The 55,770-nt window shown below is 70.9% G+C and carries 53 protein-coding genes and 5 pseudogenes (2 of these 58 running past the window's edge); 31 read left to right on the forward strand and 27 right to left on the reverse strand.

The features are described 5' to 3' along the window. Positions 1–25: pseudogene (locus tag GAK38_RS05955) on the forward strand (integrase core domain-containing protein); its annotated part reaches 230 nt to the left of the window's first position; the annotation flags it as partial. A 16-nt stretch (positions 26–41) separates the two neighbouring features. Here GAK38_RS05955 and GAK38_RS23855 read toward each other — a convergent pair. The 5 genes from GAK38_RS23855 to xth all read right to left on the reverse strand — a co-directional run bounded on the left by GAK38_RS23855 (position 42) and on the right by xth (position 2,234). Continuing rightward, the gene (locus GAK38_RS23855; RefSeq protein WP_443089160.1) at positions 42–281 is read right to left on the reverse strand and encodes a DUF3363 domain-containing protein; all 240 of its coding nucleotides are present in this window, start codon (positions 279–281) and stop codon (positions 42–44) included. Between the two features lie 11 nt (positions 282–292). Further along, on the reverse strand, positions 293–457 hold the full coding sequence (locus GAK38_RS23860) for a DUF3363 domain-containing protein (RefSeq protein WP_443089161.1): 165 nt from the start codon (positions 455–457) through the stop codon (positions 293–295). Beyond that, the gene (locus tag GAK38_RS23865) at positions 442–807 is read right to left on the reverse strand and encodes a DUF3363 domain-containing protein (RefSeq protein WP_443089162.1); all 366 of its coding nucleotides are present in this window, start codon (positions 805–807) and stop codon (positions 442–444) included. The genes GAK38_RS23860 and GAK38_RS23865 overlap by 16 nt, the downstream gene beginning before the upstream one ends. Further along, complete coding sequence (locus GAK38_RS23870) at positions 807–1,025, reverse strand: hypothetical protein (RefSeq protein ID WP_443089163.1); 219 nt, start codon at positions 1,023–1,025, stop codon at positions 807–809. The genes GAK38_RS23865 and GAK38_RS23870 overlap by 1 nt, the downstream gene beginning before the upstream one ends. 426 nt (positions 1,026–1,451) lie before the next feature. Then, positions 1,452–2,234 carry an exodeoxyribonuclease III gene (gene xth / locus GAK38_RS05965; RefSeq protein ID WP_325342291.1) on the reverse strand — a complete coding sequence of 261 codons (783 nt, stop codon included), beginning with the start codon at positions 2,232–2,234 and terminating at the stop codon, positions 1,452–1,454. Between the two features lie 93 nt (positions 2,235–2,327). Between xth and GAK38_RS05970 the strand changes: the two genes are divergently transcribed. Together GAK38_RS05970 and GAK38_RS05975 are read left to right on the forward strand one after the other, a co-directional pair. Further along, complete coding sequence (locus GAK38_RS05970; RefSeq protein WP_325342293.1) at positions 2,328–2,864, forward strand: GAF domain-containing protein; 537 nt, start codon at positions 2,328–2,330, stop codon at positions 2,862–2,864. Positions 2,865–2,968: 104 nt separating this feature from the next. Continuing rightward, positions 2,969–5,059: a hypothetical protein gene (locus GAK38_RS05975; protein ID WP_325342295.1), complete on the forward strand. Its 2,091-nt coding sequence runs from the start codon at positions 2,969–2,971 to the stop codon at positions 5,057–5,059. A gap of 120 nt (positions 5,060–5,179) precedes the next feature. Here the strand turns inward: GAK38_RS05975 and GAK38_RS05980 are convergent, their stop codons facing one another. The 5 genes from GAK38_RS05980 to paoA are packed head-to-tail and all read right to left on the reverse strand — an operon-like array spanning position 5,180 to position 10,560. After that, entirely contained in the window at positions 5,180–5,800 is a 621-nt protein-coding gene (locus GAK38_RS05980; RefSeq protein ID WP_325342296.1) for a nucleotidyltransferase family protein, read from the reverse strand. Next, positions 5,787–6,821, reverse strand: coding sequence for an XdhC family protein (locus tag GAK38_RS05985; RefSeq protein WP_325342298.1), 1,035 nt, complete (start codon positions 6,819–6,821; stop codon positions 5,787–5,789). The genes GAK38_RS05980 and GAK38_RS05985 overlap by 14 nt, the downstream gene beginning before the upstream one ends. A gap of 3 nt (positions 6,822–6,824) precedes the next feature. Further along, a complete protein-coding gene (paoC, locus tag GAK38_RS05990) occupies positions 6,825–9,020 on the reverse strand; it encodes an aldehyde oxidoreductase molybdenum-binding subunit PaoC (protein ID WP_325342300.1) in 2,196 nt (731 codons plus the stop codon). Further along, positions 9,017–9,973: an FAD binding domain-containing protein gene (locus tag GAK38_RS05995; protein ID WP_325342302.1), complete on the reverse strand. Its 957-nt coding sequence runs from the start codon at positions 9,971–9,973 to the stop codon at positions 9,017–9,019. Before GAK38_RS05995 ends, paoC begins: the two co-directional genes overlap by 4 nt. Continuing rightward, positions 9,970–10,560, reverse strand: a complete 591-nt coding sequence (gene paoA / locus GAK38_RS06000; protein ID WP_325342304.1) for an aldehyde dehydrogenase iron-sulfur subunit PaoA — start codon at positions 10,558–10,560, stop codon at positions 9,970–9,972. The genes GAK38_RS05995 and paoA overlap by 4 nt, the downstream gene beginning before the upstream one ends. 109 nt (positions 10,561–10,669) lie before the next feature. Between paoA and GAK38_RS23875 the strand changes: the two are divergent. Both GAK38_RS23875 and GAK38_RS06010 read left to right on the forward strand, forming a co-directional pair. After that, a pseudogene (locus tag GAK38_RS23875) lies at positions 10,670–11,143 on the forward strand (hypothetical protein); the annotation flags it as partial. 55 nt (positions 11,144–11,198) lie between these two features. After that, positions 11,199–11,432, forward strand: a pseudogene (locus GAK38_RS06010) (ABC transporter permease subunit); the annotation flags it as partial. A 64-nt stretch (positions 11,433–11,496) separates the two neighbouring features. On the opposite strand, the gene GAK38_RS06015 reads toward GAK38_RS06010, so the two are convergent. The 10 genes from GAK38_RS06015 to acs all read right to left on the reverse strand — a co-directional run bounded on the left by GAK38_RS06015 (position 11,497) and on the right by acs (position 20,595). Then, a complete protein-coding gene (locus tag GAK38_RS06015) occupies positions 11,497–13,002 on the reverse strand; it encodes a CYTH and CHAD domain-containing protein (RefSeq protein ID WP_325342307.1) in 1,506 nt (501 codons plus the stop codon). Positions 13,003–13,019: 17 nt separating this feature from the next. After that, positions 13,020–13,511 (reverse strand): LapA family protein, encoded by a 492-nt coding sequence (locus GAK38_RS06020; RefSeq protein ID WP_325342308.1) that lies wholly within the window; start codon positions 13,509–13,511, stop codon positions 13,020–13,022. 160 nt (positions 13,512–13,671) lie between these two features. Continuing rightward, a complete protein-coding gene (locus GAK38_RS06025) occupies positions 13,672–14,043 on the reverse strand; it encodes a response regulator (protein WP_325342310.1) in 372 nt (123 codons plus the stop codon). After that, positions 14,040–14,450, reverse strand: coding sequence for a response regulator transcription factor (locus GAK38_RS06030; RefSeq protein ID WP_325342312.1), 411 nt, complete (start codon positions 14,448–14,450; stop codon positions 14,040–14,042). Before GAK38_RS06030 ends, GAK38_RS06025 begins: the two co-directional genes overlap by 4 nt. A gap of 55 nt (positions 14,451–14,505) precedes the next feature. Further along, positions 14,506–15,771 carry an ATP-binding protein gene (locus GAK38_RS06035; protein WP_325342313.1) on the reverse strand — a complete coding sequence of 422 codons (1,266 nt, stop codon included), beginning with the start codon at positions 15,769–15,771 and terminating at the stop codon, positions 14,506–14,508. Next, positions 15,768–16,778 (reverse strand): SpoIIE family protein phosphatase, encoded by a 1,011-nt coding sequence (locus GAK38_RS06040; protein ID WP_325342315.1) that lies wholly within the window; start codon positions 16,776–16,778, stop codon positions 15,768–15,770. Before GAK38_RS06040 ends, GAK38_RS06035 begins: the two co-directional genes overlap by 4 nt. Then, the gene (locus tag GAK38_RS06045) at positions 16,763–17,176 is read right to left on the reverse strand and encodes an anti-sigma regulatory factor (protein WP_325342383.1); all 414 of its coding nucleotides are present in this window, start codon (positions 17,174–17,176) and stop codon (positions 16,763–16,765) included. Before GAK38_RS06045 ends, GAK38_RS06040 begins: the two co-directional genes overlap by 16 nt. Beyond that, positions 17,161–17,544, reverse strand: coding sequence for an STAS domain-containing protein (locus GAK38_RS06050; RefSeq protein ID WP_325342316.1), 384 nt, complete (start codon positions 17,542–17,544; stop codon positions 17,161–17,163). Before GAK38_RS06050 ends, GAK38_RS06045 begins: the two co-directional genes overlap by 16 nt. Before the next feature lie 4 nt (positions 17,545–17,548). Beyond that, positions 17,549–18,427, reverse strand: coding sequence for an STAS domain-containing protein (locus GAK38_RS06055; protein ID WP_325342318.1), 879 nt, complete (start codon positions 18,425–18,427; stop codon positions 17,549–17,551). 170 nt (positions 18,428–18,597) lie between these two features. Then, complete coding sequence (gene acs / locus GAK38_RS06060) at positions 18,598–20,595, reverse strand: acetate--CoA ligase (protein ID WP_325342320.1); 1,998 nt, start codon at positions 20,593–20,595, stop codon at positions 18,598–18,600. Positions 20,596–20,737: 142 nt separating this feature from the next. On the opposite strand from acs, the gene GAK38_RS06065 reads away from it, so the two are divergent. The 7 genes and pseudogenes from GAK38_RS06065 (at position 20,738) to GAK38_RS06095 (ending at position 28,310) form a co-directional block, all read left to right on the forward strand. After that, a complete protein-coding gene (locus tag GAK38_RS06065) occupies positions 20,738–21,343 on the forward strand; it encodes a YqhA family protein (RefSeq protein ID WP_325342322.1) in 606 nt (201 codons plus the stop codon). A gap of 489 nt (positions 21,344–21,832) precedes the next feature. After that, on the forward strand, positions 21,833–23,035 hold the full coding sequence (proV, locus tag GAK38_RS06070) for a glycine betaine/L-proline ABC transporter ATP-binding protein ProV (protein ID WP_325342324.1): 1,203 nt from the start codon (positions 21,833–21,835) through the stop codon (positions 23,033–23,035). After that, positions 23,028–24,263: a glycine betaine/L-proline ABC transporter permease ProW gene (gene proW, locus GAK38_RS06075; protein ID WP_443089164.1), complete on the forward strand. Its 1,236-nt coding sequence runs from the start codon at positions 23,028–23,030 to the stop codon at positions 24,261–24,263. Before proV ends, proW begins: the two co-directional genes overlap by 8 nt. Next, positions 24,260–25,291 carry a glycine betaine/L-proline ABC transporter substrate-binding protein ProX gene (gene proX, locus GAK38_RS06080; RefSeq protein WP_325342327.1) on the forward strand — a complete coding sequence of 344 codons (1,032 nt, stop codon included), beginning with the start codon at positions 24,260–24,262 and terminating at the stop codon, positions 25,289–25,291. Before proW ends, proX begins: the two co-directional genes overlap by 4 nt. A gap of 196 nt (positions 25,292–25,487) precedes the next feature. Next, a pseudogene (locus GAK38_RS06085) lies at positions 25,488–26,748 on the forward strand (NnrS family protein). Positions 26,749–26,842: 94 nt separating this feature from the next. After that, a complete protein-coding gene (locus GAK38_RS06090) occupies positions 26,843–28,015 on the forward strand; it encodes a DNA topoisomerase IB (RefSeq protein WP_325342329.1) in 1,173 nt (390 codons plus the stop codon). A 25-nt stretch (positions 28,016–28,040) separates the two neighbouring features. Beyond that, entirely contained in the window at positions 28,041–28,310 is a 270-nt protein-coding gene (locus tag GAK38_RS06095) for a hypothetical protein (protein WP_325342331.1), read from the forward strand. Here GAK38_RS06095 and GAK38_RS06100 read toward each other — a convergent pair. The 4 genes from GAK38_RS06100 to GAK38_RS06115 form a co-directional block, all read right to left on the reverse strand. After that, complete coding sequence (locus GAK38_RS06100; RefSeq protein WP_325342333.1) at positions 28,223–30,607, reverse strand: TonB-dependent receptor; 2,385 nt, start codon at positions 30,605–30,607, stop codon at positions 28,223–28,225. The two genes, GAK38_RS06095 and GAK38_RS06100, sit on opposite strands and share 88 nt — an antisense overlap. A 218-nt stretch (positions 30,608–30,825) precedes the next feature. Beyond that, entirely contained in the window at positions 30,826–32,124 is a 1,299-nt protein-coding gene (locus GAK38_RS06105) for a sigma-70 family RNA polymerase sigma factor (protein WP_325342335.1), read from the reverse strand. A gap of 102 nt (positions 32,125–32,226) precedes the next feature. Beyond that, the gene (gene fumC, locus GAK38_RS06110) at positions 32,227–33,612 is read right to left on the reverse strand and encodes a class II fumarate hydratase (protein ID WP_325342337.1); all 1,386 of its coding nucleotides are present in this window, start codon (positions 33,610–33,612) and stop codon (positions 32,227–32,229) included. 141 nt (positions 33,613–33,753) lie between these two features. Continuing rightward, the gene (locus GAK38_RS06115; RefSeq protein ID WP_443089165.1) at positions 33,754–33,900 is read right to left on the reverse strand and encodes a phospholipase domain-containing protein; all 147 of its coding nucleotides are present in this window, start codon (positions 33,898–33,900) and stop codon (positions 33,754–33,756) included. Positions 33,901–34,211: 311 nt separating this feature from the next. On the opposite strand from GAK38_RS06115, the gene GAK38_RS06120 reads away from it, so the two are divergent. The 6 genes from GAK38_RS06120 (at position 34,212) to GAK38_RS06145 (ending at position 41,464) form a co-directional block, all read left to right on the forward strand. Then, complete coding sequence (locus GAK38_RS06120) at positions 34,212–35,765, forward strand: fumarate hydratase (RefSeq protein WP_325342339.1); 1,554 nt, start codon at positions 34,212–34,214, stop codon at positions 35,763–35,765. 131 nt (positions 35,766–35,896) lie between these two features. Then, positions 35,897–36,751, forward strand: a complete 855-nt coding sequence (murI, locus tag GAK38_RS06125; protein ID WP_325342341.1) for a glutamate racemase — start codon at positions 35,897–35,899, stop codon at positions 36,749–36,751. A 165-nt stretch (positions 36,752–36,916) separates the two neighbouring features. Then, positions 36,917–38,518 (forward strand): methyl-accepting chemotaxis protein, encoded by a 1,602-nt coding sequence (locus GAK38_RS06130; protein WP_325342343.1) that lies wholly within the window; start codon positions 36,917–36,919, stop codon positions 38,516–38,518. A gap of 512 nt (positions 38,519–39,030) precedes the next feature. Further along, a complete protein-coding gene (locus GAK38_RS06135) occupies positions 39,031–39,738 on the forward strand; it encodes a fumarylacetoacetate hydrolase family protein (protein WP_325342345.1) in 708 nt (235 codons plus the stop codon). A 12-nt stretch (positions 39,739–39,750) separates the two neighbouring features. Further along, complete coding sequence (locus tag GAK38_RS06140; RefSeq protein ID WP_443089166.1) at positions 39,751–40,686, forward strand: helix-turn-helix transcriptional regulator; 936 nt, start codon at positions 39,751–39,753, stop codon at positions 40,684–40,686. A gap of 4 nt (positions 40,687–40,690) precedes the next feature. Next, a complete protein-coding gene (locus tag GAK38_RS06145; protein ID WP_325342349.1) occupies positions 40,691–41,464 on the forward strand; it encodes an SDR family oxidoreductase in 774 nt (257 codons plus the stop codon). Positions 41,465–41,474: 10 nt separating this feature from the next. Here GAK38_RS06145 and GAK38_RS06150 read toward each other — a convergent pair whose 3' ends face one another. Further along, positions 41,475–42,890, reverse strand: a complete 1,416-nt coding sequence (locus tag GAK38_RS06150) for an HD-GYP domain-containing protein (protein ID WP_325342352.1) — start codon at positions 42,888–42,890, stop codon at positions 41,475–41,477. Between the two features lie 175 nt (positions 42,891–43,065). Between GAK38_RS06150 and GAK38_RS06155 the strand changes: the two genes are divergently transcribed. The 5 genes from GAK38_RS06155 (at position 43,066) to GAK38_RS06175 (ending at position 47,262) form a co-directional block, all read left to right on the forward strand. Continuing rightward, positions 43,066–44,907 (forward strand): ABC transporter ATP-binding protein, encoded by a 1,842-nt coding sequence (locus GAK38_RS06155; RefSeq protein ID WP_325342354.1) that lies wholly within the window; start codon positions 43,066–43,068, stop codon positions 44,905–44,907. Between the two features lie 194 nt (positions 44,908–45,101). Further along, positions 45,102–45,788 (forward strand): protein-L-isoaspartate O-methyltransferase family protein, encoded by a 687-nt coding sequence (locus GAK38_RS06160; protein ID WP_325342356.1) that lies wholly within the window; start codon positions 45,102–45,104, stop codon positions 45,786–45,788. A 19-nt stretch (positions 45,789–45,807) separates the two neighbouring features. Further along, positions 45,808–46,164: a rhodanese-like domain-containing protein gene (locus tag GAK38_RS06165; protein WP_325342358.1), complete on the forward strand. Its 357-nt coding sequence runs from the start codon at positions 45,808–45,810 to the stop codon at positions 46,162–46,164. A gap of 82 nt (positions 46,165–46,246) precedes the next feature. Next, on the forward strand, positions 46,247–46,747 hold the full coding sequence (gene parS, locus GAK38_RS06170; protein WP_325342360.1) for a type II RES/Xre toxin-antitoxin system antitoxin: 501 nt from the start codon (positions 46,247–46,249) through the stop codon (positions 46,745–46,747). Positions 46,748–46,749: 2 nt separating this feature from the next. Continuing rightward, positions 46,750–47,262 (forward strand): RES family NAD+ phosphorylase, encoded by a 513-nt coding sequence (locus GAK38_RS06175; RefSeq protein WP_325342385.1) that lies wholly within the window; start codon positions 46,750–46,752, stop codon positions 47,260–47,262. Here the strand turns inward: GAK38_RS06175 and GAK38_RS06180 are convergent. Beyond that, complete coding sequence (locus GAK38_RS06180) at positions 47,195–48,154, reverse strand: LysR family transcriptional regulator (RefSeq protein ID WP_325342362.1); 960 nt, start codon at positions 48,152–48,154, stop codon at positions 47,195–47,197. The two genes, GAK38_RS06175 and GAK38_RS06180, sit on opposite strands and share 68 nt — an antisense overlap. Positions 48,155–48,181: 27 nt before the next feature. Between GAK38_RS06180 and GAK38_RS06185 the strand changes: the two genes are divergently transcribed. Further along, positions 48,182–49,369 carry a YbfB/YjiJ family MFS transporter gene (locus tag GAK38_RS06185; protein WP_325342364.1) on the forward strand — a complete coding sequence of 396 codons (1,188 nt, stop codon included), beginning with the start codon at positions 48,182–48,184 and terminating at the stop codon, positions 49,367–49,369. 3 nt (positions 49,370–49,372) lie between these two features. Here the strand turns inward: GAK38_RS06185 and ylqF are convergent, their stop codons facing one another. Beyond that, complete coding sequence (gene ylqF, locus GAK38_RS06190; RefSeq protein ID WP_325342366.1) at positions 49,373–50,353, reverse strand: ribosome biogenesis GTPase YlqF; 981 nt, start codon at positions 50,351–50,353, stop codon at positions 49,373–49,375. 111 nt (positions 50,354–50,464) lie between these two features. Between ylqF and GAK38_RS06195 the strand changes: the two genes are divergently transcribed. The 7 genes and pseudogenes from GAK38_RS06195 to GAK38_RS06225 all read left to right on the forward strand — a co-directional run. Beyond that, positions 50,465–50,737 (forward strand): hypothetical protein, encoded by a 273-nt coding sequence (locus tag GAK38_RS06195; protein WP_325342367.1) that lies wholly within the window; start codon positions 50,465–50,467, stop codon positions 50,735–50,737. Positions 50,738–50,777: 40 nt separating this feature from the next. After that, positions 50,778–51,713 (forward strand): pyridoxal kinase PdxY, encoded by a 936-nt coding sequence (gene pdxY / locus GAK38_RS06200; protein ID WP_325342369.1) that lies wholly within the window; start codon positions 50,778–50,780, stop codon positions 51,711–51,713. Between the two features lie 303 nt (positions 51,714–52,016). After that, positions 52,017–53,189, forward strand: coding sequence for an NAD(P)/FAD-dependent oxidoreductase (locus GAK38_RS06205; RefSeq protein WP_325342371.1), 1,173 nt, complete (start codon positions 52,017–52,019; stop codon positions 53,187–53,189). Between the two features lie 329 nt (positions 53,190–53,518). After that, complete coding sequence (gene ybiB, locus GAK38_RS06210) at positions 53,519–54,463, forward strand: DNA-binding protein YbiB (protein ID WP_325342373.1); 945 nt, start codon at positions 53,519–53,521, stop codon at positions 54,461–54,463. Beyond that, entirely contained in the window at positions 54,460–55,275 is an 816-nt protein-coding gene (cobA, locus tag GAK38_RS06215) for a uroporphyrinogen-III C-methyltransferase (RefSeq protein ID WP_325342375.1), read from the forward strand. Before ybiB ends, cobA begins: the two co-directional genes overlap by 4 nt. Positions 55,276–55,464: 189 nt before the next feature. Next, complete coding sequence (locus GAK38_RS06220) at positions 55,465–55,758, forward strand: transposase (protein ID WP_325342377.1); 294 nt, start codon at positions 55,465–55,467, stop codon at positions 55,756–55,758. 11 nt (positions 55,759–55,769) lie between these two features. After that, a pseudogene (locus GAK38_RS06225) lies at position 55,770 on the forward strand (IS3 family transposase) (its annotated part continues 226 nt past the right edge of the window); the annotation flags it as partial.

Here is a 55,770-nt window from a genome sequence, read left to right on the forward strand (position 1 = left end):
TCTAATGCCGGGACTGAACAGCTAGGCACCTCGCCAGGCCGTTACATGGCTGAACGACATTCGGGACGACACTGAGAGGCATCGAGCACGACATAGCGTCCACTGGCGAGCATGACGGAACGCCGGTAGATGCCGGCCACACCCCGCCCGTCGGCCACGGGGCGATGTTCCAGGCCGGTTTCGACGGCAATATCCTTCGCGGCCTGCGCCAGCTCGCGTCCGCGCAGCGTCGCCAGCAGGTTGCGTACGAAGACGATGCGCTGCCCGCGCTGTTCGGCCAAGCCCTGTTCGGTCAGGAAAGCCGGCGCGCTGCCGTAGCGCGTCCTTGACCCCGGCTCCAAAGCCCAGGTCGCCCAGCCCCCTTGCCGCCGCCGATCAATTGCTGGTCGAGCCAAGTGGCGCCGATCACGCGCGCCTGCCGCTCGATGGAGAGATGCGATTTCAGTTCCACCGCCACGCCACCGCCAAGGCGTTGCCGTCCGTGCCATCGACGATCAGATAACCCTTGTCGTACAGCCCCTCGGCCAGGCCCTTGCCGACGACGTGGTCAACGATGGCGCGGCCAGTTCCGCCGGCTGGAACATGGCCAGCTCGCGCTGCTTGCCGCTCATGGCGCGCTGCATCGTGTGGATGATGTCGCCTCGCTCGCCCATCGCCCGCAGGGGTCGGCTCGGCGTCGGCATGGACGGCCCACACGCCGCGCTGCGGCTCGCTCGCCAGGCCCATGCGCTGCAAGTGTTGCAGGCGGCCGATCAGCACTTGCCGCTGGCGTTGCAGCCGGGGCTCTGCGAAGCGTTCGACGCGCATCAGACTATCCCGGCCTCACGCTGCAAGGCGCGATCCAGGCCCTTCCACCGCTCCTGATCGACTTCGCGCCGCACGGCGCGCTGCATCTCCAGTTCGGTGTACGGCCCCAGCCATTCGGTCGCCAGTTCCGACGCCCGCCGACGCATCCCGTCGGCGATGTAGTCGCGGGAAATGATGAGGTCTTTTGCCGGTGTCGTCCTTGCCGCGCAGAACGACATGCGTGTGTGGGTTGTCGGTGTTCCAGTGATCGACGGCCACCCATTCCAGCCGCGTACCCAAGTCGGCCTCCATGCGCGCCGTCAAGTGCCGGCGTAGGTGCACAGCTCCCGGAGTTCTACTTCGCAGGTTTGTGCCTGCGCCGTGTCAACGACGGACTTGGTGAGTTTGACCTTCGCCATGAGGTGCTCCTGAAAGGCCCCGATTCCAGGGGCCGGCTAGGAGCCAGGCGGAAGGGCACCAGAGCGGTTTGCATCGCGCACCGGGATATGATCGAAGGCATTGGCCTCGGGGAAAACCTGCTACAGCAAGCCTCATCCAAGCCCATCGTTAGCCTGGTGCGGATGCCATGCTCTGGCTTGAAAACCCCCGCACGCAAGGCGTGCCGGTTCACTCCGGCTCCGGGCACCACCCTTTGAAGCCGATGCCTACCTGGATGCAGCCTGCAGCACCACCCATGCCGGTGCATGGTCGCTCGGCCGGGGCCGGCCGCGCACCTCGCGGTCCACCCCCGCATCCTGCAGCCGCCGCGCCGCCGCCGGATTGAGCAGCAGGTGGTCGATGCGCAGGCCGGCATTGCGCTGCCAGCGCTGGCGCAGGTAATCCCAGAAGGTATAGATCGTCTCGCCGGGATGACGCGCACGCAGCGCGTCGGTCCAGCCGCTCGCCACCAGCGCCCGGAACGCCTCGCGCACCTCGGGGCGGAACAGCGCGTCGTCCACCCACGACTCGGGCTTGTACACATCGGCCTCGGTCGGGATGATGTTGAAGTCGCCGGCCAGCACCACCGGCTCCGCGCGGCCGCGCAGCGCTGCGGCGCGGGCGGCCAAGCGCTCCAGCCATGCGAGCTTGTAGTCGAACCGGGGCCCCGGCGCGGGGTTGCCATTGGGCAGGTAGAGGCAGGCCACAAGCACGCCGTCGACCGCGGCCTCCAGGTACCGGCTCTGGCTGTCGTCCGCATCGCCCGGCAGGCCGCGCTGCACCTCCACCGGCTCGGCGCCGCGCGCAAGGATGGCCACGCCGTTCCAGGCCTTCTGCCCATGCCACAGCGCGCCGTAGCCGATCGCGCGGACCGGCTCGGCCGGGAAGGCCGCGTCGGTGCATTTCAGTTCCTGCAGGCAGGCGATGTCGGGCCGCGACTCCTCCAGCCATTGCAGCAGCGCCGGCAACCGGGCGTTGACGCTGTTGACGTTGAACGTGGCGATCTTCATGGAGTCGAGCGTAGAAGACCGCGGGGACATGCCTGTTCCAAGAGGTTGCGCGGCCTGCGCGGCGCCAGCGGGCGCGTCCATCACGACGGCCGCATGGCTGACACCCGCGCAGGAATCCGCCGACCGGGCGGCGCGACGGTGCCGGTCCATGGTGGCACCATGAACCTCGCCGAATCGACCCACGAGTTCGAACTCCTGCTCGCACGCGGTGGCTTGGCAGCAGCGATCGGATGGCTCAACGCCAGCGTGCCGCACCGCTATACCGCCGCCTATCGCATCGCAGCGGCGCAGCTGCACAGCGTTTACGTGCACGACAAGCGCGGCGAACTGCCGCCCGGCAACCTGTCCACGGTCGACCTGGACAGGAGCTTCTGCCAGTTCGCCGTCCAGGCAAACGGAGCCATCGTCGCCGATGCGGCGAGTGATCCACGGCTGGCCGACATTTCGGCCGCATCGAAGGTAGTGGCCTATTGCGGCGTACCGATCGGCGCGGGCGACGTCGACCTGTTCGGCACCCTGTGCCATTTCGACAGCCAGGCACGGGCGGTGACGGATGCGCAGTTCGCGCTGCTGGAGGCCGCCGGGCAGCAGTTGTACCCGTACCTGATGGCCGCAGGCTTTCCGCGCTGAGGGCGCCGCCCGGCCACGCTGCACACATGGCCTTACGTGGCCGGCCAGGTCGGCCGCCAGAATGAACCCATCGCCCCTTCCCTGGAGAAACCCGCTTCCTGCCCATGACACCGGCGCCGACCTCCTCCTCTTCCCCCTCCTGGCAATTCTTCCGCGCGGGCGGCGTCCCGCAGGTCGTCATCCGCACCGGCGAAGACATCGCCCGCCTCGACACCCTCGACCAGAAGCTCTGGGTCGCGCTGGCCTGCCCCACGCGTGGCGTCGAATTCGATCCCCGGACCCTCGACCTGATCGACACCGACCGCGACGGCCGCATCCGCCCGCCGGAACTGCTGGCCGCCTGCCGCTGGGCCTGTGCGCGCCTGCGCGATCCGCAGACGCTGGTGGACGGCGGCGCCGTGCTCGCGCTGGCCGAGGAGGCGCGCCGCCTGCTCGCGCTCAAGGGCCGCGAGGACGCGACCCACATCGCGCTGGAGGACGTGGTCGACCGCAGCACCGTGCTCACTTCCATGCGCTTCAACGGCGACGGCGTGGTCACGCCGGCCACCGCTGCCGAAGACGCGGACCTGCGCCGCACGCTCCAGGAGATCGCGGACACGCAGGGCACCGTTGCCGACCGCAACGGTCAGGCCGGCGTGGACCGCCAGCGCGCCGAGGCCTTCTTCGCCGACGCGCGCAAGCTCGACGACTGGTATGCGCGGGCCACGGCCCAGCAGCCCGCCCTGCCACTGGGCGAACGGACCCTGGCCGCGGCGGAGGCGGTGGAGGCCGTGCGCGCCAAGGTGGATGACTACTTTGCCCGCACGCGGCTGGTCGGCTACGACCCGCGCGCCGCTGCCTCGCTGCAATCCACGCCCGACGAATACCACGCGCTGGGCCTGCGGACGCTTTCGCTGGACGACGAGGCGCTGCGCGCCCTGCCCCTGGCCACGCCGGAGCCAGGCCGGGCGCTGCCGCTGACCGAAGGCGTCAACCCCGCCTGGGCCGCCGCGCTCCGGGCGCTCAAGGTCAGGGCGGTCGATCCGTTGCTGGGCGGCGCGCACAAGGTACTGGACGAGGCCGCCTGGACCCGGGTCCGCGAGCGCCTGTCCACCAGCCGCGCTTGGCTGGCCGAGAAGCCCGACACGTCGCTGGGCCGGCTGGACGCGGACGACCTGCGGCGGCGCCTGGCGGCCGGCATCGAGGCCGCAGTGCTGGACCTGATCACGCAGGACAAGGCGCAGGAGCCGCGCAACGCCCGGCTCGCCGACTTGGAAAAGCTGCTGCGGCTGCAGCGCGACCTGCTGCGGCTGCTGCACAACTTCGTATCGTTCCAGGACTTCTACAGCCGCGAGGGTGCGATCTTCCAGGCCGGCACGCTATACCTGGATGCCCGCAGCTGCGACCTGACGGTGCAGGTGGCCGACCCGGCCAGGCATGCGGTGCTGGCCGGACTGGCCAAGACCTGCCTGGCATATTGCGAATGCATGCGCGAGGGCGAGAAGATGTTCATCGCCGCTGCCTTCACCGCAGGCGACGTCGACTTCCTCTTCGTGGGCCGCAACGGCGTGTTCTACGACCGCCAGGGCCGCGACTGGGATGCCACCATCGTCAAGCTGATCGAGAACCCGACCAGCATCGGCCAGGCCTTCTTCTCGCCGTACAAGAAGTTCCTGCGCGTGCTGGAGGAACAGGTGGCCAAGCGGGCAGCCGCGAGCGAGACGGCGTCGCAGGGCTCGCTCGCCGCACTGGCCACCGGCGTGGCATCGGCCGACAAGCCGGCCCATCAGGGCGCGCCCGCGGCGGCTCTCGCCAGGCTGCCGGGCCGGGTGGACGTCGGCACGGTGGCCGCCATCGGCGTGGCGCTGGGAAGCATCAGCGCGGTGCTGGTGGGCATCTTCGGCAAGTTCATCGAGCTGGGGCCGTGGATTCCGATCGCGGTCCTCGGTATCGTCATCGCCATCTCGGGCCCGAGCATGCTGATCGCCTGGCTCAAGCTGCGCCAGCGCAGCCTGGGCCCCATCCTGGACGCGAGCGGCTGGGCGGTCAACGGGCGCATGAAGGTCAACACACGGCTCGGCGCCTCGTTGTCCCGGATCGCCCATGTGCCACACAGCGCCACAGCGCTGGCGCGCGACCCGTTCGCGGAGCGCCGCGGTCCGGCCTGGACGGCCGGCATCGTGCTGGCCCTGGCCTTGCTGGCCGGCAGCGGCTAATGGCTGGGCTGGTGGGACCGGATGCTGCCGGCCTCGCTGCAACGCTCGCCGGCGGCGCAGGCGCCGGCCCCCGCTGCGGCGCCGGCCGCGGCGCCTGCGACGGGCGGCGCGCCGTCCTGATCAGGCGGGCGGCCCGATCCATCCGCGGCGCACGGCCGCATCCACGTCGGCCGGGGTGTCGAGATCGTGCGCCAGGTCCGGCCGCGGCACCGCCACCCATTGCCCGCGGGCGGCCGCCAGCATGTCGCGCAGGCCCCGGTCACCCTGCAGCGGGTGGGCGGCCCACAGCCCCTGCGGAACGACGACGGGAAGGCCTCGCGTGCCGCCATAGGTGCTGACGGCGGCCTGGTCCGGCGTGCAGCGGCTGGCGGCGAGCAGCGCGGCCAGATGCGCCTCGTCCAGTGCGGGCTGGTCGCAGCCGAGGATGAGGCTGTGGCTGACGGGCGGCCCTTCCGGCAGGGCGCGGCGCAGGCAGTCCAGGCTCGACCCCATGCCATCCCGCCACCGCGGGTTGTGCACGATCTCCGCCGGCAGACCGTCCAGCAACGGCGCCAGATCCGGCGCCCGGGCACCGAGCGCGACGAGGCAGCGCGCAGGCCGGGTGTGCAGCGCGAGCCGCACGGTGCGGCGCAGCAGGGTTTTGCCGTCGCGGCGCAGGGCCTGCTTGGCATAGCCGAGCCGGCTGCTGCCGCCCGCGGCCAGCACCAGCGCGGCATGGGCATGCGGCTCAGCCGGCGGCATGGCACAGGGCGGCGGAAGGCGCCGCGCCGAGCATGTCCTTGGCCTGCGCCACCGATGCGAACCGGCCGAGGTCCACCCCATTCTTGACCGCAAGCACCTCCGCCATGATGCTCACGGCGATCTCGGCCGGCGTCTTGCTGCCGATGTAGATGCCGACAGGGCCGTGCAGCCGGCCGAGTTCGGCGTCGGTCAACCCGAAGTGCTCGCGCAGGCGCTGCCGCTTCCCCGCATGGTTGCGCCGGCTGCCGATGGCGCCGATGTACATCGCCTCGCTGCGCAGCGCGTCGATCAGCATCAGGTCGTCGAGCTTGGGGTCGTGCGTCAGCGCCAGCACGGCGCTGCGGCAGTCGGGGCGGAAGTCCGCGAGCACGTCGTCGGGCATACCGTGTTCGAGCCGCGCGCCCGGCACCGCGAAGCCGGTGCGGTATTCCTCGCGCGGGTCGCACACGGTCACCGCGAAGCCGTTGAACAGCGCCATGGTCGCCAGGGACTGCGACAGCTGGCCGGCGCCGGTGAGCAGCATGCGCCAGCCGGGGCCGAAGGTGGCATGCAGAAAGCCATCGGCCAGGCGCAGGTCGTCGGGCGCGGCGGCCGGCGCGATCAGGTCCATGCCGTCGGCGATCCGCAGCGTGCGGCGGACCAGCCGGCCGGCTTCGAGGCGTTCCACCAGATCGCACAGCGTGGCCGCGCGCGGATCGGGCTCCACCAGCAGTTCGAGCCGGCCGCCACAGGGCAGCCCGAAGCGGTGAGCTTCGTCGGCCGTCACGCCGTAGCGCACCAGCAGCGGCAGCACCGGGCGCTCGGTCGCGTCCGCGCCGGCGAAGCGGGCGATCAGGTCGTCTTCCACACAGCCGCCGCTCACCGAGCCGGCCACCGTACCGTCGTCGGCCAGGGCCATGATGGCGCCGACCGGCCGCGGCGACGAGCCCCAGGTGTGAACGACGGTCACCAGCAGCGCGCGCCGGTTCGCGGCGCGCCAGTCGCGCAGGGTGCGCAGCACCAGCAGGTCGAGATGGTCCATGCCTCAGGCCACCTCCGGCAGGCGGTACAGCAGCTTGTCGAGGGTGACCGGGTAGTCGCGCACACGCACGCCGGTAGCGTTGTGCACCGCGTTGGCGATGGCCGCGGCCACGCCGCACAGGCCGAGCTCGCCGACGCCCGTGGCCTTCATCGGCGAGGAGACCGGGTCGGTCTCGTCGAGGAAGACGACCTCCTGATGCGGTATGTCCGCATGCACCGGCACCTCGTAGGCCGCGAGGTCGTGGTTGATGAAGCAGCCGAGCCGCCGGTCGACCACCAGTTCCTCCATGAGCGCGGCGCCGACGCCCATGGTCATCGCGCCGATGACCTGGCTGCGCGCCGTCTTGGGGTTGAGGATGCGGCCCGCGGCGCAGACCGCGAGCATGCGGCGCACGCGGATCTCGCCAGTGAACGCATCCACCGCCGCTTCGACGAAATGTGCGCCGAAGGTCGACTGCTGGAACTGCTTGTCGAGGTCGCCGTATTCCATGGCGTCCTCGGCCGCGAGTCCATTCGGGCCAGCGGCCGCGGCGAGGGGGGCGCTGCGGCCGCCCGCCCGCACCTGACCATCGGCGAACACGGCGTCCGCGGCCGGCAGGCGCAGCTGCCGCGCGACCTGCTCGCGCAGCTTCACGCAGGCCGCGTAGACGCCGGCCGTGGCGCTGTTTCCGCCCCACTGGCCGCCCGAGCCGGCCGACACAGGATAACGGGAATCGCCCAGGCGCACGGTCACCTGCTCCACCGGCACGCCGAGCATCTCGGCGGCCGTCTGTGCGATGACCGTATAGCTGCCGGTACCGATGTCGGTCATGTCGGTTTCCACGGTGATGCGTCCGTCGCGGTCGAGCCGCACGCACGCGCCGGACTTCTGCACGAGGTTGTTGCGGAAAGCGGCCGCGACGCCCAGCCCGACTAGCCAGTCGCCCTCGCGCCGGCTGCCGTGGGCCACACGCCGGCTCCAGCCGAAGCGTTCCGCGCCCAGGCGCAGGCATTCGACGAGCTGGCGCTGCGAGAAGCGCCGGTGCGGCCGGGCCGGGTCGACCTGGGTGTCGTTGAGGATGCGCAACGCGACCGGGTCCATGCCGAGCTGCTCGGCCATCTCGTCGATGGCGATCTCCAGCGCCATGAGTCCCGGCGCCTCGCCCGGCGCGCGCATCGCATTGCCTTCGGGCAGGTCGAGCGGCGCCACGCGCAGCGCCGTCCTGCGGTGCTGGCCTGCGTACAGCAGCTGGGTCTGCTGCACGGCCGTCTCGGGCACGCCGCCCGGCAGGTTGCCCGACCAGCTCTCGTGCGCGATGGCCTGGATGCGGCCGCTGCGGTCGGCGCCGATGCGGATGCGCTGATGGGTGGCCGGGCGGTGCGTGGTGTTGTTGAACACCAGCGGGCGGTGCAGCGCGACCTTCACCGGCCGCTGCGCCGCCCGCGCGGCCAGGGCCGCCAGCAGCGCGTCGCTGCGCAGGAACAGCTTGCCGCCGAAGCCGCCGCCGATGAAGGGCGACACCACGCGCACCTTGTCCTTCGGCACCTTGAGCGTGGCGGCCAGGTCGGTGCGCCACCAGTCGACCATCTGGCTCGACGTCCAGATGGTGAGCTCGTCGCCGTCCCAGGCGGCCGTCGTGGAATGCGGCTCCATCATCGCGTGGGACTGGTCGGGCGTGCGGTATTCGGCGTCGAAGGCGACTTCGGCCGCTTCGAATGCACGGTCGAAGTCGCCGACCGACAGGTCCCCGGCGTCCGGCATCTCCGGCTCCACGGCGGCCGGCCGGGCCTTGTCGAGGTCGAAGGAGCCTGGTTCCTCCTGGTAGTCGATGCGCAGCAGCGCCGCGGCGGCGCGTGCCTGCTCGAAGGTGCGGGCGACCACCACGGCCACCGCCTGGTGGTAGTGCTGCACGTCCGGGCCGGCGAGCAGCGGTGCGACGTTCTTCTTGCCCTTGCCGAGTTCCCCGGCGCTGCGCGCCGTCACGATGGCCAGCACGCCGGGAGCCGAGCGCGCTTCCTTCAGGTGCAGCCCGGCGATCTTCCCCTTGGCGATGGCTGCACCCACCACATAGCCATAGGCGGGCGCTTCGGGCAGCGGGTGCTCGTAGGCATAGCGCGCGGTGCCGGAGGTCTTGAGCGCGCCGTCGATGCGGTCGACCGCACGGCCGATATGCCGGCCCTGGTCGATGGGGTTGGCACCGGCGGGTGTGTCGAATTTCATGCCAGGCTCCTGGCGTCGTGCACGGCCGCGGCGATGGTGCGCTCGGCCAGCTGCAGCTTGAAGCGGTTCTGGTCGGTGGCCTGCGCGCCCGCCAGCAGCTGCCGCGCGGCGGCCTGCGCACCCTGGGGCAGTGCCGCGTCGCCGGCCGCGGAACGCCATGGCTTGTGGGCCACGCCGCCGAGCGCGATGCGGCCGGAGCCGTCCTTCTGCACGACGGCGGCCACCGAGACCAGCGCGAACGCATACGAGGCGCGGTCGCGCACCTTGCGGTAGACCTGGGCGCCGCCGATCGGCGCGGGCAACGTGACCGCCGTGATCAGCTCGCCGCCGCGCAGCGCGGTCTCGACCTCGGGCGTGTCGCCCGGCAGGCGATGGAAGTCGGCAATCGGTATCACCCGCTGCCGGCCGGTGGCGTCCGTCGTCTCGACCTGCGCATCGAGCGCCCGCATGGCCACGGCCATGTCGCTGGGGTGCGTGGCGATGCAGGCGGCGCTGGTGCCGACCACGGCATGCTGGCGGGTGAAGCCGCCCTGCGCCGCGCAGCCGCTGCCGGGCCGGCGCTTGTTGCAGGCCGTGTCGGTGTCGTAGAAATAGGGGCAGCGCGTGCGCTGGAGCAGGTTGCCGGCCGTCGTCGCCTTGTTGCGCAGCTGGCCCGATGCGCCCGCGAGCAGCGCCCGCGACAGCACGCCGTAGTCGCGCCGCACGCGCGGGTCGGCGGCGAGGTCGGTGTTGCGCACCAGGGCGCCGATGCGCAGGCCGCCCTCCTCCGTGGCGGAGACGGTGTCCAGCCCCAGGCCGTTGATGTCGACGAGGTGGGTGGGCGCCTCGATCTGGAGCTTCATCAGGTCCAGCAGGTTGGTGCCGCCGGCGATGAACCGGCTGCCGGGCTGGCGCGCTGCTGCCGCAGCGGCCTCCTGCACAGATCGCGGCTTTTCGTAGGTGAATGCCTTCATGACTTACCTCCGGCCACCTCGGCGATCGCTTCGACGATGTTGGAATAGGCGTCGCAGCGGCAGATGTTGCCGCTCATGCGTTCGCGCAGTTCCTCGGCCGACAACAGGGGCCGGGCCTGCAGATCGCGCGACGCATGGCTGGGGATGCCCTGCCGGACTTCTTCGAGCATGCCCACGGCGGAGCAGATCTGGCCCGGCGTGCAGTAGCCGCACTGGTAGCCATCATGGCGCACGAAGGCGGCCTGCAGCGGGTGCGGCCGCTCCGGTGTGCCCAGCCCTTCGATCGTGGTCACTTCCGCGCCCTGGTGCATCACCGCGAGCGTGAGGCAGGCGTTGATGCGCCGCCCGTCCACGATGACGGTGCAGGCGCCGCACTGGCCGTGGTCGCAGCCCTTCTTGGTCCCGGTCAGGTGGAGATGCTCGCGCAGCGCGTCCAATAAGGTGGTGCGTGTGTCCAGCACCAGTTGCCGTGCCCGGCCGTTCACCTGGAGCTGCACGTCGGCCATGTGGACCGCATCGGATGCGGCGGGGGTCGGGGCGAGCCGCAGATCGCGGCGCGAGAGCGCCGGCGGCGTGGTGGTGTCCATCGCGGTCCTTCGGTGGCTTGCCGTTCGCCATGCCACAGGCAGGCGATGCGGATGGCTGAGGGGAGGCTGCCCGGCACTCCTGTGGAGTGGCCTAGCCCAGCCATCCTCGATGCCGTCCGGTTGCACGGACTGTAGGACGGACACGGATATTCCTGTACTGGTGCGCAAGCCCCCGCCGACGGCAGGGCCGCCCTCAGGCGCTCACACCCGGCTCACCCAGTCCACCCGCATCCGGTACTGGACGGACGGCCAGCGGCGGCTACGCGGATGTCCCGCTGTCGACGCACCTGGGAGCGAGCCTGCGGCGCGTAGGCATTGCCTTCGTGGCAGGTGCCGCGCTGGGCACACTGGCCGGGCTCCTGCGCGCGCGCAGCCCATTGATGGATGCCGCTCTGCTGGCGCCGACCGAACTGCTGCGCCCGATCCCTCCGCTCGGGCTCGTTCCGATCTTCATCCTGTGGTTCGGCATCGGAGAGATGTCGAAGGTGCTGTTGATCGCACTGGCCGTGTTCCTCGTGACGATGGGGGCAGCCAGGAAGGCGCCCGGTCCGTTTCGCGGGATCTCGTGCGGGCCGCACAGATGATGGGCGCATCGCGGGCGCGGATCTTCCGGCACGTCGTGCTTCCGAGCGCCCTCCCCCCCGATCATGACCAGCCTTCGGCTGGCGATGAGCATGGCGCTGTCCATCCTGGTCGCGGCCGAGCTGCTGGGCGGCGACCGCGGGCTGGGCTTCATCGTCCTGGATGCCGCCAATTTCTTCAGGACATCGGACGTCTTCGCCGGCGTGCTGCTGATCGGCCTGCTGGGACTGCTTGTAGACCGGCTGATCGATGTGCTCACCCGCTGGCTCGTGCATTGGCAGGGCCGATGAGCCCGCTTGGGTTTTTTCTTCGGAGGGTCGCCCCCGAGCGCGCATGCGCTCGCCGGCCGCACGCCTAACGCCTGCGCCAGAACGGCTCGGCCTGCCTGCGCAGAGCGGCCAGCGCTTTGCGGCTGGCCCTGGCGCAGCCGGGCCGCTGCGATTCCAGCCAGCCTGCGGCGAACCAGGCCAGCGGGTCGGACTGCGCCGCATCGCAGTACAGCGCAGCCGCCGTGGCGGTGTCGTTGAGCGAACCCAGTGCCTCCTGCACCGGCTTGAGCTGCGCCAGGTAGCGCTCGGCTGCCCGCGCGCGGAACAGCGACGCGGCGAATTCGGCCAGGTAGCGCAGCCGCTTGAGGCGCTTGCGCACGCGGTGCTGCTGCGCCGCGTCGAGCCCTTCGAAATCCTGGGCGGCCCCGACGACCGCGCGGTGCAGGCGCCGCAGGCGGTGGCGCAGGTAGCGGCGCGCAGCCTGCGGGCCGAGGGGCTCCGCCGGTGCCGGGCCGCCGCCCGCGGCGAATCCGATCAACGCGACCAGCGTCCGCTGGAAAGCGGGCGCGCGGACGACGTCGGCAGCGCCCGGCGCCGCATGCGCGCCCGCCGGTATCTCCACCCGCGGCGCGCCGGCATCGCGCAGGGGGGAGGCAAAACGCTGCACCACCTCGGCCCCGTCGCGCAGCGTGCCCAGCGCACGGAAGGCATCGACCAGCGGCGGAGTCCAGCCGGCATCGAACGCACCCGCGCCCAGGCCGTCGAGTTCGCGCAGCGCCGTGCGCAGGCGACGCAGGCCCACGCGCAGCTGGTGGACAAGGTCGCCGTCCTCGATGCCGGCCGCGATCTCGGAGGCATTCGGCAGCACCTGTGCCAGGCAATTGGCCACCATGGCCCGCTGCAGCGCAAGGCCATCGTCCTGGCCGCGCGCCAGCTGCAGCGGCGCAGCATGGACGGCGGCACCGCTGGCCCTGCCGGCGAGCAGCCGCTGCCCGCGCTCGGCCTTCGACAGCGTGCTGAACCAGAGCCCGTGCCGGCCGGCCCACTCGGCGGCAAGCGCGGCAAGGTCTCCGACCGGGCCGTCCAGCAGTTCCAGCTCCAGTTCGCAGACTTCCGACGCCACGGCGTCGGGCGTGCCGGCATGGGCGATGACGCGGCCCTGGTCGAGCGCCAGTGCGACGAGTGCGTCGCCCTGGCGCACCTGGCGGACCAGCCGCTGGATGTCGGTGCCGTAGGTCCCGACGAGTCCGGCGCCCGCGTGGGCCAGCACCAGCCGCAGGAGCCGGCCGGCGGGCGTGCCCTCATGCCGCGAGAGGTCGGGCAACGCGGGCGCAGCGGCGGCGTCCTGGCCCAGATCGGCGTTGTGCTCGTGCCGTTCCAGCGGATGGCAGCCCGGTGCCTTGACGGTCTGCACCCAGCGGTCGCCCTCCTGCCGCAGGCGCAGGACGATGCTCTGCGCGGCCAGCGCGCCATCCGGTGTGTCGAAATACCGCGCCCGCAGGCGCAACGGCTGGACCGGGCCCTGCCGCAGATCTTCTTCGACGGCGGCGAGGCGGTCGGGGGGAATCTGGAACTTATATTCGATTTCCATGCGTTCGCGACACGGAATCATCCGGGTGGCAGATGCACGTCCCGGTGCGCGAGCCGGTCTTCGAGCTGGCCGACATAGGCGGCCGTGGTGTTGTCTGATTGTTCCAGACGGGCCGCCAGCCGGCTTTCCAGCAGGTCGATGCGGGCGGTCAGCGCGTCGCGGCCCTGCAGCGCCACGGTGGCCTCGTCCTGCAGGCGCGACTCCAGCGCCAGCCGCAGTTCGGTCAGGCGCGATGCCTCGGCCCGATCGGCCAGCTCGCGCTGGCTCTGCAGGTCCTTGGCCCAGCGGCGGGTGTCGACCAGCACCTGGGCCTGCAGCGACAGCACGTAGGCCAGGAAGAACACGCCCAGCAGCACGGTGAGCGTGAGCATGACGATGCCCAGCGGCAGGTCGACGACGGCGAGGCCCAGCGAGACCGGCGCCACGACCGAGAGCGCGGTCCAGTTGAGCGCGGCCAGCACGGCGATGGCCAGCACGATGAGAAGAAGGATGACGGAGCGGAGTTTCATGGCGGCGCGCCTGGGCGAGGCGATGGCAGGATGAGGGATGGGCTGGGTTGTAGCGCATGCCCGCGGCGCCGCCCAGGGGCCGGACAGCAAGAGCCGCGCCCGTCCTACAGGTGCGGCCAGGCTGGCGTCGGCGATCGGGGCGCGGCGGCAGGGGGCGCGCTCACTCGGCGAGCCGGCGGAAGATCTTGCGCAGCTGGCGCGGATCGACGGGCTTGCGCAGGAAGTCGTCCACCAGCGCGATCGTGTCCATGACGATGGCGGAGTCGTCGCCCAGCCCGGTCACGGCGACCATGACCATGCTGCCGGCGAACTCGTCGCGCAGCCTGTGCGCCAGTTCGCGGCCGGTCATGCCCGGCATGTCCACGTCGAGCAGCACGCCCAGCGGCCGCTTCTCGGCGATGAGACGCAATGCCTCCTCGCCGCAGGTGGCGACGCGCACACCGTAGCCGTCGAGCCGCAGCAGCTCGGCCAGCGTATGGGCGGCATCGGGTATGTCGTCCACCACCAGCAGTTCGACCGCGGGTGCCGTCATGGAGCCCTTCTTGCCGCATTCAGCGGCGGCAGGATGCGGCGCAGGTCGTCGAGATGGAAAGGCTTGGTGTAATGGTGGTCCACCAGCATCGCGGCTTGGGCGACCCGGGGCTGCGTGGCGTCCCAGCCGGTCACCATGATGATGACGATGTCGTCGCGGTGGTCGGCGCGCAGGGTGTGCACCAGGTTCAGGCCGTCGAATTCGTCCATGCCAAAGTCCATCAGCAAGCAGTGGGGGCGCTGCTGCCCCACCAGGTCGAGCGCTTCCCGCACGCTCAGCGCCACGCGCGTGGAATATCCGTCCATCCTGAGCCCCATCGCCAGCGCCTGTGCGTAAGGACCGGAGTCGTCGACGATGAGAACGGAGGTGGCATCTTCGGACGCAGCGAGGGAGAGGTTCGGGATCATCGTATTACCTTCGCCTTCGGCCGCGGTGCGGGCCCTTCGGGCGGCCGGACGGTGCTCATGCGGATTCCAGGGGAAGCGAAACGGTGAACAGGCTCCCCTGGCCGGGACCCAGGCTGCTCGCCGTCACGATGCCGCCATGCTCGGCCACCAGTCGGCGCACCAGTGTCAGACCAATGCCCAGACCGCTGTGGCCTTCGACCGCGCCCGGGTGGCCCTGGACGAACAGGTCGAAGATGTGGGGGAGGACGTCGGGCTCGATGCCCGAGCCGTTGTCGGCCACCTCGATCAGCGCGCGGTGTCCCTCGCGCGACAGGCGCACCGCGATGCGGCCGCCCTCGGGCGTATAGCGCGCGGCGTTCTGGACCAGGTTGACGAGCACCTGCCGCAGGCGTGTCGCGTCGCCCAGGGTCCAGAGGTCGCCCGGGCTGCGCTGCACCGTCAGCGTGTGCCTCCTGCCGGTCACTGCGCCCTGCGCGATCTCCAGCGACTGGGCGACCAACTCGTTGAGCTCCAGCGGCACGCGCACCAGATCGACCTTGCCCTGGCTCACGCGCGACACATCTATCAGGTCGGACACCAGCTTGGTCATCTGCTCGGTCTGGCGGGCCATGAGCCGGCGCCGCTGGTCCAGCTCGTCGGCCGAGAGGTTCGGGTTGCGCGCGATGATCTCCAACATCAGCTGCAGCGTGCCGAGCGGCGTGCGCAGCTCGTGCGCGAGCACCGCGAGAAAGTGGTTCTTGCGCTCGTCGGCGCGCTCGAGTTCGAGCTGGCGCAGGCGCAGCTCCTCCAGCGTCGAGAGCATCTCGCGGTTCTGCCGCTCCAGTTCCTCGAGCGCCGAGGCAGGGCGCTGCCGGACCAGTTCCTCGACCAGCTGCGGCAGCCGGGCCGGGTCGAAGCGGCCGGCGATCCGCGGTATCACCGTCTTCAGCGTGACGGTCGTGTTCTGGCCCGCGGCAGACTCCACCAGGAAGCCGTCGACCAGCCGCCGCGCTCCAGCCAGGCCTACGGGCGCGCGGCCGCGCCGCGCCGGCCCGCCTGCGAGCACGGCCTCGACGTCGGCGATGCCCGGCCCCTTGTCCGCGATCTGCACGACCAGGTACTGCGGCCCCTCGCGCCGCGCCGGCTCCTCGAAGAAGAAGGTGGCCGTGCCGCCGCCGGCATATTCCACCGCGTTGCGCGCGATCTCCGACACGGCCGTGATGAGGCGCGTGGCCTGGAGCTGGTCGAGCTGGAAGCTCCCGGCGAGCTGGCGGGTGCGGTCGCGCACGTTGATCAGGCCGGCGCCGGTGATGCGGGCGGTGACGAGCGGATGGCGCTTCATGGGTGCAGCTTGGCGACGACGACGGTCGCGTCGTCGGTGCCGCGCAGGTGGCCGCGGAACAGCACGCCGGCGATCAGCGCCGGATGGCGGTCCAGCAGCGCCGGATCGATCTGGATGCGCGACGACAGCCCGTCGGACGCAAGGACCAGCACCGAGCCCGGCAGCCAGGCATAGCGGTGCTCGCGCGTGCGGCGCATGTTGTAGCCGACGATGCCTTCGAGCGCCATCAGGTGCTGGGTCTGCAGCAGGCCGTGCGCCTGGCCCACGATCAGCCCGGTGGCGTTGCCGATGCCCGAGAACACCGCCTGCCCGGCCGCGGTGTCGATGTCGACCACCGACATTACCGCGCCGCGCGTGCTGCGCAGCGCGGCGTGCGCGGCGGCCAGCACGGTGGCCGGCGTGTCGCGCTCCGTCGACGCATGGACCACCTGGACGGCCTTGAGCGCCGCATCGGCCGCCAGCGGACCGTGGCCGAGCCCGTCGACGATGCCCAACCGCTGCCAGCGCCCCGCCTGCCTGAAGGCCCAGGCGTCGCCCGACTGTTCCTGCCCCGGCTTGGGCGCCGCGCGCACGCCGAGCTGCAGGCGGCCTGGCACGCGGTCCGGCCGGCTGCGGGGCCGGGCAATGCGCACCAGCAGGGCCGCGCCCTGGCCCGCCGCCGAGTAATGGTCGAACACGTCGGCATTGCGCTGCAGCACGCCCAGGCCCAGGCCCAGGCTGCCGCCGGTGGAAAAGCCGTCGCGCAGCGCGGCGTCGAACTGCGCGATGCCCGGCCCCCTGTCGACGGCCAGCAGCTGGATGCCGCGGCCGTCCATGTCGTCGAAATCGCTCACGGCGATCCAGCCCTGCCTGCCGTACTTGGCCAGGTTGGTGGCCAGCTCGGTGCCGGCCAGCGCGGCGCGGCCGGCGCCGGCCTCGTCCAGTCCGAGCTGCGCGGCCAGCTGCACGACGGCGCGGCGCACCTCGGATGCGCGGCCGTCGCCGGCGATTTCTATCGACGTTTCCATTGCGTGATGACCACCCGCGTGCCTTCGCCGGGCTGCGAGGAGATGTCGAACTCGTTGACCAGCCGGCGCGTGCCGCCCAGCCCCAGGCCCATGCTGTTGGCGGTGGAGAAGCCGTCGGCCATGGCGCGCTGCAGGTCGGCGATGCCCGGGCCCTGGTCCTGGAACACCAGCCGCAGGCCCTGGCGGCCGTCGCGCTGCACCTCGGAGATCTCCATCGCGCCGCCCTTGCCGTGCACCAGCGTGTTGCGGCCGATCTCGCTGGCCGCGGTGACGAACTTGGTGCGCTCGACCACGCTGAAAGCCAGGCGCGTGGCCCATTCCTGCACCGCGCGCCGCGCCAGGGTCAGCTGGTCCGGCGTGCGGATCTCCAGCGTGGCGCTGTTCAGGGCGGCGATGATGCGGCTCCCGGTTCGCCCACCGCTTCCCGGAGCAACTGCATACCCTTGTCCACGTTCAGCGCGGTCTGGATGCCGCGCAGCGACATGCCCAGCTCGACCAGCGTGATCGCCACGGCCGGCCGCATGCCGACCAGCACCGTGGTCGCGTCCATGATGCGCGCCACCGCGGCGATGTTGCCGAGCGAGCGGCCGATGAACGAATCGACGATCTCCAGGCCCGAGATGTCGATCAGCACGCCGCGCGCGTTGGTCCTGGAGAGCGTGTTGGTCAGGTCGTCCTGGAGGGTCAGCGCGAGCTGGTCGTGCAGCTCGATCTGGACGGTGACCAGCAGGAAGTCGCCGAGCCGCAGGATCGGAATGCGTTCCAAGATGTCAGGCTCCGTGCTGCGAAGCGGTGCGCTGCTGCGCGGCCGAGACTACGAGGCTGCGTTTCTGGAAGGCCAGGCGCAGCGCGTCGGCCAGCGTGGACTTGGTGCCGACATCGCCCAGGTCCACGCCCAGATGCACGATGGTCTGCGCGATCTGCGGTCGGATGCCGCTCAGGATGCACTCCGCGCCCATGAGCCGCGCTGCCGCGATGGTCTTGAGCAGGTGCTGGGCCACCAGCGTATCGACGGTGGGCACGCCGGTGATGTCGATGATGGCGATGGTCGCCTCGTTGTCGACGATGGCTTCGAGCAGCGACTCCATCACCACCTGGGTGCGCTCGCTGTCGAGTGTGCCGATCAGCGGCACGGCCACGATGCCGGCCCACAGCCGGATCACCGGCGTGGACAGCTCCAGCAGTTCCTGCTGCTGACGGATGATGACCTGCTCGCGGCCCTGCTGGTAGGCATCGACCGTCAGCAGGCCGAGCCGGTCGAGCAGCAGCGATATCTTCCAGGTCTCCTCGGCCAGGCGCCTGGGCTGGTCGGCGTAGGCGCGGCCCAGCGATTCAAACAGCGGTTTCTTCAGCGAGAAGACGAAGGTCGCGGTCTCCGACGGCGTGAAGCCGGAGAGGGCGCGGCCCCTGGAGAGCGCGGACAGCGAGGCGCGGATGTCGTCCCAGTGCGGGCCCGAGAGCGTCGCCTCGCCGCCATGCGACAGGGCCGCGGCCAGCAGCGCGAGGAAGGCGCGGGACTGCTCCGCCAGTTCCGATTCGCTGAGCAGCTCGCGGCGGCCGGTGTCCGCGAACTGCTGCTCGGTCCAGGCTTTCAGGATCGATGCCTGGTCGGCAATGAGGATCCGACCCGTGTTTTTCTGCTCCGCCACTTTCGCCTCGCGCATTGTGAAATGCGGCGATTATGCCGGGCCGTCCTGTAGGACAAGAGCGCGAGATGAGGCGGATCCGGAGGGCTTCCGAGAGGTATACACCCCAGACTATATGGCTGGAGCGACTGTTATCCGCCCGATCCAGGCATATACCCATGCCACACTCCAGATCAATTGGCCTGTGCCAGTTGATCCAGGATGGCCGGATTTTCCAGCGTGGACGTATCCTGCGTGATCGCCTCGCCCTTGGCGATCGAGCGCAGCAGGCGGCGCATGATCTTGCCGCTGCGTGTCTTGGGCAGGTTGTCGCCGAAGCGGATGTCCTTGGGCTTGGCGATCGGGCCGATCTCCTTGGCGACCCAGTCGCGCAGTTCCTTGGCCAGCGCCTTGGCCTCGTCGCCCGTCGGGCGGCCGCGCTTCAACACCACGAAGGCGACGATGGCCTCGCCGGTCACGTCGTCGGGGCGGCCGACGACTGCGGCCTCGGCCACGAGATCGGTCTTGGCGACCAGGGCCGACTCGATCTCCATCGTGCCCATGCGATGGCCCGAGACGTTGAGCACGTCGTCGATGCGGCCGGTGATGCGGAAGTAGCCGCGGTCCTCGCTGCGCACCGCGCCGTCGCCGGCGAGGTAGTAGCCCTTGAGCTCCTCGGGGAAGTAGCTCTTCTTGAAGCGCTCCGGATCGCCCCAGATGGTGCGGATCATCGACGGCCAGGGCTTGCGGATCACGAGGATGCCGCCGCTGCCGTTGGGCACCTCGTTGCCGGTCTCGTCCACCACGGCCGCGTCGATGCCCGGCAGCGGCAGCGTGCAGGAGCCCGGAACCGTGGGCGTCGCACCGGGCAGCGGCGTGATCACGTGGCCGCCGGTCTCGGTCTGCCAGAAGGTGTCCACGATCGGGCAGCGCTCATGGCCCACGTGCCGGTGGTACCAGATCCACGCCTCGGGGTTGATCGGCTCGCCGACGGTGCCGAGGATGCGCAGGCTGGAGAGGTCGTAGCGGTCCGGATGGACCTTCGGGTCGGCCTCGGCGAGCTTGATCAGCGAGCGGATCGCCGTGGGCGCGGTGTAGAAGATGCTGACCTTGTGGCGCTCGATGATCTGCCAGAAGCGGCCCGCGTCCGGATAGGTCGGCACGCCCTCGAAGATGACCTGCGTGGCGCCCGCCGCAAGCGGGCCGTAGGCCACGTAGGTGTGGCCGGTGATCCAGCCAATGTCGGCCGTGCACCAGAATACGTCCTCGGGTTGGAGGTCGAAGGTCCAGTCCACCGTGAGCTTGGCCCACAGCAGGTAGCCGCCGGTGGAATGCTGCACGCCCTTGGGCTTGCCGGTGGAGCCGCTGGTGTAGAGGATGAAGAGCGGATGTTCGGCCTCGACCGGCACCGGCGCGAACTCGGCGGGCTGGCCGTCGAGCGCTTCGGAAAACGAGATGTCGCGGCCCTCGACGCGGTTCCAGGGGCTCGGCGTGCGCTCGAAGACGAGCACCTTCCTGACCGACTCGGTGCCGCCTTGGGCCAGGGCCTCGTCCACGATGGCCTTGAGCGGCAGTTCCTTGCCGCCGCGCAGCTGGGCATTGGCGGTGATGACCACGACCGCGCCGGTGTCGGCGATGCGCTCCTGCAGCGCCTTGGCCGAGAAGCCGCCGAACACCACGCTGTGCGTGGCGCCGATGCGCGCGGCAGCCTGCATCGCGACCACGCCCTCGATGCCCATGGCCAGGTAGATGACGACGCGGTCGCCCTTCTTTACGCCCTGCGCGGCGAGCGCGTTGGCGAAGCGGTTCACGCGCTCCAGCAGCTCCTTGTAGGTGACCTTGGTCACCGTGCCGTCATCGGCCTCGAAAATGATCGCGGTCTTGTGCTCGACCGGCGTGCCGATGTGGCGATCCAGGCTGTTGGCCGAGGCATTGAGTTCGCCGTCGTCGAACCAGCGGAAGAACGGTGCCTTGCTGTCGTCGAGCACGCGGGTGAAGGGCTGGGTCCAGACGAGGTTCTCGCGGGCCCGGCGGGCCCAGAAGCCGTCGAAGTCGCGCTCGGCTTCGTCGCGCAGGGCCTCGTAGCCTTCGAAGCCCGACACCCGCGCCGTGGCGGCCAGTTCGGCCGGCGGAGGGAAGACGCGGTTTTCGACGAGGACGGATTCGATCGTGGACGAGGGCGCGCTGCTCATGCTTGTCTCCTGGGTTCAATTCAGGGTTACCGGCCGCGACTGTCGGCGGCCCCACTTACAGGCCACTGACTGGCCTTGCGCGAATGATTTTCCATCGGATGGTGCCCCCTAGAATTTCCCATCCCATCACTGCGATATTTTCATGTCCGTCCCCGAGCCTTCCAAATCCTCGCCGCTGCGCCCGCTGCCCAACCTGATCTTCGCCAGCCGCTGGTTGCAGCTGCCGCTGTACCTGGGCCTGATCGTCGCGCAGGGCATCTACGTCTTCCATTTCTGGGTGGAACTGGTGCATCTGGTCGAGGCCGCGTTCGGCAGCCAGGAAGCGCTGGCCAAGCTGGTGGCCAGCATTGGCTACAAGACCACGGTGCCGATCGGCTCGCTCAACGAGACGGTGATCATGCTGGTGGTGCTGGCGCTGATCGACGTGGTGATGATCTCCAACCTGCTGATCATGGTGATCGTCGGCGGCTACGAGACCTTCGTCTCCCGCATGAACCTCGAAGGCCATCCGGACCAGCCCGAGTGGCTCTCCCACGTGAACGCCTCGGTGCTCAAGGTCAAGCTGGCCACGGCCATCATCGGCATCAGCTCGATCCACCTGCTCAAGACCTTCATCAACGCCGACAACTACACCGACCGGGTGCTGATCGCGCAGACGGCGATCCATATCACCTTCCTGCTGTCGGCCATGGCGATCGCGGTGACGGACCGGCTGATGGCTGCTCCCGCCAGCCGCAGCGATCATTGAATACCCCGGGGTATGACCTTGTCGTACTGATTGAACCGGCGCACTGGACCTATACTGTTACTGCAAAATGTAAAACGCGGCCGGCTGGCCTGCCACCGCCTTGACCGCTTCATAGCGAAAAGTTACGATGCACGGCTTACGTTCAACTACCGGCACATGAGGCCGGTGCTCCGGACGCTACTCGCGGATCGATCCACATCCCGTCGCGGCGCCTGGAGTCCCCCGCCAGGCCCGGGCCTGGCAACCGGCTGGTTCTCCAGCCACCACCTGCCGCGTCACGCTCCGCCGGACCAGCCCCCTTGACCAGGCCCGCTGATCCGCTTTTCCGAAGCGCCCGACAGGCCCTGGTTGCGTCTCTCGCCGTCTTCCGCGCCTGTCCGGCGGCCCCGACGCCCTGCCGAGGGCTGGGCCGTGCGCGCGGCAGGTGTCCGCAGTCGTCATCCGGCGGCGTCTCGCCAACCCCTTTTTGCAAAGGAGCCCAGAGCGCACATGGCAAAGGAAATCTGCATCGACCACGTCTTCAAGGTGTTCGGCGACGAACCGGCCAAGGCCCTCGCGCTGGCCGGCCAGGGCCTGTCCCGGCAGGACATCCTCGCTCGCACCGGCCAGTCCATCGGCGTCTTCGACGCCAGCTTCGACATCCGCGCCGGCGAAATCTTCGTCATCATGGGCCTCTCGGGCTCGGGCAAGTCCACGCTGGTGCGCCTGCTCAACCGGCTGATCGAGCCCACGGCCGGCCGCATCGTCATCGACGGCGAGAACATCCTCGACTACCGAGCCCGCCGCCTGCGCACGCTGCGCCGCAAGGACATCAGCATGGTGTTCCAGTCGTTCGCGCTGATGCCGCACATGACGGTGTTGGAGAACACGGCGTTCGGGCTCGAACTCGATGGCGCCGGCAGGGCCCGCCGCCACACGGAGGCCCGCAAGGCGCTGGCCCAGGTCGGGCTGGCCGGCTGGGCCGACAGCTATCCGGACGAACTCTCGGGCGGCATGCAGCAGCGCGTGGGCCTGGCCCGCGCGCTGGCCTCCAACCCGTCGATCCTGCTGATGGACGAGGCGTTCTCGGCGCTCGACCCGATCATCCGCACCGAGATGCAGAGCGAGCTGCTGCGGCTGCAGCAGACGCAGCGCCGCACCATCGTCTTCATCTCGCACGACCTCGACGAGGCCATGCGCATCGGCGACCGCATCGCGATCATGAAGGACGGCAAGGTGGTCCAGGTCGGCACGCCCGCGGAGATCCTGCGCAACCCGGCCGACGGCTTCGTGCGCAGCTTCATCCGCGGCGTGGACACGGCGGCCGTGTTCAAGGCCGGCGACATCGCCCGCCGCACGCAGGTGGTGGTAGCCGAAAGCCGGACCCGGGGCTGCCGCGCCGCGCTCCAGATGCTGGAGGACAACGACCGCGCCTACGCCTTCGTGGTCGATCCGCAGCAGCGCTTCCTGGGCGTGGTCTCGATCGACTCGCTGCGCGAGGTGCTGCACGGCCATGACGGGCCGGTGGGCCTGCACAGCGCCTTCCTGAGCGACGTGCAGACCATCGCCTCCAGCCACACGGTGGCCGACCTGTTCACGCACATCGCGCAGACGCCGTGGCCGGTGCCGGTCGTCGACGACGACGGCCGATACCGCGGCGCGATCAGCAAGACGACGCTGCTGCGCTTCCTCGACCGCAACAACGATGACTGAAAGAGAGAACCCGCGCATGCCTGCTGCACCGAACCCGACCGCCGACGCCCTGGCGCCGGCCACGCCGGAACCGCGCCCGTGGGACGCCGCCGCGTCCGACAGCGCCGCGCCCTGGGCCGCGCCAGCGCCCGCCGACGCCGTGCCCGCCGCGCCGACCGACCCTTGGATGGACAGCGGCCACACCGGCAGCACCGCCTGGCTGGATGCACCCGCCGCCGATCCGTCCGCCGCCGGCGCCGCTCACGGCACGGGCCTGCACCTCGGCAGCCTGTGGGACGGCTCGCTGCCGCTGGACCCGTGGATCAACCACGGCCTGAACTGGGCCGTGGTCCACTTCCGCCCCTTCTTCCAGAGCGTGCGCGGCCCGGTCGATGCCACGCTCGGCAGCGTGCAGGGCGTGCTCCAGGGCATCCCGACGCTGGCGCTGGTCGCCATCGTCGGCCTGCTGGCCTGGCAGTTCGCCGGCGGCGCGGTCGCGGCGGCCGCCGTGGCGTCGCTGCTGGCCGTGGCCCTGCTCGGCGTCTGGCCCGAGGCCCTGGTCACGCTGTCGCTGGTGCTGACCTCGCTGGCCTTCTGCCTGGCAATCGGCCTGCCGCTGGGCATCCTGCTGGCCGCCAGCGACCGGGCGCAGCGCATCGCGCGACCCGTCCTCGACGCCATGCAGACCACGCCGGCCTTCGTCTACCTGGTGCCGGTGGTGATGCTGTTCGGCATCGGCAACGTGCCGGGCGTGGTGGTCACGATCGTGTTCGCGCTGCCGCCGCTGGTGCGCCTGACCGCGCTGGGCATCCGCGGCGTGCGGCCCGACCTGATCGAGGCCTCGCGCGCCTTCGGCGCCTCGCCGTGGCAGCTGCTGACCAAGGTGCAGATACCGCTGGCCCTGCCGTCGATCATGACCGGCGTGAATCAGGCACTGATGCTGTCGCTGTCGATGGTGGTGATCGCCTCGATGATCGCCGTGGGCGGCCTGGGCCAGATGGTGCTGCGCGGCATCGGCCGGCTCGACATGGGCCTGGCCACCGTGGGCGGCCTGGGCATCGTGCTGCTGGCCATCACGCTGGACCGGCTGACGCAGGCGCTGGGCCAGAGCCGACGCGGCACGCGCCGCTGGTACGAGGCCGGCCCGGCCGGCTTGGCGCGCCGCTTGGTGCGGGGCCCGCGCAAGGCACGGCCCGCCGCCCCGCCGCAGTCCGACGTGCGCGTCGCCGAAGAGGGCCAGCCCGCATGACGCATTCTTCGCGCCGCACCTTTTTCCGCCGCATGGCGCTGGCCGCATCGGCCGCCGCCACCATTGCCTGGACCGTGCCGACCCTGGCGCAGAACCTTCCGGGCAAGGGCATCGCCGTGCAGCCGCTGCAAAGCTCGATCGCCGAGGAGACCTTCCAGACACTGCTGGTCTCGAGGGCCTTGCAGAAGCTGGGCTACGACGTGCAGCCGATCAAGGAGATCGAATACGCCACGGCCTACCTCGCCATCGCCAACGGCGACGCCACGCTGCTGGCCGCCGGCTGGAAGCCGCTGCACGACGACTTCTATGCCAACTCCGGCGGCGACGCCAAGCTCTGGCGCGGCGGTGTCTATTCCAGCGGTGCCGTGCAGGGCTACCTGATCGACAAAAAGACCGCCGACCGGTACGGCATCAACCGCATCGACCAGCTCAAGGACCCGAAGCTCGCCGCCCTGTTCGACACCGACGGCGACGGCCGCGCCGACCTGACGGGCTGCAATCCCGGCTGGGGCTGCGAGGCGGTCATCGACCACCAGCTCAAGGCCTACGGGCTCGGCGGCACGGTGCGCCACCAGCAGGGCAGCTATGCCGCGCTGATGGCCGACACCATCGCTCGCTACCAGGCCGGCAGGCCGATCCTCTACTACACCTGGACGCCCTACTGGGTCAGCGGCGTGCTGCGCCCGGGCCGGGACGCCGTGTGGCTGCAGGTGCCGTTCTCGTCTCTGCCTGGCGACCAGGCCGGCGTGGACACGAAGCAGCCTTCGGGCCGCAACTACGGCTTCGTGCCCAACGACCAGCACATCGTCGCCAACCGCGCCTTCATCGAGGCCAACCCGGCCGCGGCCAAGCTGTTCGAGCTGATGAAGCTGCCGGTGGGCGACATCAACGCCGAGAACCTGCGCATGCGCGACGGCGAGCAGTCCCAAGCCGACATCGAGCGCCATGTGGACCTGTGGATCCGCGGCCACCAGGCGCAGTTCGACGGCTGGATCGCGCAGGCGCTGGGCGTGGGCGCCAAGCGGTAGCGCAGCCATATACCACCCCTGGCACATGCCCCTTGGACTCTTGAAGAAAGCGCTGGGGGCGTATACTCCGCCCCCATTTGCAGCTGGTCGCACCCATGACCTGCATCAAGTGTCCGTCGGGCGCGCCGCGCCATAGTGCGTCATCCGCAATGACCAACGCGCCGCCCCACCGGCGACGCCTCCTCCGCATCCCGCCATGGCCGAGCTGCTGCAGATCGAAGAGCCCGCGCACCGCCGTCCGGCGCCGCAGTGGAAAGCCTTCCTCGAACTCGGGTTCCGCCCGTTCTACTTGGCCGGCTGCCTGTGGGCGGCCGTGGCGGTCGCGCTCTGGGTGTATGCGCCGGGCCTGCTGCGGGGCCGGCTCGCGGCCGTGGCCTGGCATGCGCACGAGATGCTCTGGGGCTTCGTCGCGACGATCGCCGTGGGCTTTCTCTGCACCGCCGGCGCCAACTGGACCGGCATCAACCCGCTCAAGGGCCGCGCGCTCGGTGCCACCGCCCTGCTCTGGGTGGCCGCGCGCATCGGCTTCCTCGTGCCCGGCGGCGCGGTCTTCGCCGTGGCTTCGGCCTGCGAGCTGCTGCTGTTCGGCGCCGCGGCCGTGGCGCTGGGCCGGGCGATCTACCGCGCGCGCAGCCGGCGCAACTACGGCGTGCCACCGCTGGTGCTGGGCCTGGGCGCGGCCGACGCGCTGTTCCTCGCCGCGGCTTGGCAGGGCGACTACCCGATGCTGATGCGGCACTTCGGCACCGGGCTGCTCTGCATGGCCGTGGTCACGCTGCTGGTCGCGCGGCGGGTGCTGCCGTTCTTCGCGATGCGCGCCGTGCCGGGGCTCACGGTGCCGATGCATACCGCCAGCGGCCGCTGGCAGCTCGGAGCGGGCGTGCTGGCCATCGCCAGCGCGCTGGCCGGCTGGCAGCCGGCCGCGGCCGCCCTCCTCGCCGTGGCCGGCGCGATCGCGCTGGTGCAGTTCGCCGCCTGGAAGCCCTGGGCCGCGGTGCGCGTACCGCTGCTGTGGATCCTCTACGCCGGCTACGGATCGCTCGGCCTCGGGCTGCTGGTGGCCGCCGCGCAGCAGGCCGGCTGGGGCGCAGGCTGGGGGCTGCGGCCGGCCTGGCCGGCGCACGTCATCGGCGTGGCCGGCTTCTCGGTGCTGATCATCGGCATGGTCACGCGCACCGCGCTGGGCCACACCGGCCGGCCGCTCGCCGCCGACCGCTCCATCGTCGCCAGCTATCTGCTGGTGATCGCCGCGGCGGTGCTGCGGCTCGTCGCCCTGCTGCCCACCGCGTTCGCGCTCGGCGCGCTTGCATGCCGCAGCCGGCGCCTGGGTGCTGGCCTTCGGGCTCTATCTCTGGCGCTTCGCGCCGATGCTGATCCGCCCGCGCCTGGGCCAGCAGCCGGCCACGCGGCCCGGCGAGATTCCGGTCCGCCGCCGCCCGGCGCCTCCGGCGGCCTGAACGCGGCCGGGCGGCGATACATCGGCTGCCACGCACCGGCTGAACCGACCGCTTCCTACAACCGTGCGCCTACGGCGGCGTTGAGATCGGCGGCATGCCCGATGCCGCCCCTGCCGCCCCTGCCGCTCCCGCCGATGCCCCCGCCCCGCCGGTTCCGCTGCCCGGCGGCCTGCTCTATGTGGACCGCCGCATGCCCGGCCTTCAGCGGGTGCGGCGCGGCAAGCGCTTCGCGTACCGCGACGACCGGGGCCGCTGGATCCGCGACGAGAGCGAGGTCGCGCGCATCAACCGCCTGGCGATTCCGCCGGCCTATACCGAGGTCTGGATCTGCCCGCTGGCCAACGGCCACCTGCAGGCCACCGGGCTCGACGCGCGCGGACGCCGCCAGTACCGATACCACCCGGACTGGCGTCTGGCGCGCGACGAGGACAAGTTCGAGCGCATGCAGGCGTTCGGCCGCGCGCTGCCGCGCATCCGCGCCCGCGTGGCGCGCGACCTGGCCGTGCGCCGCGGCCGCCAGCCGCTGACGCGCACCGTGGTGCTGGCGACCGTCGTGCGGCTGCTCGACACCACCTTCCTGCGCGTGGGCAACGAGGAATACGCGGCGAGCAACGGCTCCTACGGCCTGACGACGCTGCGCACGCCCCATGCCGCCGTGCGCGGCAGCACGGTCCGGCTGCGCTTTCGCGGCAAGAGCGGCGTGGCGCAGCAGGCGCTGCTCAACGACCCGCGCGTGGCGCGCATCGTGCGGCGTTGCCAGCAGTTGCCGGGGCAGGAGCTGTTCCAGTACGAGGACGAGGACGGCCAGCCGCCCCCGATCGGCTCGGCCGACGTGAACGACTACCTGCGCGGGATCGCGGGGGCGCAGTGCGCGGGCGATCCGCACTTCACCGCCAAGGACTTCTGCACCTGGCACGGCACGGTGCAGGCGCTGGAGCTGACGCGGCTGGCCTGCACCGGCGAAGGCGGCGCCGCGTCGTGGAGCGCCAAGCAGGTTCTGGCGGAAGTGGCGCGCCAGCTCGGCAACACGCCGGCGGTCTGCAAGAAGTCCTACGTGCACCCGGCGGTGCTGGACCTGGGTGCCCGGCTGGCGTCCGACGCCGGCCCGGGCATGCAGCGCGTGTGGGAGCGCATCGGCGGCGCGGCCGGGCCGCGCGGCCTCAGCGCGGCCGAGCGGCGGCTGCTCGGATTCCTGCGGCAGGCCGGACCCAAAGTCCGCGCGAGAAAGAACCTTGGCAGACGGGCCATGCCGGCGGGAGGCTCGTAACGACTCCGTCGTTACAACCGTTGCCATGCCCACCATCGCCAGCGTCAAACCGCGCCGCGACTCGCTGAACCTGCGGATCGCGGCAACGGAACGGCAGCTGATCGACCTGACGGTGGTCAGCCCTGAGGTCTGCGAGGAGTTCCTGCAACGGCTCGACCGACCTGCGGCGGCTCCGGTTCCTGCGCCAGCCTCCGTACCGGCGCAGGCTCAGAAATCCATCGTGAGCGAAACCGAGAACGTGCGCGGCGCGCCCAGCGTGCCGATCGCCGTGCCTTCGCGGAAGATGCCCGAGTAGTAGCTGCGGTCGGCCACGTTGTCCACGTTGAAGCGCAGCACCGCCTTGCGCCCGTACAGTTCGGTGGTGTAGCGGACGCCCAGATCGAACACGGCCCAGCCCGGAAGCTGGAGCGTGTGGGCGTTGGTCAGCCACTGGCTGCTGGTCGCCCGCATGCCGGTGGTCAGCGTCACGCCATTCGTTCCCGGCACGTCCCATTCCGCGCCCAGATTGGCCTGCCACCTGGGTGATCCCACGGCCGTGTAGCCGTCGAGCGTGCCGTCCTGCGTCTTGGTCTGAACGCCTTGCGCATAGGCCGCGCCGCCCAGCACGCGCACGCCGCGCGCGATCTCGCCGAAGGTGTTCCATTCCAGCCCGCGCACGCGCTTCTCGCCGCCGTCGGTGGCGTCCGTGCCCGCATCGGTGTCGAACGTGATCAGCGTCGGCTTGGTGATCTGGTACAGCGCCAGCGTGTTGGTGAACGTGCCCGCATCCCATTTGACGCCGACTTCGGCCTGCTCCGTCTTGTACGGCGCAAAGGCGTAGTTGCGGGCGTAGCCGCTGGTCGTGGAGATGCTGTCGCCCTGGCTCAGGCCCTGCACGTAGCTGGCGTACAGCGACACGTTCGGTCCCCAGGGCTTGAAGACCACGCCCGCGGCGGGCGTGACCACGCTCTTGTCGTAGGCGACCTCGCCGCCGGTGGAAATGCCGTCCGCCGTCGGCACGACCTTGAAGCTCTGACGGCGCAGGCCCAGCGTCAGTTTCAGCCTGTCGTCCAGCATGGACAGGGTGTCCACCAGCGCCAGGCTGCCGAAAGTCTTGTCCGACCACTTCTTGGCCGACCCGGGCAGATCGGGCATCGCCACATACGTCGGGTTGTAGATATTCGAGGTACCGCTCCTCGAATTGGCATCGTAGCCATAGTCCATCTCCAGGCGCGAGGCCTGAAGCGTCATCTCGTGGCGGACGCCGCCAGTCCCGAAGTTCAGGCGCAGGCCTGTCTCCAGGTGCACGTTGTTCTCGTACATGCGCTGGCCGGACATGGACAGACTGCCGGAGCCGTTCGCCGATGTGGGACGAACCCACGTGCCCGTGTAGTAGCCCGCAACCTTGCCGTCGCGCACGCCGACGTTGGCAAAGACGGTCGCCACGCCGTTGAAAGCGTACTCGGCGCGCAGGATGGCGGCCTTGTTTTCCGCCTCGCCATAGGCGCCGGGGAACTGGTTCAGGCTGCCGTCAGGCGCAGGCAGCACGCCCAGGGCGGCGTTGCTGAAATAGATGCCCGCGGTGGTGCCTCCGTTGAATTTTTCCTTGCTGTAGTAGGCATCCAGCGAGCCCTTAAAGCCGCCGTTGCGGTAGTCCAGCGCGGTCGACAGAAACTGGCGCTGCTTGGATTGCCCGTCGATCTCGGTGTCGCCGTTGGCGAACGAGCCGTTGATGCGGATGCCCCATTCCTTGCTCTGGCCGAAGCGGCGGCTCAGGTCGAACCTGGTGCCGACCTGGCTTTCGGAGCGCCAGCCCAGCGTGACGCGGTTGAGCGGCTCTTCGCCCGCGCGCTTGGGCACCAGGTTGACCGTGCCGCCCAGCGCGCCAGCGGGCGCCATGCCGGTGAACAGCGCGCTCGGGCCGCGCAGCAGCTCGACGCGCTCGAACATCTCGACCGGCGTGTGGCTGTAGGGTGCCATGCCGTACATGCCGTCGATCGTCATCTCGTTCTGGTTGACCGCAAAGTTGCGGATGCGGAAGTTCTCGAACGGGTGGCCGTCCGGCGTGGAGTCGCGTACCGAAGCATCGTTCTTGAGCGCTTCGGCCACGGTGCGGGCACCCTGGTTCTCGATGGTCTCGGCCGTGTAGCTGGTCACGGTGAAGGGCGTGTCCATCACATCCATGTTGCCCAGCAGGCCCAGCCGCGCGCCGCGCGCCACCTGTCCGCCCGCGTAGGCCGGCGGCAGAGCGCCCGGGCGCTCTGCCTCGGCCGTCACGCGCACCTCGCCCAGGGTGCCGCCCAGGGCCGCGGCGCGGTGGACCACCACGGTCTGCCCGTGCCGCACGGCTTCGAGCCCGCTGCCGGCCAGGGCCGCCGCCAGCGCGGCGTCCACGGCCAGCGCGCCGCGCACGGCCGGCGCCCGCCGGCCCTGCGCCAGCTCGGGCGGCAAGATGAGCTGCACGCCGCCGCGCCGCGCGATCTGCGCCAGCGTGGCGTCCAGCGCCTGCGCGGGAATGTCGAAGGCGATGGGCGCCTGCGCGGTCGCCGCCGGCAGGGCCGCCGCGAAGGCGAACGCCGCCGCAGCGCGGGAGATGGTCGTCGTCGGTGTCATGTCGTTGCTTCCTCTCAGGATGTGAATGCTTCGGCCCCAGGCGTTTCGCCGGGTCCCACATCACAGGACGAAGAAGGACGGCGGAATCCCGCAGCGGATTGCGCAGCAATCGATGGCGGACGCCGGACCGCGGAGAAAACTTTGGGGGTATAGTCCCCCACCCCTCTCCCAGAGAGCGCTATGCGGTACCTAATGGGGGAGTATCGAGCAGCCGCCGGTCAGCGCCGCGCGGCCCGCTCGGTGATCGCGACGCGGGCGGGGCGCCCGGCCTGCCAGTCCACCTCCACCGGCATCGCCGCGGGCAGCCGCCGCAGCCATTCGCCGGCCTGGGCACTGCGGATCTCGGCCGTGACCGGCAGCCGCGCGGCGGCATCGGAGACGGCGATGCCGGTGTCGGTATAGCGGCGCAGCCGCGCGGCCACCTCGCCGAGCGGCGCATCGCGAAAGCCGAGCCAGCCGTCGCGCCACGCAGCCACGCCTTGCGCCGCACGGGGCACGGCCCGCGGCGGCTCGCCGGGGGCGAGGCGCACCACATCGCCGGCCGCGAGCAGCAGGGGCTGCCAGGACCCGCCATCCGCCGCGGGCTCGACCCGCACACGGCCCGACTCGACGCCGACCTCCACCGCGCCGCCCGCATCCTGCAGGTCCACCGAGAAGCGCGTGCCGAGCACGGTCACCCGCACCGCGCCGGCATCGACGACGAAGGGCCTGGCAGCGTCGTGCGCCACCTCGAAGAAAGCGGCGCCGCGCTGCAGCCGCACATGGCGCCGCGCGGCGTAGTAGGCGATGTCCGCCGCGCTGGCCGCGTCGAGCGTGAGATGCGTGCCGTCGGGCAGGGTCTGCATGCGCTGGCGGCCGACCGCGCTGACCACGGCCGCCTGCCACTGCGCGATGTGCAGGCGCCACCACGACCATGCCAGCCCGCCGCTGCCGGCAAGGGCCCCGATGCCGAGCAGCGCGCCGGCCAGGCCGCGCCGGCGCGGGCCCTGCGCCGCAGCGGCTCCGGCCGAGGCGTGCCAGCGGGCCAGCACGCCGTCCACCGCCTGGCCGGCGCGCTGCACATCGCGCTCGATGGTGCTGCGGGTCACACCGTGCAGGCGGGCCAGTTCGTCCTGGCCCACGCCTTCGATGCGGTGCGCGACGAACACCTCGCGCGTGCGCCGGGGCAGTGCCGCCAGCGCGGCGCCCACAGCCTGCAGCAGCCGCCGCTGGGCCAGCAGCTGGGCGCCGTCGGCCGCGGCCGGTTCGCCCGGGTGCAGCGCCAGCCAGGCCTCGGCATGCTGATCGGCCAGCCGCTGGCGGCGCAGATGGTCGACGGCCAGGTTGCGCGCCATCGTGAAGAGATAGGCCTGCGGGTCTGCCGGCCGGGCCGCGGCGCGGGAATGCAGCTGCAGCCACAGATCCTGCGCAAGCTCGCGCGCGTCGTCAGCATTGCCGGTCTTGCGCGCGAGGAACTGGACGAGCTGCTGGTAGCTGCGGTGGAAGCTGGCGTGCAGCGGCGAAGCGGAAACGGTCATGGCAGGAGGCGTCGGAGGGACCGCGGTCGCGGTTCACCCGACGGCATACCCGCAAATAACAACGATTCTCAATAATTCATGCCGCCCCCAGGCGCGGCGCGCTCAGCGCCCGACCATGTTCTCCGGCACCACCCACTGGTCGAACTGCTCGGCCGTGACGTGGCCCGAGGCGATGGCCGCCTCGCGCAGGCTGGTGCCTTCCTTGTGGCCCTTCTTGGCGATGAAGGCGGCCTTGTCGTAGCCGATGTGCGGGTTCAGCGCTGTCACCAGCATCAGCGACTGCTTGACCAGGTGGTCGATGCGCTCGCGGTTGGGCTCGATGCCGACGGCGCAGTTGTTGTTGAAGCTCAGGATGCCGTCGGCCAGCAGGCGCACGCTCTGGAGGAAGTTGTGGGCCACGACCGGGCGGAACACGTTGAGCTCGAAGTTGCCCGAGGCGCCGCCGATGTTGATCGCCACGTCGTTGCCGAAGACCTGCGCGGCCAGCATGGTGATGGCCTCGCTCTGGGTCGGGTTGACCTTGCCGGGCATGATCGACGAGCCCGGCTCGTTCTCGGGGATGCTGATCTCGCCGATGCCGCTTCTCGGGCCGCTGGCGAGCCAGCGCACGTCGTTGGCGATCTTGTTGAGGCTGGCGGCCAGGGTCTTGAGCGCGCCGTGGGCATGCACGAGCGCGTCCTGCGACGCGAGCGACTCGAACTTGTTGGGCGAGGTCACGAACGGCAGGCCGGTGATCGCGGCCAGCTCCTTCGCGACGCCTTCGGCATAACCCTTGGGCGCGTTGAGGCCGGTGCCCACGGCGGTGCCACCGAGCGCGAGTTCGTAGAGGTGCGGCAGCGCATCCTTCACATGCCTGCTGCCGTGCTCCAGCTGCGCGACCCAGCCCGAGATCTCCTGGCCCAGCGTGAGCGGCGTGGCGTCCTGCAGGTGGGTGCGGCCGATCTTGACGATGCCGTCGAAGTCCCGGGACTTCTGCGCCAGCGTCTTCCTCAGCACCTCGATGGCCGGCAGCAGCCTGTTGGTGAGCGCATCGACGGCGGCGACGTGCGACGCGGTCGGGAACACGTCGTTGGACGACTGGCTCTTGTTCACGTCGTCGTTGGGATGCACCAGCCGGCCCTCGCCGCGCTCGCCGCCGAGCAGTTCGCTCGCGCGGTTGGCGATGACCTCGTTGAGGTTCATGTTGGTCTGCGTGCCCGAGCCGGTCTGCCAGACCACGAGCGGGAATTCGTCCGGGTGCCTGCCGTCGATCACTTCCTGCGCGGCATCGACGATGGCCTGCTTCTTCTTCGCGTCGAGCCGGCCCAGGGCGTGGTTGACCGTGGCCGAGGCCCGCTTGACCTGCGCCAGCGCCTTGATGATTTCCCGAGGCTGCTTCTCGCCGGAGATGTCGAAGTTCTGCAGCGAGCGCTGGGTCTGCGCGCCCCAGAGCCTGTCGGCCGGGACCTCAATCAGGCCAAAGGTGTCTTTTTCGGTGCGTGTGGTCATGGTGCCTCTGTCTGTCGGGATGAAAGGAAACGGACAGCGGCGGGAACGGAAAAGTTCTCGATTCGCCGGCGGGCGACAGCATAAACCCGCCGGCGCGGCCGGGCACCGGGCCGCCGCACGGCGCGCGCGGCCCGCCCGGCATCAGCCGGCCGTGCCCATGGCTGGGTCGCTCACCCCATCCCGGCCGTTCTCGACCCGCCCGGCAAAGCGCCGCGCGAACGTCTCCTGCGTGCTGCACTGCACCGAGAAATCGTACCAGTTGCCGCTGCCGCCCAGGGTGGGTTTCATCCGGATGAAGGTGGAGGTGGAGAGGAGGAAAAAGCGCAGCGCAGAAAGCAGAGGGAGCGCGAACGCGCGGGTCGTCTGGAACCGGCCGGCTCCGGACCCATGGCCCACGCCTGCCGTGGAGCAACGGCGGCGCACCGGGGCGCCCGGTCGCCGGCATGGGCTGAAGGCCATTCTGGAAGCCGTGATTTGCACAACGATGACAGCCGTGCGCAGGCGCGCGCGGACGCCCGGCTTTGGGGATAATTCCGCCCGCCTCACCCAGGCCGCGGCAACGACTGCGGCCATACCCCACCCCACGACTCCCCTATCCCATGACCACGCGCATCCGCCAGGACGACCTGATCGAGTCCGTCTCCGCCGCCCTCCAGTACATCAGCTACTACCACCCGGCCGACTACATCTCCCACCTCGCACGCGCCTACGAGCGCGAACAGAGCCCGGCGGCCAGGGACGCGATCGCGCAGATCCTCACCAACAGCAAGATGAGTGCGACCGGCCGCCGGCCGATCTGCCAGGACACCGGCATCGTCAACGTCTTCCTCAAGGTCGGCATGGACGTGCGGTGGGACGGCTTCACCGCCGGCCTGGAGGACGCGATCAACGAAGGCGTGCGCCGCGGCTACAACCACCCGGACAACACGCTGCGCGCCTCGGTCGTGGCCGATCCGCAGTTCGACCGCAGGAACACCCGGGACAACACCCCGGCCGTGATCTCGGTGCAGATCGTGCCGGGCAACACGGTGGACATCACCGTCGCGGCCAAGGGCGGCGGCAGCGAGAACAAGTCCAAGATGGTCATGCTCAACCCGAGCGACAGCGTGGTCGACTGGGTGCTCAAGACCGTGCCGACCATGGGCGCCGGCTGGTGCCCGCCGGGCATGCTGGGCATCGGCATCGGCGGCACGGCCGAGAAGGCGGTGCTGCTGGCCAAGGAAAGCCTGATGGACGACCTCGACATGTACGAGCTGCAGGCGAAATCGTCGCGCGGCGAGAAGCTCGACCTTGTCGAGGAGATGCGCCTGGATCTCTACGAGAAGGTCAACGCCCTGGGCATCGGCGCGCAGGGCCTGGGCGGCCTGACCACCGTGCTCGACGTCAAGATCAGGATGTACCCGACGCACGCCGCGAGCAAGCCGGTCGCGATGATCCCCAACTGCGCGGCCACGCGGCATGCCCACTTCGTGCTCGACGGCTCCGGCCCGGTCTACCTGAGCGCGCCCTCGCTCGACCTGTGGCCCAAGATCGACTGGGCGCCCGACTACAACACGTCCAGGCGCGTCGACCTGAACACCCTGACCAGGGAGGAAGTCGCGGGCTGGAAGCCCGGCGACACGCTGCTGCTCAACGGCAGGATGCTCACCGGCCGCGACGCCGCGCACAAGCGCATCCAGGACATGCTCGCGCGCGGCGAGCAGCTGCCGGTGGACTTCACCAACCGCGTCATCTACTACGTCGGCCCGGTCGACCCGGTCGGCGACGAGGCCGTCGGCCCGGCCGGCCCGACGACCGCCACGCGCATGGACAAGTTCACCGACATGATGCTGGCCCAGACCGGCCTGATCGCGATGATCGGCAAGAGCGAGCGCGGCCCGGTCGCCATCGAGGCCATCCGCAAGCACAGGAGCGCCTACCTCATGGCCGTGGGCGGCGCGGCCTACCTGGTCAGCAAGGCGATCAAGACGGCCAGGGTCGTCGGCTTCGCCGACCTCGGCATGGAGGCGATCTACGAATTCGACGTGGTCGACATGCCGGTGACCGTGGCGGTGGACGCCGGCGGCACCAGCAAGCACATCACCGGCCCGGCCGAATGGCAAAAGCGCATCGCCTCGGGCGAGTTCAAGACGATCGAACTGGCGCCAGCCTGAATACCCTCAGGGGTAGCAGTCTACAGCACTTTTCCGGCAAGCGCTGTGGGCCTATACCCCTGCCTTTTTCCGTTCGCTGCGCACTGCGGCGCGCAGCGGCACAATCGGCCGCCGTGCCCCATCCTGCGCCCGTGACCGATCTCCTTCCCGCTGTGCCCGCCAACGCGCCGATCGGCGTCTTCGACAGCGGCATCGGCGGCCTGAGCATCCTGCGCGCGCTGCGCGCCGAGCTGCCGGGCGAGGACTTCGTCTACCTGGCCGACAGCGGCCATGCACCCTACGGCGAGCGCGGCGACGCCTACGTGACCGCGCGCAGCCGCGCCATCGTCGACGCGCTGCGCGCGCGCCATGGCATCAAGGCGCTGGTCGTGGCCTGCAACACCGCCACGGCGGCGGCCATCCACCTGCTGCGTCCCGCGCATCCGGACCTGCCGATCGTCGGCGTCGAACCCGCCGTCAAGCCGGCCGTGGCGGCCACGCGCAGCGGCCACGTCGGCGTGATCGCTACGCGCGGCACGGCCGGCAGCGCCAAGTTCCAGGCCCTGCTGGCGGGCCTGCGCGGCGGCGTCCGCGTCACCGTGCAGCCCTGCGACGGCCTGGCCTACGCCATCGAGCGCAGCGTGCTCCAGCCGGCGGCCGACCCGGGCGGCGAGGTCGCCGCGCTGTGCCGCCGCTACCTGGGCGCGCTCGACGCGCCGTTCGGCAACGGCCCGGGCGCCATCGACACGCTGGTGCTGGGCTGCACCCACTACATCTTTGCCGAGCCCGTCCTGCGCGCCGTCGCCGGCGCCGAGGTGCGGATGATCGAGACCGGCGCGCCGGTCGCGCGCCAGGTGCGCCGCCTGCTGTCGCCCGGCGGGTTGCAGCCGCGCGCGGACGGCGGCCGCACCACCCTGCTCACCACCGACGACCCGGCGCTGCTCGGCGCCGCGGCCGCCGGCTGGCTGGGCCTGCCGGCCGGCTCCGCCCGGGCGGCCCTTTTCTAGCGCCTGCCCGATGGCGGCCTGCCGGGCGCCGCACGGCGGCATACGGGTATTGGTATCCGATCGCGGCCATCGGTGCAAACCCGCATATCATCGCGCGCGCTCGCCGGCCCGGCAGGGGATGGCGCGCCTTCTTCCAACCAGCCATCGCGCGGAGTGCTTCTTTCCATGTTCCTGAGCCAAGCCTCGATCAACCGCAAACTCGGCACCGTGCTGGGCATCGTCCTCGGCCTGTCGGTGCTGACCAGCCTGTATGCCATCTGGCAGTTCCGCCAGATCAGCAGTTCGGTGCAGGATGTGGCGGTCGAGAACATCCGCATCGAGCGCGCGACGGCCGACTGGCTGCGCCACGTGGACATGGCCGTGCAGCGCGCCGGCGCCACCGCCCGCAGCGCCGATCCGGGCCTGGTCGCCTATTTCGCGCCGGCCATCGATGCGGCCACCAGGCAGATCACCGCGCTGCAGACCTTCGTCAACGAACGTCTCACCACGCCCGAGGGCAAGGCCGCGCTGGCCCGCATCGACACGGTGCGCAGGCAGTTCACCGCGGCGCGCGACGAGACCCGCAAGCTCAAGCAGGACGGCGATGCCGAAGGCGCGGCCCGCGTGTTCGACAGCCGCTTCCAGCCGGCCGCGCAGGCCTACGTGGATGCGATGCAGCAGATCCTGGCCCAGCAGCGCGGCAGCCTGGACGCCGAGGTCGCCGCCATCCTGGCGCGCCAGCAGCAGGCCGAATCGCTGTTGATCGCCGCCGGCATCGTCTCGGTGCTGGTCGGCGTCGCCCTGGCCATGCTGCTCGGCGCAAGCGTCGTGCCGCCGCTGCGCCAGGCCGAATCGGTCGCCCAGGCCATCGGCCGCCGCGACCTGGCTACGGCCGCCGACGCGCCGGCCGGGGCCTACGGCGCCGACGAAGCCGGCACCGTGCTGCGCGCGCTCGACGGCATGCGGCAGGCGCTGGCCCAGTCGCTGCGCCAGGTGCGCGCCGTGGCGGACGGCATCTCCACCGCCAGCACCCAGATCGCCGCGGGCAACCAGGACCTGAGCGCCCGCACCGAGCAGACCGCCAGCAGCCTGCAGGAGACGGCCAGCGCCATGGAACAGCTCACCGGTACCGTCCAGCAGAGCGCCGGCGCCGCCCGCCAGGCCAGCGAACTGGCCGCCTCGGCCGCCGGCGTCGCCCGCCGCGGCGGCGAGGCGGTCGCGCAGGTGGTCGCGACGATGGAGGACATCCATGCCAGCTCACGGAAGATCGCCGACATCATCGGCGTGATCGACGGCATCGCCTTCCAGACCAACATCCTGGCGCTCAACGCGGCGGTGGAGGCCGCGCGCGCGGGCGAGCAGGGCCGCGGCTTTGCCGTGGTCGCCAGCGAGGTCCGCTCGCTGGCCGGCCGCTCGGCCGATGCCGCCCGGGAGATCAAGGCGCTGATCGGCACCAGCGTCGACAAGGTGGCCGCGGGCGCCACGCTGGTGCAGGACGCTGGCGCGACCATGCAGGAGATCGTGGCCAGCGTGCAGCGCGTGAGCGACATCGTGGGCGAGATCTCGGCAGCCGCCTCCGAGCAGAGCCAGGGCATCGGTCAGGTCAACACCGCCGTCGCCCAGCTCGACCAGATGACGCAGCAGAACGCCGCGTTGGTGGAGGAATCGGCCGCCGCTGCTTCCAGCCTGAAGGAGCAGGCGAGCCGCCTGGCCGCGGTGGTGGGTGAGTTCCGGCTCGACAGCCGCGCGCCGGCCCTCGCTTCGCGCCAGCCCCATTTGCTGGGCTGATACTCCCCGTCCGTCTCCCTGGATGCTGTCGGCAAACGCCGATTTCACCCATATACCACGCCTGACCAGCGGGTTTTTTCATTCTCCGGGCAAAACAAAACCGGCTGTCCTGGATCGGATCAGCCGGTCGGAGAGGTGTGAAGGGCCGGCCTCTCGCCGGTGCAGTATGGGGTGCGGTCAGCGGGCGGCGCGGGCCGGAGCGCGCTTGCGATCGCGCTCATCGAACGGCCAGGCAGACAGCGGAAGCGAGAAGGTGTTCATGTCGAGGGACTCCTTGTTGTACCTGCAACGCCGCACGCCGCGGTCCGGTTGACACGTTTTTGGGCGATCCGCACATCGCCGGTGCGAGGCGGCGAAACCAGGTGCAACAGGCCGCCACAGGAGGAAGGCACTGCTTTTCCATCCAGCCCCTCGGTTGCATCGAATCCGAAACGCGAACCATCGCGGTGCAATCCAACCACGGCGCGATTACGTCCAAGGACACTGTTCGTGCAGCGGGCACACTGCAGGCCATGTCTTCCTTCGTCTTCGCGCCGCCGGCTCCGGTCTCGCTGCCGATCGCCCAGAGCACCCAACGCTTCGCGCTACGCCGCGTGTTCTGTATCGGCCGCAACTACGGCTGGGCCGCGCCGGCCGACGGCACGCCCGCGGCCGACCGCGAGCCGCCCGTCTTCTTCATGAAGCCCAACGACGCGGTCGTGCCAGCCGAGGGCGTCGTGCCCTACCCGCCCGAGACGGAGGAGTTCTGCCACGAGATCGAATTCGTCGTCGCCATCGGCCGGGCCGGCCAGCGCATCGCGCCGGCAAGCGCCGCCGACCACATCTTCGGCTACGCCGCCGGCCTGGACCTGACGCGGCGCGACCAGCAGAAGGTGGCCCGAGCGCAAGGCCTGCCCTGGGAAGGATCGAAGGCCTTCGATGCCTCGGCGCCCTGCTCCGCCATCGTGCCGGCCGCGGCCATCGGGCATCCGCAGCGCGGTGCGGTCTGGCTGGAGGTCAATGGCGAAGCCCGCCAGAAGGCCGATGTCGCCGACCTGATCTGGGGCGTGCCGGACCTGGTGAGCCGCGTCTCGCATTCGGTGGCCCTGCAGCCGGGCGACCTGATCTTCACCGGCACGCCGGCCGGCGTGGCCGCGCTGCTGCCGGGCGACGTGGTGCGCGCCGGCGTGGAAGGCGTGGCGACCTTCGAGCTGACCATCGGCCCACGCCCGGCCGCCTGAACCGTCACCCCTGTGCCGATGACCGAGCCCGACCGCGCACCCACGCTCGGCATGCACGAGCGCAGCGACCATGCGGATTTCTACATCCGCGACCAGCGCGCGCGCCCGGCCACCACCACGCCGCACCGGCACGACTATTTCCAGATCCAGGTCAACCTCGGCGGCGACACGGTGCAGCACATCGGCGGCGCGGTCCGGCCGTTTCCGCGCCACACGCTGGCCTTCATCCTGCCGCACCGGCTGCATGTGATCCCGCATCCGGCGGATGGCAAATTTCTGCTGATCAACTTCACCCAGGAATTCCTGCTGCCGCACCTGCAGTGCGACCCGCTCGACCTGGAGGACGTGGCCCTGGCCGACGCGCCCGAGTTGGCGCCGTTCCGCTTTCAGGAGCACCTTGACTTCACGCTCGGCGACGACGACTTCGCCGTGGTGCAGGCGCTGCTGGAGCGCATGCGCCACACCGACCGCAGCCGCACGCTGGGCGCCGGCCTGCAGCTGAAGGGCCTGCTGCTGCAGCTGATCGGCGCCGTGTGCGACCTGCACAACGAAGCACTCACCGCACTGGCCGCCCAGAAGGCCGAGCGCCGCGGCCGGCGCGACGCGCTCGACCGGGTGCTGCGCTACATCCGCGACAACATCGCCAGCCCGGCGATGACGGTGCGCTCGGCCGCCGAGGCCGCTTTTCTCTCACCCAACTACCTGACCCACCTGCTGCGCAAGGAAACCGGCCACAGCTTCACCGACCTGGTGCTGGAGCGCCGGCTGCGGCTGGCCCGCACGCAGCTGCTGGGCGGCAACCGGCCGGTGGCGCAGATCGCCTGGTCCTGCGGCTTCACCGACGAGGCCTATTTCTCGCGCCGCTTCCGGCTGGCCTTCGGCATGGCGCCCGGCCAGTTCCGCAAGCAGCACCGATCCACCACCAACCCCAACACTTCTGGAAACTGAGCCCATGACCGCCACCCCTTCCACCACGAACCCGCGCGTCGCCCTCGTCACCGGTGCCGGCAGTGGCATCGGTAAAGCCGTTGCCCAGACCCTGCTGAACGACGGCTATGCCGTGGTACTGGCCGGCCGCCGCTTCGAGCCGCTGGAAGAACAGGCCCAGGCCGCGCGCGAGGCCGGCCGCCGCGCGCTGGCCGTGTCGACCGACGTGCGTGATCCGGCCAGCGTCGAGGCGCTGTTCACCAGGATCACGCAGGAGTTCGGCCGCCTCGACGTGCTGTTCAACAACGCCGGCGTCAACGCCCCGGCCGTGCCGATCGACGAGCTGCCGCTGGAAAAGTGGTACGCCGCCATCGACACCAACGTGACCGGCGTCTACCTCTGCGCGCGCGCCGCCTTCGGCCTGATGCGCCGCCAGTCGCCCCAGGGCGGCCGCATCATCAACAACGGCTCCATCTCGGCCCACACGCCGCGCCCGTTCACCGCGCCCTACACCGCCAGCAAGCATGCGGTGCTGGGCATCACCAAGGCGCTGGCGCTCGACGGCCGCGCCTTCAACATCGTCGCCAGCCAGGTGGACGTGGGCAATGCGCTGACCGAGCTGTCGCAGCGCATGACCAAGGGCGTGCTGCAGGCCAACGGCCAGGTCGCCGCCGAGCCGATGGTCGACGTGCAGCACGTGGCCAACGCGGTGCTGCACATCGCCAACCTGCCGCTGGAGGCCAACATCCTCAACCTGACGGTGATGGCCAGCAACATGCCCTTCGTGGGCCGCGGCTGACGCGCTCGGCTTACGCGGCGGCGCCCGTCTCGCTGCCGCCCCGCCCGCTGCCGATGCGTGCGGCGACCCAGTCGCACCAGTCCGCGGCGATGCAGTCCGACGGCGTGGCCCGGTCGCTCAGCTGGGGCCAGCGGCGGTGGCTCACGTCCACCGCGTTGCGCAGTTGCCAGAGCGTCTCGCGGCCCACGAGCACCATCTCGGCCAGCGTGCGCGCGGCCTCGTCGGCCTCGGCCGTCGCTGCTTCGCCCGGCGCCGAAGGCGGCGCGGGCACCGCGCCCTGATCGGCCAGCAGGTCGGGTTGCTGCCGGGGATGCGAACCGGCCTCGAACAGCATGCGCTCCAGTGCGCGGATGCGGCCCGCCAGCAGAGCGTGGGCGCCGGACGGCTCGGCCAGCACGGCCGGATCCTGCAGGTCGGCCCAGGTCTGCAGCGCCGCCGCCACATCCTTCATGCACTGGTGGACCTCGCCAGCGAGTGCCGCTACCGACGGCGCATCGCCGGCTGGCAGGCTTTCGCGCTGGGCGCGCAGCAGCGGCAGCAGCAGGTTGACCAGATCCGGCGGAAAGCGGTGCGCGTTGAGCCGCAGCACCAGCCACAGGCGCAGCGCCGGCATGCCGTCGGCGTACTTGTCGTAGAGCGAAGCGGCGACCTCGGCCACGATCAGGATGCGGCCGATGCGCGAGATGGCATCGCCCGCGATGCCGCGCGGATAGCCGCTGCCGTCCATGCGTTCGTGGTGCTCCAGCACCGCGCGCTCCACCGCGGGCGGGTAGGCATGCAGCTCGCGCAGCAGCACCATGGCCGTGACCGGGTGGGCCGCGAGGTGGCTGCGCTGGGCGCCGTTCATGTGGTGCTCGGGCTCGAACCAGTCGGGGTTCATGTGCAGCACGCCGATGTCGTGCAGCATGCCGGCGGCCGCCACGGATACGCAGTCGCGCTCCGTCAGGCCGCTGCGCAGCCCCAGGAAGACCGACACCAGCGCCACCTGCAGGCTGTGCACGAACAGCTGCGGCCGCTGCTCGCGCATGACGGTGAGCTTGAAGGCCACGGCCGGCGGCAGCGGCATGGAGCGCAGCGGCGCCAGCAGGCGCTCGCCCGGCCCGGGCACGGCACCCATCGCCTGGGCCAGCAGCCGCGGCAGCGGCGCCTCGCCCAGCAGCTGGCGCGCACGGTCGAGCAGTTCCGCCGGATCGACCGCGTTGGCTGCGCTCAGGTGGGTGTCGATCGGCTCGCTGAGCTTGTGCTGCACCAGCCGTTCGTAGAGCCTGCTGTCGATGCGCGCGCCGCGCTCGACCAGCTTGACGCCGCTGGCGGTGTAGATGGCGGCCCCGGCCACCACGCTGCCGCGGTCGCCCAGGTCCGTCACGGCACGCACGTAGTGGGCGCTGGATGCGGATCCTTCGTCGTTCGGCGGGGGGGCAGTCATGCGGCGGGGCGGGGCTTTCTGGTTGCGTTATGGTCGCGGACTTCCGGGGCGGCGGCCGCACCGTGCGAGCTTATCAGCGCCAGCCCGCGGCCCCTCGCATGCAGGCCGGGCCGACCGCGCATGGCAGGATGCCCCGCCGCCTCTCGTCCTGCGACGACAAAACACAAAAGACATCTTGCTTCGACCGTTCTTCCGCTACTTCGAATCCCGGGTCGCCGCCTTCCCCGAAACGGAGCCGCCGCGGCCGCCCCGAGGCTTCTTCCCGTTCGTCTGGGTCTGCACGGAGGGCGTGCGGCCGGTCATGGCGCTGCTGGCCGTGGCGGCGGCACTGCTCGCCGGTTTCGAGGCGCTGCTGTTTGCCGTGCTCGGGCGCATCGTGGACTGGCTGGCCGGCGTGGCGCCGGCGCAGCTCTGGCAGACGCACGGCGCGGCGCTGGCGACGCTGGCGGTGCTGCTGGCGCTGAGCGTGCCGGTGACCGGCCTGCAGACCATGCTGCGCCACCAGACGCTGGCGTCCAACTTCGCCATGCGGCTGCGCTGGAACTTCCACCGGCTGATGCTGGGCCAGAGCATGGCCTTCTACCAGGACGAGTTCGCCGGCCGCGTCACGGCCAAGGTGATGCAGACCGCGCTGGCGGTGCGCGACCTCATCATGAGCAGCAGCGACGCGCTGGTGACCATGGTGGTCTACTTCGTCACCATCGCGGCGCTGGCCGCCGGCTTCGACGCGCGGCTGGCCCTGCCCTTCCTCGCCTGGGTCGTGCTCTACGGCCTGATGCTGCGCCACTTCGTGCCGCGCCTGGGCCGGGCGGCGCGGCTGCAGGCCGACGCCCGCTCGCTGATGACCGGGCGCATCACCGACGCCTACACCAACATCGCCACGGTCAAGCTGTTCTCGCACACGAACCGCGAGGCCGGGTACGCCCGCTCGGCGATGAAGGAGTTCCTGCGCAGCGTGCACGGCCAGGTGCGGCTGATCAGCAGTTTCGAGATCGCCAACCACACGCTCAACATGGCCCTGGTGGCCGCCGCCGCCGGCACCGGCCTCGCACTGTGGACGCGGGGCCAGGTGGGTCCCGGCGCGGTAGCCGCGGCCGCCGCGATGGCGCTGCGCCTGAACGGCATGTCGCACTGGATCATGTGGGAGATGACCTCGCTGTTCGAGAACGTGGGCACCATCCAGGACGGCAAGTCCACGCTGTCCAAGCCGCGCGCGGTGGTCGATGCGCCGGATGCGCAGCCGCTGCGGGTAGCGCGGGGCGAGGTGCGCTTCGACGGTGTGCGCTTCGCCTACGGCAACGGCCGCACCGTGGTCGACGGCCTGACGCTCACGGTGAAGCCGGGCGAGCGCATCGGCCTGGTCGGCCGCTCGGGCGCGGGCAAGTCCACGCTGGTGAACCTGCTGCTGCGCTTCTACGACCTGCAGGGCGGCTGCGTGACGATCGACGGCCAGGACATCGCCCGGGTCACGCAGGACAGCCTGCGCGCGCAGATCGGCATGGTGACGCAGGACACCTCGCTGCTGCACCGCTCTGTGTCCGACAACATCCTCTACGGCCGCCCCGATGCCGGCGAGGACGCGGTGCGCGCCGCCGCCCGCCGGGCCCAGGCCGACGGCTTCATCGCCCACCTGGCCGATCCGCAGGGCCGCACCGGCTACGAGGCGCACGTGGACGAGCGCGGCGTGAAGCTCTCAGGTGGGCAGCGCCAGCGCATCGCCATCGCCCGGGTGATGCTCAAGGACGCGCCGATCCTGCTGCTCGACGAGGCCACGAGCGCGCTCGACAGCGAAGTCGAGGCGGCCATCCAGGCCAGTCTCGGCGAACTGATGCGCGGCAAGACCGTGATCGCCATCGCCCACCGGCTGTCGACCATCGCCGCGATGGACCGGCTGGTGGTGATGGACGCCGGCCGCATCGCCGAGGAAGGCACGCACCAGGAGCTGCTGGCGCGCGGCGGCCTCTATGCGCGGCTGTGGGCCCACCAGAGCGGCGGATTCCTCGGGAAGGAAGGCTGACGGATATCATATACTCCCCGCACTATTCTTCTTCAGCGCGCCATATTCGTCCGCTACAAGACTGAACTGCCAGGGGTATACAGTGCTTCATGATCGCCGGCCCGGCCTGCGCGGCGGCCTCCGCCCAGCCGCGCGCCAGCGCCTAAAATCAGCGGGTTTGTGCGCCCGCCTCCCCTTTGCCTGAAAGCATTCCCATGAATCTCCCCGTGAACACGCTCGCCGACGTGAACGACCCGCTCGTGCAGGCCCGCTTCAACATGGTCGAGCAGCAGATCCGTCCGTGGAACGTCTACGACCCGGACGTCCTGGCGCTGCTCGAAGCCATCCCGCGCGAGCAGTTCGTGCCGCCGGCCCATGCCAGCCTGGCCTTTGCCGACGTCGAGATTCCGCTGGGCCACGGCCAGATCATGCTGGCGCCCAAGGTGGCGGCCCGCATCGTCAACGACCTGCCGCTCAAGGCCACCGACTCGGTGCTGCTGATCGGCGCCGGCTCCGGCTACCTGGCCGCGCTGCTGGCCGGCCGCACGCAGCGCGTGATCGGCCTGGAGATCGTTCCCGAGCTGGCCCGCTTCGCGCAGGACAACCTGGTGCGCGCCGGCATCCACAACGCCGAAGTGCGCCAGGGCGACGGCGCCCACGGCGTGCTGGCCGAAAGCCCGTTCGACGTGATCGTGCTGGCCGGCTCGGTGCCCGAGGTGCCGCAGTCCCTGCTCCGGCAGCTCAACGACGGCGGCCGCCTGTTCGCCGTCGTCGGCAGCGAGCCGGTGCAGCGCGCCACCTACGTGCGCCGCAACGGCACCAGCTTCGAGACCTCGCAGCCCTGGGACACGCTGGCGCCGCGGCTGGTGCATTTCCCCGAGCCGTCGCAGTTCCGGTTCTGACACCGAGGAAAGCCGCCGCATGACCGTCGCCCAGATCCGCCCCGCCGAAATCGACGCCTGGCTCGCCGAACACCGCACGGCCGACGGCCGCGTGCCGCTGCTGATCGACGTGCGCGAGCCCTGGGAACTGCAGACGGCCAGCGTGCAGCCGGCCGCCGAGGCCTTCGAACTGGCGGCCATCCCGATGAACGACATTCCGGCCCGCCTCGGTGAACTCGACGCCGACCGTCCGGTCGCCGTGCTCTGCCACCACGGCGCGCGCAGCCAGCGCGTGGCACTGTTCCTCGACGCGAACGGCTTCGCCGAGGTCGCCAACGTGGCCGGCGGCATCGACGCCTGGTCGGCCGAGCGCGATCCGGGCGTTCCCCGGTATTGACCAGGCACGGCGTTGCCCCGGCCCTGGCCTGAATGCGACAAATGTCGTACCATTGCGCGACAGACGTCATCCAGGAGCCTCGATGTCCACCAGCCAGAAACACGAAGTGCGCGAGCCGCGTCCCCGCTGGCCGCGCGCAGCCGCGCCGCAGGCTGGCGCGCCGGGTGAGGTGCTGCTGGGCGACGGCGCCGGCCCGCTGGCCGAACTGAGCCCGCTGGAGCGGCACGACCTGGTCACCGCGGGCCTGCCGGTGGTGGAGGCCCGGCGCTTCGTCGTCTCCTACCGCCTGCTGGACCGCGACGACGTGCTGCGCGCCGTCGGCATCAGCGAGCGCACCCTGCAGCGCGGCACGGCCGGCGAGCGCCTGCTCGACGCCAATGCCAGCGACCGTGCCCTGCGGCTGGCCAGCGTGACCGAGCAGGCCGTCGGCGTGCTGGGCAGCCGCGATGCGGCCGAGCGCTGGCTCGCCTCACCCGCCACCGGGCTCGACCGGCGCCGCCCGATCGACCTGCTGCAAAGCTCCGAAGGCGCCGAACTGGTGCGCACCCTGCTCACCCGGATGGAATACGGGGTCTACGCGTGAGCATGACGCCGCTGCCGGCGGCGCTCGGCGGCGGCAGCGGCCTGGCCGCCTGGCGGCTGGAGCAAGCCCGCCATGCGCCCGCCTGGAACACGGCCGAGGGCGCCTACCGGGTCGGCGGCCGCTGGTCGTCGCCCGGGCGGCGGGTGCTCTACGCCTCGCTCGACCCGGCCACCACCATCGTCGAAGTGGCCGTGCACAAGGGCTTCGACACGCTCGACACCGTCGCCCATGCGCTGCTGCGGCTGGAGGTCGACCCATGGGGCGTGCACGTGGTTCAGCCGGACGCGATTCCCAATCCGCACTGGCTGCATCCGGGCACGGTGAGCCGCGGCCAGCAGCGCTTCGGCGACGCACTGCTCGATGCCCATCCGATCGCCGTGGTGCCGAGCGTGGTCAGCGCGCGGTCGTGGAACCTGCTGATCCGCGTGGATGCGGCTGCCGGCCGGTTCAGCCTGGCGCTCCAGGAGCCGTTCGCGTTGGACACACGGCTGGCTGCGTCCGGGCCGACGCATTGACCCCGGCCACGCCGCCCCCGGTCTCGCGCGCCAGCGTGAGGAAAGCGGCCTGCGCGCTCGACACGTAGCCATCCTGCCGCCGCACGAACAGCGTATCGACCCTCCCCTGCCCGCCGGGCACCGTGTGCGCGGACACCCGGCCTTCGGTCGCGGCCGGCGCCACCACGCCGCGCGGCAGCAGCGTGATGCCGATACCCGCGGCCACGCAGCCGATGATGGCGTCGAGCGAGCCCAGCTCCAGCGGCCGGGCGGTGACGATGCCCCAGCCGGCCAGCAGCGCCTCCAGCCGCTGGCGGTAGGAGCAGCCGGCCTGGAACACCACCGTGCGCAAATCCTCCACGCCGGCCAGTGCCTGCAACCCTGGCGCTGCGGGCGCGATGCCGGGCGCGGTGACCAGCACCAGTTCCTCGCGGAAGACGACCTCCTGCACCAGCGCCGGATGGCGCACCGGCGCGGCGACGAAGGCACCTTCCAACGTGCCGGCCGCCACCTGCTCGACCAGCGCGCGCGTCGTACCGGTCACCATGGCCAGGCGCACGGCCGGGTACTGCGCGGCGAACCGGCTGAGCAGCGGCGACAGGCGCAGCGCGGCGGTCGTCTCCAGGCTGCCGACGCGCAGGGTGCCGGTGGGTTCGCCCTCGTCCAGCACCGCCGCGCGCGCATCGGCCGCCAGCGCGGCCATGCGCTCGACAAAGGGCAGCAGGCGCCGGCCGGCCGGCGTGGTGGTCACGCCGCGGGCATGGCGGTCGAACAGGCGCACGCGCAGCTGCTCCTCCAGCAGGCGGATGCGCGTGGTCACGTTGGACTGCACGGTGTGCAGGTCCTCCGCCGCGCGCTTCATGCTGCCGCGGCGGGCCACAGCGGCAAAAACCTTCAGATCCGACATTTCCATGGCATCGCTCCCGTTCACGCGACGGCCATGCGTGCCGCCCATCCGTCCGACCCCGCCCTGCCCTGGCCCGTCGTGGGCGCGGCCTTCTGCGCCAGCCTCGTGGGCATCGGGCTGGCCCGCTTCGCCTATACACCGCTGCTGCCGGCGCTGGTGGGCGCGCACTGGTTCGATGCTGCGGACGCCGCCTACCTGGGTGCGGCCAACCTCGCCGGCTACCTGGCCGGCGCGCTGCTCGGGCGGCCGATGGCGGCCCGGGTCGCCACGGCGCGGCTGCTGCGCGGGCTGATGCTGCTGGCTGCGGCGGCCTTCGCGGCCTGCGCGGCGCCGGTCTCGTTCGGCTGGTTCTTCGTCTGGCGCTTCGCCGCCGGCCTGGCCGGCGGCGGACTGATGGTGCTGGCGGCACCCACGGTGCTGGCCGGCGTGCCGCTGGCGCGGCGCGGGCTGGCGGGCGGACTCATCTTCATGGGCGTGGGCACCGGCGTGGCGATCGCGGGTACGCTGGTGCCGCTGCTGCTGCAGCGGGGCGTGCGGGCGGCCTGGCTGGGGCTGGCGCTGCTGTCGCTCGCGCTGACGGCCGCGGCCTGGGCCGGCTGGCCGCGCCAGGGTGCGCCGGCCCCGGCCGCACCGCCGCTGCCGCCGCCCCGCGGCAACGCGCCGGTGTGGCTGCTGTACGGCGAATACGCGCTCAACGTCGCCGGCTGGGTGCCGCACATGGTGTTCTTCGTGGACTTCATCGCGCGCGGCCTGGGCCGGGGCGTGGCCGTCGGCGCACACTACTGGATCGTCTTCGGCCTGGGCGCGACCGCGGGGCCGGTGCTGGCCGGGGCGGTGGCGGACCGCATAGGCTTCGGCCGCACGCTGCGGCTGGGCTATGCGATCGAAGGCTGCGCCGTGCTGCTGCCGGTGCTGTCGATCCATCCGCTGGCGCTCGGCATCTCGGCGCTGGTGGTGGGCGCCTTCGTCACCGGCACGGTGCCGCTGGTGCTGGGCCGGGTGCACGAGTTGCTGCCGGGCGATGCCGCGGGGCAGCGCGCCGCCTGGAGCCGGGCCACGGCCGCCTTCGCGCTGCTGCAGGCCGCCGCGGCCTATGCGCTGTCGTTCGTGTTCGCGCGCAGCGGCGGCAGCTATGCGCTGCTGTTCGGGCTGGGCACGGCGGCGGTGGCGGCGGCGCTGGTCACTTCGCTGGTGTCGGCGAACCTCGCGCGGCGCGGCTGAACCTCAATCGACATCGGGCGCCGGCGCGCCGCCACCCTTCCTGCGGCCCTGGCCCCTGGCCGCTTCGCGCGCGGCCTTGCGGGCGGTGCGTTCGGCGTCCCGGGCCTGGCCTTCGGCCCACCAGGCGGCGAATTCCTCCGGCGTCTCCAGCGTGACGCGGCCCAGCGCGGCGGTGCGGAATTCCTGGATCACGATTTCGGCCGCCTTCTGCGCATCGACACGCCCGCCAGACCGCAGCGCGCCGCGCCGCCGGCCGATGGCGTCGAGCAGGTCCTCGTCGCGCAGCCCGGCGATGGCGGTCTCGTCCAGGCCCAGCCGGCCCAGGTCGAAGCGGGCCCGCAGCAGCGCGGCGTAGTGCGCCTTCAGGTAGGCCAGCAGTTCCAGCGCCACCACGTCGTCGTCATAGGCATTGCGGCCAATGGCGCCGCTGGCGGCCAGGTTGAAGCCGGTGCGCTCCACGGTGATGCGCGGCCACAGCATGCCCGGCGTGTCCCACAGGTAGAAGTCGTCGGCCAGCGCAATGCGCTGCTCCAGCCGGGTGACGCCGGCCTTGTCGCCGGTCTTGGTCTTGCGGGCGCCGACCAGGGTGTTGATCAGCGTGGACTTGCCCACGTTGGGCACGCCGCAGATCAGCACGCGCAGGGGCTTGTCCATGCCGCCGCGCGTGGGCGCGAGTGCCTGGCTGGCGGTGGCCAGGCGCTGGGCCGGCGCCGTCTCGCTCGCATCGAGCGCGATGGCGCGGGTCTCGGGCAGCGCGTTGTAGTGGGCGAGCCAGCGCGCGGTCAGCGCCGGATCGGCCAGGTCCTGCTTGTTGAGCACCTTGAGCGTGGGCTTGTGACCGGTCATCTCGGCCAGCAGCGGGTTGGCGCTGGAACCGGGCAGGCGTGCGTCGAGCATCTCGATGACGACGTCGGTCTCCTTGACGCGCTCGGCCACGGCCTTGCGCGTCTGGTGCATGTGACCGGGGAACCATTGGATGGCCATGCGTTGTCGTTCTTTCGTGCGGGGGATGCGTTGCGGAGGAGGACGAGCGAAAGCGCGCCGGATAATCGGCAACGCACCCGCCCAACTCTCGATTCTTGCAGCATCGCAGCCATGTCCCTGTTTTTCCCCTCCCGTCGCAAGCGCAGCCGTGAACAGGACGAGCGCGACCTGCTGTTCAAGGGCGTCGTGCTGGCGCTGATCGGCGGCGGCATCCTGGCCGCGCCCTACCTCGCGCGGTCGCAGTCGGTGCGCGAGCTGATGGCCGGCGCCACGGTGGTCGGCTGGTTCGCGCTGGTGCTGGGCATCGCCTTCGTGGCGCAGTACCTGGTGCGGCGCGCCCGACGCGCCCGATCTGCAGATACTCCCCAGCCCAACGACCGTTAGCGCTCTTCCCACAAGTGCTCTGGAAGCATACCCCTGAAAGATGACCTCTGCCTCCCTGGCCTCGGAGCCGCCGCTCGTCCTGTCGATCCAGTCCCACGTCGCCTACGGCCACGTCGGCAATGCCGCGGCCGTGCTGCCCCTGCAGCTGCTGGGCATCGAGCCGGTGCCGGTCCACACGGTGCAGTTCTCCAACCACACGGGCTATGGCGAGTTCAAGGGCCAGGTGTTCACGCCCGCCCACATCGCCGAAGTGCTCGACGGCCTGCGGGCCCGCGGCGTGCTGGCGCGCTGCGCGGCCGTGCTCTCGGGCTACCTGGGCGACGCCGGCGTAGGCGAGGCCATCCTCGGCGCGGTGCAGGAAATCCGCGCCGCGCGGCCCGATGCGCTCTACCTCTGCGACCCGGTCATGGGCGACGTGGGCCGCGGCCTGTTCGTGCGGCCGGGCATCCCGGAGTTCCTGCGCCGCCGCGCGCTGGCGCAGGCCAGCATCGCCACGCCCAACCAGTACGAGTTCGAGCTGCTGCACGGCGCGCCGCTCGCCAGTGTGGACGAAGCCGCGGCCGCCGCGCGCACGCTCCTGGGACCGCGCGCCGAAGCGGGCACCGGCCCCTGGCTCATCGTGGTGACCAGCCTGCGCACGCCCGACCTGCCGGCCGACTGCCTGGCCACGCTGGCCGTCACGGCCGACGCCGCCTGGCTGGTGCGCACGCCCTTCATCGCGCTTTCGCCGCTGCCCAATGGCATGGGCGACGTGTTCTCGGCCGTGCTGCTGGGGCGCCTGCTGCGCGGCGCGCTGGTGCCGGAGGCGGTGTCGGGCGCAGTCAGCAGCCTGTACGGGCTGGTCCGGCGCACCGTGGCCGGGCAGCGCGACCTGCCGCTGGTGGCGGCGCAAGGCGAGATCGTGGAGCCTTCCGAGGCGTTCCCGGCCGAGTTTTTTCGCCGTAACGGGCCGGCAGCGCAGTTCCTGGCCCGCTGATCCGGCAGGGGTGGGGGATCATGCCCTGGAACCGGCAGCTCGACGGCTGGCCCGGCTTCCGCCGGATTGCGTGCCTCGGCAGCAGGCATCAGCCCCACTGCAGCAATGCGTTCGATCAGCACCCTGCGCCCTTCAAAGGCCAATCTGGCATTCTTGTGGCTGTTGTTCATCCAGCGGGGTTCCTCTGCGGGTCTGAAGCGTGGCAGCTCCAGTCTTCCAGGCCCTGTCGGGTGAACAGCCTATTGAGGCATCACAGCCAAGCCCACCCGCTTTCCCGTAAAGATTCCGAACAGGAGAGAACACATGCCGCAATGGTCTGAACACGAAGCCGGCGCAGCCGCCCGGGAGGCGCCCCTGCGCAGCCTTGATGTGACCATCGTGGGCGCCGGACCGGCCGGCGTCGGCATGGCCCTCACGCTGGCCAAGCTGCCCGGCATCCGCTACGCGGTGCTGGAGAGCGGCCGCATCGGCGAATCCTTCCGGCGCTGGCCCGAGCAGACGCGCTTCATCACGCCCTCCTTCCACAGCAACCCGTTCGGGCTGGCCGACCTCAATGCGGTCAACGAAGCCAGTTCACCCGCCATTTTCACCGGCGCCGAGCATCCGGGCGGCGAGCAGTACGCCAACTACCTGGCCTTCATCGCCAAGGGGCATGACGTCCCCATCGTCGGTGGCTGCAAGGTTCAGCAGGTCACGCAGGCGCCAGGGGGCGGCTTCGTGCTGGCCACCGAGCAGGGCAAACTGCGCACCCGCTTTCTGATCTGGGCCACTGGCGAATACCAGTTCCCCGACCTGAAGCCATTTTCCGGTGCGCACTGGTGTCCGCACTACGCCCAGGTGGCGACCTGGGCAGACTTCGACGCGCCGCACCACACTGTGATCGGCGGCTACGAGAGCGGCGCGGATGCAGCGATCCAACTCGTGCGGCTCGGACGCACCGTGCGCCTGCTGGCCCGCAAATCCACCTGGGACTCGCAGAGTTCCTACGACCCCAGCCTGTCGCTGTCGCCCCATACCCGCGGCCGGCTCTACGAGGCCCTGGACACCGGACGGCTGGAGATCGTCTTCGGCGCGGACGTGGTGGAAGTCACGATCGACACCGGGGGCGGCTACCGCATCCACGCCGCCGACGGCCGCCACTGGGATGCGGCGCAGCCGCCGATTCTCGGCACCGGCTTTCTCAAGGGGGGCGGCGCACGGCAGATCGCCGATCTCTGGGAATGGAATGCCGAGGGGCGCATCGTGCTGAGCAGCCTCGACGAATCCACGCGCACGCCGGGCCTGTTCCTGGTCGGCCCGCAGGTGCGCCACGAGCAGCGCATCTACTGCTTCATCTACAAATTCCGCCAGCGCTTTGCCCTGGTCGCCGCGCGCATCGCCGAGCGGCTGGAGATCGACGCTTCGGCCCTGCAAACAGGCGATGGCGCCTGGGGACCGTTTGGCAACAGCGATTGCTGCGAAGGGTGCGAATGCTGACTTCAGCCCATTGGACGGCTGCCCGGCCTGGCCGTGGCCTTGTTGCCGCTGTACGTCCAAGTAGCGCGTGAGTTTGGCCGTCACCAGTACAAGTCACGTCATCCCATCGAGAGCATCTTCGCGTCTGAAACAGTACCGGGCCATTGCAACACTGCGGCCTCCTATAGCTCGGTCAGGCCGATGACGCGCTTGTCGACCGCGGCCCTGGCCGCGGCACAGCTGGCGCTGTTGACGGCGCTGGCGCCCGGAAGGCGCCATATAACTCCACGTCAGCTGCATTGCGAGACAATCCGGAGAACACACATATCGATCGACGCCGCGCCTCACGCATGGGAATCAGCCACTACATCAAGGAAATCGGCCGCGGCGCGCGCGGTGCCAAGGCCATCGACCGCGAGCAGGCCGCGGACCTGTTCGGCCAGGTGCTGGACCAGGCCGTCACCGACCTGGAGATCGGCGCCTTCTGCCTGGCCATGCGCATCAAGGGCGAGACGGCTGCAGAAATGGCCGGCTTCATCGACGCCACGCATGCACGCCTGGCGCCGGTCGAGGCCGCCGGCGCCCTGCCGCTCGTCGTGCTGCCCAGCTACAACGGCGCGCGCCGCCTGCCGGTGCTGACGCCGCTGCTGGCGCTGCTGCTGGCCCGCGAAGGGCTGCCGGTGCTGCTGCACGGCATGCGCACCGAAGCCCGCCGCATCCTCGCCAGCGACGTGCTGGAGGCGCTCGGCATCGCGCCGCTGGCCGCGCCCCGCGCCGTGGCCGACGGCGAGGTCGCCCACATCGCCACCGGCCTGCTGCACCCGGGCCTGGCGCGGCTGCTGAAGGTGCGCGAGGTGGTGGGGCTGCGCAACCCGGGCCACAGCGTCACCAAGCTCGTCACGCCGGCCACGGCCCCGTCGCTGGTGGTTACGGCCTATACCCATCCGGAGTATTTCGACACGCTCTGCGCCACCTTCGCGCTGCGCGGCATGAACGCCCTGCTCTCGCGCGGGCTCGAAGGCGAGGTGGTGGCCGATCCGCGGCGCACGCCGCGCTACGACGCCTTCGTCGGCGGCGTGCACCGGCTGCTCGAAGAGCAGCAGCCCGGCACGCTCGGCGAGGTGCCGGGCCTGCCCACCGGGATCGACGTACAGGCCACGGCCGACTACACCCGTCGCGTGCTCGACGGCCGGGCGCCGCTGCCTCCGGCTCTCGCCCGCCAGGTGGCACACATCGTGCATCTGAGCCGGGAGATCACCGCTTCCGGCTCCCTTCGGAACAAGACTGCCCCATGACCACGCCCTCCATGACGACGCCCTCCCATCCCGCCGCGCCGGGCGGCACCTGCACCCTGGTGGGCGCCGGTCCGGGCGACCCGGAGCTGCTCACGCTCAAGGCCGTGCGCGCCATCCGGCAGGCCACGGTGCTGCTGGTGGACGACCTCGTCGGCGACGGGATCGTGGCCCTGGCCGCGCCCGGCGCCCGCATCGTCCACGTCGGCAAGCGCGGCGGCTGCAAGAGCACACCGCAGGCCTTCATCGAGACGCTGATGGTGACGGCGGTGAACGAGGGCGAGCGCGTGGTGCGGCTCAAGGGCGGCGATCCGTTCATCTTCGGCCGCGGCGGCGAAGAGGTGGAGCACCTGCGCGCCGCCGGCATCGCGGTCGACGTGGTCAACGGCATCACCGCCGGGCTCGCCGCCGTCAGCGGCCTGGGCGTGCCGCTGACCCACCGCGCGCATGCACACGGCGTGGTCTTCGTCACCGGCCATGCCCGCCACGGCGAGCCGGGCACCGACTGGGCGGCGGTCGCCGGCATGGCCGTGCGCGCCCGGCTCACGCTGGTGATCTACATGGGCGTGTCGGGCGCGGCGCAGATCCAGGCCGGGCTGCTGGACGGCGGCCTGCCCGACGGCACGCCGGCCGCCGTGGTGCAGAACGCCAGCCTGCCCGCCCAGCGCCACGCCGTGGCCACGCTCGGCACGCTGCACGACACCATCGTGCGCGAGGGGCTGGCCAGCCCCTCGGTCATCGTGGTGGGCGACGTGCTGCAAGGCGTGGCCACCGCGGCCAAGGGTGGAACTGCGCAGCAGTCGCGCGCGGCCTGAACAGCTGGGGGGTGTCATCAATCAAGACTGACCTGCTGAGCAGGTTGCGGCCGTTCATGCGAGCCAGACCATGGCTGCGGCCAGATGAATGGCCCCGAGGAAATTGCAGGCGACGACGACATAGCTGATCTTGCCCCCGTTTCACGGACACCCCTATAAGCGATTAACTATCGCAATAGGAGGTGGACGATGACCAAGAGCAAGGCAAGCAGAAAGGGGCAGGAGTTCAGCCTGGAGTTCAGGCAGCAGGCACTGTTGCGAGCGGCCACAGAAGGGGTAACCACGGTGGCTCGTGATCTGGGGTTGCAGCCTGCCCAGCTGTACAGTTGGCGCGCCCAGGCGCGGCGGCACGACCAGGACGATCAGGCACAACGCTTGGAGTTGGCCGAACATGCACGGCTCAAACGTGAAGTGGCGCGGCTGGAGGAGGAGAACGCTTTCCTAAAAAAAGCGGCGGCGTACTTCGCCAAACAGCCCAAGTGAAGTACGCAACGA

This window comes from Xylophilus sp., from assembly GCA_009914555.1.
GTDB lineage: Bacteria > Pseudomonadota > Gammaproteobacteria > Burkholderiales > Burkholderiaceae_C > WNDY01.

Bases quoted from the DNA above. Each gene is read 5' to 3' on its own strand.
- GAK38_RS06040 (WP_325342315.1), bottom strand. From the start codon at position 16,778: ATGGAAACGTCGATAGAAATCGCCGGCGACGGCCGCGCATCCGAGGTG.
- GAK38_RS06065 (WP_325342322.1), top strand. From the start codon at position 20,738: ATGTCCGTCCCCGAGCCTTCCAAATCCTCGCCGCTGCGCCCGCTGCCC.
- proV (WP_325342324.1), top strand. From the start codon at position 21,833: ATGGCAAAGGAAATCTGCATCGACCACGTCTTCAAGGTGTTCGGCGAC.
- GAK38_RS05975 (WP_325342295.1), top strand. From the start codon at position 2,969: ATGACACCGGCGCCGACCTCCTCCTCTTCCCCCTCCTGGCAATTCTTC.
- proX (WP_325342327.1), top strand. From the start codon at position 24,260: ATGACGCATTCTTCGCGCCGCACCTTTTTCCGCCGCATGGCGCTGGCC.
- paoC (WP_325342300.1), bottom strand. From the start codon at position 9,020: ATGAAATTCGACACACCCGCCGGTGCCAACCCCATCGACCAGGGCCGG.
- GAK38_RS06030 (WP_325342312.1), bottom strand. From the start codon at position 14,450: ATGATCCCGAACCTCTCCCTCGCTGCGTCCGAAGATGCCACCTCCGTT.
- fumC (WP_325342337.1), bottom strand. From the start codon at position 33,612: ATGACCACACGCACCGAAAAAGACACCTTTGGCCTGATTGAGGTCCCG.
- parS (WP_325342360.1), top strand. From the start codon at position 46,247: ATGTCCACCAGCCAGAAACACGAAGTGCGCGAGCCGCGTCCCCGCTGG.
- GAK38_RS06035 (WP_325342313.1), bottom strand. From the start codon at position 15,771: ATGAAGCGCCATCCGCTCGTCACCGCCCGCATCACCGGCGCCGGCCTG.
- GAK38_RS06220 (WP_325342377.1), top strand. From the start codon at position 55,465: ATGACCAAGAGCAAGGCAAGCAGAAAGGGGCAGGAGTTCAGCCTGGAG.
- GAK38_RS06090 (WP_325342329.1), top strand. From the start codon at position 26,843: ATGCCCGATGCCGCCCCTGCCGCCCCTGCCGCTCCCGCCGATGCCCCC.
- GAK38_RS06095 (WP_325342331.1), top strand. From the start codon at position 28,041: ATGCCCACCATCGCCAGCGTCAAACCGCGCCGCGACTCGCTGAACCTG.
- GAK38_RS06160 (WP_325342356.1), top strand. From the start codon at position 45,102: ATGAATCTCCCCGTGAACACGCTCGCCGACGTGAACGACCCGCTCGTG.
- GAK38_RS06025 (WP_325342310.1), bottom strand. From the start codon at position 14,043: ATGACGGCACCCGCGGTCGAACTGCTGGTGGTGGACGACATACCCGAT.
- GAK38_RS23865 (WP_443089162.1), bottom strand. From the start codon at position 807: ATGCGCGTCGAACGCTTCGCAGAGCCCCGGCTGCAACGCCAGCGGCAA.
- GAK38_RS06135 (WP_325342345.1), top strand. From the start codon at position 39,031: ATGTCTTCCTTCGTCTTCGCGCCGCCGGCTCCGGTCTCGCTGCCGATC.
- xth (WP_325342291.1), bottom strand. From the start codon at position 2,234: ATGAAGATCGCCACGTTCAACGTCAACAGCGTCAACGCCCGGTTGCCG.
- GAK38_RS06145 (WP_325342349.1), top strand. From the start codon at position 40,691: ATGACCGCCACCCCTTCCACCACGAACCCGCGCGTCGCCCTCGTCACC.
- GAK38_RS05970 (WP_325342293.1), top strand. From the start codon at position 2,328: ATGGCTGACACCCGCGCAGGAATCCGCCGACCGGGCGGCGCGACGGTG.
- pdxY (WP_325342369.1), top strand. From the start codon at position 50,778: ATGACCTCTGCCTCCCTGGCCTCGGAGCCGCCGCTCGTCCTGTCGATC.
- GAK38_RS06185 (WP_325342364.1), top strand. From the start codon at position 48,182: ATGCGTGCCGCCCATCCGTCCGACCCCGCCCTGCCCTGGCCCGTCGTG.
- GAK38_RS06020 (WP_325342308.1), bottom strand. From the start codon at position 13,511: ATGAAACTCCGCTCCGTCATCCTTCTTCTCATCGTGCTGGCCATCGCC.
- GAK38_RS05995 (WP_325342302.1), bottom strand. From the start codon at position 9,973: ATGAAGGCATTCACCTACGAAAAGCCGCGATCTGTGCAGGAGGCCGCT.
- GAK38_RS06165 (WP_325342358.1), top strand. From the start codon at position 45,808: ATGACCGTCGCCCAGATCCGCCCCGCCGAAATCGACGCCTGGCTCGCC.
- GAK38_RS06180 (WP_325342362.1), bottom strand. From the start codon at position 48,154: ATGGAAATGTCGGATCTGAAGGTTTTTGCCGCTGTGGCCCGCCGCGGC.
- GAK38_RS06150 (WP_325342352.1), bottom strand. From the start codon at position 42,890: ATGACTGCCCCCCCGCCGAACGACGAAGGATCCGCATCCAGCGCCCAC.
- GAK38_RS06130 (WP_325342343.1), top strand. From the start codon at position 36,917: ATGTTCCTGAGCCAAGCCTCGATCAACCGCAAACTCGGCACCGTGCTG.
- GAK38_RS06105 (WP_325342335.1), bottom strand. From the start codon at position 32,124: ATGACCGTTTCCGCTTCGCCGCTGCACGCCAGCTTCCACCGCAGCTAC.
- cobA (WP_325342375.1), top strand. From the start codon at position 54,460: ATGACCACGCCCTCCATGACGACGCCCTCCCATCCCGCCGCGCCGGGC.
- paoA (WP_325342304.1), bottom strand. From the start codon at position 10,560: ATGGACACCACCACGCCGCCGGCGCTCTCGCGCCGCGATCTGCGGCTC.
- GAK38_RS06115 (WP_443089165.1), bottom strand. From the start codon at position 33,900: ATGAAACCCACCCTGGGCGGCAGCGGCAACTGGTACGATTTCTCGGTG.
- acs (WP_325342320.1), bottom strand. From the start codon at position 20,595: ATGAGCAGCGCGCCCTCGTCCACGATCGAATCCGTCCTCGTCGAAAAC.
- proW (WP_443089164.1), top strand. From the start codon at position 23,028: ATGACTGAAAGAGAGAACCCGCGCATGCCTGCTGCACCGAACCCGACC.
- GAK38_RS06205 (WP_325342371.1), top strand. From the start codon at position 52,017: ATGCCGCAATGGTCTGAACACGAAGCCGGCGCAGCCGCCCGGGAGGCG.
- GAK38_RS06175 (WP_325342385.1), top strand. From the start codon at position 46,750: ATGACGCCGCTGCCGGCGGCGCTCGGCGGCGGCAGCGGCCTGGCCGCC.
- ylqF (WP_325342366.1), bottom strand. From the start codon at position 50,353: ATGGCCATCCAATGGTTCCCCGGTCACATGCACCAGACGCGCAAGGCC.
- GAK38_RS06120 (WP_325342339.1), top strand. From the start codon at position 34,212: ATGACCACGCGCATCCGCCAGGACGACCTGATCGAGTCCGTCTCCGCC.
- ybiB (WP_325342373.1), top strand. From the start codon at position 53,519: ATGGGAATCAGCCACTACATCAAGGAAATCGGCCGCGGCGCGCGCGGT.
- GAK38_RS06100 (WP_325342333.1), bottom strand. From the start codon at position 30,607: ATGACACCGACGACGACCATCTCCCGCGCTGCGGCGGCGTTCGCCTTC.
- GAK38_RS05980 (WP_325342296.1), bottom strand. From the start codon at position 5,800: ATGCCGCCGGCTGAGCCGCATGCCCATGCCGCGCTGGTGCTGGCCGCG.
- GAK38_RS06195 (WP_325342367.1), top strand. From the start codon at position 50,465: ATGTCCCTGTTTTTCCCCTCCCGTCGCAAGCGCAGCCGTGAACAGGAC.
- GAK38_RS05985 (WP_325342298.1), bottom strand. From the start codon at position 6,821: ATGGACCATCTCGACCTGCTGGTGCTGCGCACCCTGCGCGACTGGCGC.
- GAK38_RS23870 (WP_443089163.1), bottom strand. From the start codon at position 1,025: ATGTCGTTCTGCGCGGCAAGGACGACACCGGCAAAAGACCTCATCATT.
- GAK38_RS06015 (WP_325342307.1), bottom strand. From the start codon at position 13,002: ATGGAAATCGAATATAAGTTCCAGATTCCCCCCGACCGCCTCGCCGCC.